Consider the following 55,697-nt stretch of genomic DNA (forward strand, 5'->3'; position numbering starts at 1 on the left):
ACAGGATCACCGGACGCTCGAACTCCCCCGCGACCTCGCGGAAGATGTGCACCGACTCGGCCTCCAGCGCGTCCAGGTGGGACAGCGCGAAGGGGCCCCTCGAATTCTCGTTCTGGGCCTCGGTGCGGACCGGAACGTCGCTCACGGTGGTCATGCGAGACCCCTCTCGGTCAGGAAGGCGTGCAGCTCGGAGGCGGAATCGGCGACCGCGCGGCCCTGGGTCCGGAGCCGCAGCTCCGGCTTCTCCGGGGCCTCGTACGGGTCGTCCACGCCGGTCAGGCCGGAGATCTCGCCGGCCGCCTGCTTGGCGTACAGCCCCTTGACGTCCCGCTCGGCGCACAGCTCGACCGGGGTGGCGACGTGGATCTCCAGGAACTCGGTGCCGGCCGCGGCGTGCCGCTCGCGCACCGCGGCCCGCGAGTCGGCGAACGGGGCGATCACCGGGGCGAGCACCTTGACGCCGTTGGCGGCGAGCTTCTCGGCGACGAAGCCGATCCGGGTGACGTTGGTGTGCCGGTCCTCGCGGGAGAAGCCGAGGCCCTTGGAGAGGAACTCGCGGATCTCGTCGCCGTCCAGGACCTCGACCTTGTGGCCCTCGGCGCGCAGCCGCTCGGCCAGCGCGAAGGCCAGGGTGGTCTTGCCCGCGCTCGGCAGCCCGGTCAGCCACACGGTGGCGCCGCGCTCGCAGGGGGCGGCCGCGGGGGCCGCCTCTGCGGCTCCATCGGCGGCCAGGCCCGCAGCGGAGCTGTCGATCGACTCCGTCGCTGTCACGGTTTCTTCCTTACGCAGTGGTGGACGGTCGGTCAGAGGTGGATGCCGCACTCGGTCTTGCCGGAGCCGGACCAGCGGCCCGCCCGGGCGTCCTCGCCCTCGCCGGGCTTGCGGGTGCAGGACAGCGGCGAGCAGCCGATGGAGGTGTAGCCCTCCCACAGCAGCGGGTTGAGCAGCACGCCGTTGGCGGCGACGTAGGCGTCCACGTCCTCCTGCGTCCACCGGGCGATCGGGGCGATCTTGACCTTGCGGCGCTTCGGGTCCCAGGCGACCACCGGGGTGTTCGCCCGGGTCGGGGACTCGTCGCGGCGCAGCCCGGTGGCCCAGGCGTCGTAGCCGCCGAGGCCGCGGTTCAGCGGCTCGACCTTGCGCAGCGCGCAGCACAGGTCCGGGTCGCGGTCGTGCAGGTGCGGCCCGTGCTCGGCGTCCTGCTCGGCGACGGTCTTCAGCGGGGTGAGCGTGATGACGTTGACCGGCATGGTCGCGGCCACCGCGTCCCGGGTGCCGATGGTCTCCGGGAAGTGGTAGCCGGTGTCCAGGAACACCACGTCCACGCCGGGGAACACCGAGGAGGCCAGGTGGGCGACCACCGCGTCCTCCATGGAGGAGGTGACGCAGAACCGCTTGCCGAAGGTGTCGGCGGCCCAGCGCAGCACCTCCTGCGGGGTCGCCTCCTCCAGCTCGCGGCCGGCCCGCTCCGCCAGCTCGGCGTGGTCAGTCGTCGTGCTGCTCATGTGACGTACCCCCGTGGGTCGGTGACAGCAGGCCGAGGAACTTCAACTGGAAGGCGCGGCGGCACCCGTGGCACTCCCAGGCGCCGTGGCCGGCCTCGGACGGGCGCAGGTCCTCGTCCCCGCAGTACGGGCAGAAGAACGGTGCGGCTCTCTCACTCACGACAGCTGCTCCTCGGTGGCCCGGGCCGCCCACTGGGCGAAGCGCTCGCCCTCGGTGCGGTCGGCCTGGTAGCGGGTCAGCAGGCGCTCGACGTAGTCGGGCAGGCCGGCGCTGGTGACCTTGAGCCCGCGGACCTTGCGGCCGAACCCGGCCTCCAGGCCGAGCGCGCCGCCCAGGTGCACCTGGTAGCCCTCGACCTGGTCGCCGTGCTCGTCGGTGACCAGCTGGCCCTTGAGGCCGATGTCGGCGACCTGGATGCGGGCACAGGCGTTGGGGCACCCGTTGATGTTGATGGTCAGCGGCTCGGCGAAGTCCGGCAGGCGCTGCTCCAGTTCGTCGATCAGGGTGCGGCCGCGCTCCTTGGTCTCGACGATGGCGAGCTTGCAGTACTCGATGCCGGTGCAGGCCATGGTGCCGCGGCGGAACGGCGAGGGGGTGACCCGCAGGTCGAGCGCCTCCAGGCCGGCCACCACCGACTCCACGTGCTCCTCGGCGACGTCGAGGATGAGCATCTTCTGCTCGGTGGTGGTGCGCACCCGGTCGCTGCCGTGGGCGGCGGCGAGGTCGGCGATCCGGCCGAGCAGCTTGCCGTCGACCCGGCCGACGCGCGGGGCGAAGCCGATGTAGTAGCGGCCGTCCTGCTGCTGCCGGACGCCGACGTGGTCGCGCCAGCGGGCGACGGGCTCGGCGGGCGCGGGGCCGTCGACCAGCTTCTCCTTGAGGTACTCGTCCTCCAGCACCCGGCGGAACTTCTCCACGCCCCAGTCGGCGACCAGGAACTTCAGTCGGGCGCGGTTGCGCAGCCGGCGGTAGCCGTAGTCGCGGAAGATGCCGATCACGCCGCCGAAGACGTCCGGCACCTGCTCCAGCGGGACCCAGGCGCCGAGCCGCACGCCCAGCTTGGGGTTGGTGGACAGGCCGCCGCCGACCCACAGGTCGAAGCCCGGACCGTGCTCGGGGTGGACCACGCCGACGAAGGAGACGTCGTTGATCTCGTGGGCGACGTCCAGCAGCGGGGAGCCGGAGACGGCGGCCTTGAACTTGCGCGGAAGGTTGGAGAAGTCCGGGTTGCCGATGAAGCGGCGCTGGATCTCCAGGATCGCCGGGGTGCCGTCGATGATCTCGTCCTGAGCGACGCCGGCCACCGGGGAGCCGAGGACGACGCGCGGGGTGTCGCCGCAGGCCTCGGTGGTGGACAGGCCGACGGCCTCCAGCTTCTGCCAGATCGCCGGGACGTCCTCGATCCGGATCCAGTGGAACTGGATGTTCTGCCGGTCGGTCAGGTCGGCGGTGCCGCGGGCGTACTGCTCGGAGACCTCGGAGATCGCCCGCAGCTGGGGGACGGTCAGCCGGCCGCCGTCGATCCGCACCCGGAGCATGAAGTACTCGGCGTCCAGCTCGTGCGGGTCGAGGATCGCGGTCTTGCCGCCGTCGATGCCCTCCTTGCGCTGGGTGTAGAGGCCCCACCAGCGCATCCGGCCGCGCAGGTCGGCGGGGTCGATCGAGTCGAAGCCCCGGTGCGCGTAGATCGTCTCAATACGTGTCCGCACATTGAGACCGTCGTCGTCCTTCTTGAACTGCTCGTTGGCGTTCAGCGGGGTGTGGTGGCCCATGCCCCACTGGCCCTCGCCGCGGTGGCGGGTCACCTTGCGAGCCGCGGCGGCTGCGGCGGGGCGGCGCGCGGCGGCGCGGTCGGCCGTGGGCTCGGCGGTCTCGGGAGAGGTGGCCATGGTGAAGTCCTTCTGGGCAGGTGGCGCTGGCGCCGGATGGGTCGCGGGGCGTGCTCAGCCGTGCGGTGCTGCTTTGACCTGCGGGTTTCTCAGGGCCGGGAGAGCAGTGACCGGGCCGGGCGGGCGCCTGCGCATCCGCTCGTGCGGGGATGGCGGTGGAATCGGCGCCGGGTGCGGTGGTGCGGCGGGGTGTGGGCTCAGGTCACCGGACACATGGCGCTGGACACGCGAAGGAGATCGACGTGGAGTCGACCTACTAGGGTGGTTCCGGCGCTAGGCATGGCAAGAGATTCGCATGGCGCGGGACTCGCGGTCCACTAACGTCCGAATAATGGACGCTGGAGTTTCGACAGGTGGGACGCCGAGCCGTCGCCGCCGCTCCGGGCCGGGCATTCCGTCGAGGGGCCGAGGGGCGGGCCGAGCGGTCGTCCGAGCGGTGGCCGAGGCGCGGGCCGAGCGGTGGGCCGAGGGGGCGCCCGTACCGCCGGGGTACACGCGCCCGTACCCCCGTGGAGATCAACCGGACGGCCCCGGCCCGATACCGTTACCCCTGTGCAAGCAGCAGGCGATACGAGCAGACCGAACCCCGAACGGCCCTCCCGGCGCCGGGGCAAGGGCTCCCGGCGCGCGGCCAAACAGGCCACCTGGCGCCGTACGGCGTGGGAGCTGGTCAGGGACACCACCAACACCTGCGTCGAGTACCGGGTCACCGGCCTCGCCGCCGAGGCGGCCTTCTTCACCCTGCTGTCCATCCCGCCGCTGCTGCTCGGCCTGGCCGCCACCCTCGGCTACCTCGACGAGTTCGTCGGCGCGGACGCCATCGAGCGGCTCAAGCACGACATCGTCTCGGCCTCCGGGACGGTCCTGTCGGACTCCTCCGTCAACGAGGTCGTCAAACCGCTGCTCAGCCAGGTCTTCGACCACACCCGGCCCGACCTGATCTCGATCGGCTTCCTGCTGTCGCTGTGGTCCGGCTCCAGGGCGCTCTACATCTTCATCGACACCATCACCGTCATGTACGGACTCGACGGCAAGCGCGGCATCGTCAAGACCCGGCTGCTCTCGCTCGGCCTCTACCTCGGCGCCCTGGTGATCGGCTCGCTGGTGCTGCCGCTGCTGATGGCCGGGCCCGGACTGGTCGAGAACGCCGTCCCCGGCGCCGCCGGGCTGGTCGGCGCCGCCTACTGGCCGGTCGCGATCCTGCTGCTGATCGTCTCGCTGACCACCCTCTACCACCTCGCCGTACCCGTCTCCACACCCTGGCGCGAGGACATCCCCGGCGCCCTGGTCGCCCTGGTGGTGCTGGTCTTCTGCAGCGTCGGCCTGCGGGTCTACCTGATCAGCTCGGTCGAGGGCCCCTCGGTGTACGGCTCGCTGGCCGCGCCGGTCGCGGTGCTGCTGTGGATCTTCGTGGTCGCCCTGGCGGTGCTCATCGGCGCCGCCATGAACGCCGCCATAGACCGCCGCTGGCCCACCCTGGAGACCGCCGACGCCCGCGCCGAGAACGAGCGCGCCCATGAGGAGGCCGCCGCCGCGGTGGTCCGCGAGGTCGCCGCCCGGCGGGCCGTCGAGCGGGCCCGGCGCGCCCGCGAGCTGGGCCTGGCCGAGGGGCTGGAGGAGGAGTGGGGCGAGGAGGAGGTCGACGACGTCGACGCGCCGGCTGAGTACCCCGAGCGGTGGGCCGACGTGCTGGCCGCCGACAACGTGCGCGGGCGCCTCACCGCCCGGCCGGGGCCGCACCACCGGCCCACCCCGCCGCCGCCGGACAGCGACCGGCCGGCGGGACCGCCGCCGGAGCGGCCGGGGTACCCGCCGAGGCCGCCGCGGCCGCCGTGGGAGCAGCGGTAGCCGAGCGGCGGTGGCCGAGTGGCGGTGGCCGGGTGGCGGTGGCCGGTGCGGCCGGCTGGGTGGGTGGTACGGCAGGGCGTTTCGTACGGCGGGGCCTTTACGGCGGGGCCTCTTCACGGCAGGGCCTCCCTCGCGGGTGCGGGGGAGGCCCTGTGCGTTGTCCGGCCGTAGTTGTGGCCGGGTCCGTGCCCGGCCGCGATCGGGTCGTGCGCGGTTCGTGTTCGATTCGCGTTTGATTCGTGTCGGTGGTTGTTCGGGGCCGATCGATGGCCGACCGGGTGCGCGCGGGCGCGGTGGGCCGGTGGTCAGCCGTTCGTCGGGTTCGGGAAGGGCTACTGCGGCCGGCCGTAGCCGTGGGTGGGCTGCTGGTTGACCGCCGGGTAGCCGTACGAGGGCTGCGGTGCGGCGTGCTGCTGCGGCGGCGCGACGGGGGCTTGGCCGAACGAGGGGCGCAGCTCGGTGGGAGCGCCCGGGTCGCTGGGGCCGGTCCCCGCGGCGCCGGTCCCGCCGGTCCCGCCGCCGGTTCCGCTGGTCCCGCCGGTTCCGCCGGTCGGGTCGGGGCCCGTGCCCGGCAGCGGGTCCAGGCCCGCACCGAGGGTCTGACCGGCACCCAGGGTCTGGCCCGGGCCGGGGCTCTGGCCTGCGCCGGGGTTCCGGCCCGCGCCCGGCGAGGCCGGGCCGGGCTGCGCCGGGAGCGGTTCGGGGCTCGGCTGGACCGGGTCCAGCGCGGTGCGCCCGGAGGAGTCGCTCAGCTTGATCAGCAGGGCGATCATCAGCCAGTTCGCCAGCAGCGAGGAGCCGCCGGCCGCCAGGAACGGCAGCGCCTTGCCGGTCAGCGGCACCAGCCCGCTGACGCCGCCCACCACCACGAACACCTGCAGCGCGAGCGCCGCCGAGAGCCCGGTGGCCAGCAGCTTGCCGAACGGGTCGGTCAGGCCGATCGCGGTGCGCAGTCCGCGCTGGATCAGCAGCACGTACACCAGCAGGATCGCCGTGACCCCGGCCAGGCCCAGCTCCTCGCCGATGGTGGTGAAGATGAAGTCGCTGCGCCCGGCGAAGCCGATCAGCCACGGCCGTCCCGAGCCCAGGCCCGTCCCGGTCATGTGGCCGGTGCCGAGGCTGAACAGCGCCTCGGCGGGCTGCTCGGAGATCGCCTTGTCACTCACCGGCGGGTAGTAGTTCAGCGGGTGCAGCCAGGCCTCGACGCGCCCGTGCACGTGCGGTTCCACGGTGCCGACCACGGCCGCGCCGCCGACCGCCATCAGCAGGCCCAGCACCACCCAGCTGGTGCGCTCGGTCGCCACGTACAGCATCACGATGAAGACGCCGAAGAAGATCAGCGAGGTGCCGAGGTCGCGTTCGAAGATCAGCACCATCAGGCTGACCACCCAGATCGCCAGCACCGGCCCGGCGTGCCGGCCGCGCGGCAGGGTCATCCCCCAGACCTTCCGCCCGGCCAGTGCCAGGGCGTCCCGGGAGGCCATCAGGTAGCCCGCGAAGAAGATCGTGATCGCGACCTTCACGAACTCGTCCGGCTCGAAGGACGGCAGTCCGGGGAGCTTGATCCAGCGCTTGGCGCCGAAGCTGTCGGTCGGCGAGAACACCGGCGCGGCCAGCAGGATCAGCGCGCCCGCCATCATCACGTAGACGTACCGCTGGAAGAAGCGGTGGTGCTTGACGAAGACGATCAGCGCGAGCGCCGCCGCCACCGAGATGAACACCCACATCAGCTGCGAGGGCGCGGCCGGGAGCTTCTGGTAGTCGCCCTTGGCGGCGTGCGCGGCCTTGTAGCTGAAGTCCAGCCGGTCCAGCAGCATCAGGCCGAAGCCGGTCAGGAAGACGCCCAGCGGCAGGATCAGCGGGTCCGCGAACGGCGCGAACCGGCGCACCGCCAGGTGCGCCACCGCGACCAGCGCCCCGAGGGACAGACCGTGGACGAGCAGCCCGGGCGGCAGCTTGTCGGTCAGCGCCAGCGAGGCGTCGATGTGTCCGGCCAGACAGACGGCCACCGCGAGCGCCAGCAGGCCCAGCTCGATGTTGCGGTGGCGCGCGGCCAGCCGGCGGCCCTCGCCGCGTGCAGTGCTTTGCACCTCTTGTCGTCCCCTTGTTGTCACCCACGTGGCCGGTATCGCCGACGGTGCATCCTGCCAGACGAACGTCACCCCGCGCCGGTTGCGCCTACGGGCCCGGCAAGGGCAGAACTTTGCCTTGGCAAAGCTTTGTTGGGCTCCGGTAAAGCTTTGGTCAGGCCGGGGTATAGAGGTGGGCCCCGGCTGCGGCGGGGCGGGTCCGGAAGGCCATCATGGCCGGGCGCCGCGGCCCCTGCCCGGCGACTCCCGGCGCCTCCCCGGCGACGGCCGGGTGGCGGGTGCGGGAGAGGCGGGCGGACGGATGAACGGCGCGGCGGGCGGCGCGGCCCAGGCACTCGGCCACGGTGGCGCCGTGCGGGCGCTCGCCTACAGCGGGCCGCCCGCGTGGCAGTGGTCCGACCTGGCCACGTCCTGGACCCTCGAACCGCTGGTGCTCGCCCTCTCGGTCCTGCTCGGCGCCTGGTACCTGGCCGCGGTGCGCACCGTCAACCGCGGCGACGGCGACCGCTGGCAGCCCACCCGCACCGCGGCCTTCCTCGGCGGGCTGCTGCTGTGGATCTGGTGCACCTGCTCCGGTCTCGGGGTGTACGAGCGGATCCTCTTCACCGACCGGGCCGTGCAGGTCGTGCTGCTGCTGATGGTCGTCCCGCTGCTGCTCGCGCTCGGCGCCCCCGTCTCGCTGCTGGCCGACTCCTCGCCGGAGCACCGGCGGGAGCGGATCCTGCGGGCGCTGCGCAGCCGGCCGTCCAAGGTGCTGATGTTCCCGGCGGTCTCCACGGCGCTGCTGATGGCACCGCCGTGGCTGCTCTACTTCACGCCCTGGTACGAGTGGTCGCTCTCCAGCGGCGTCGGGAACGTGGTGCTGCACCTGGCACTGGTGCTGCTGGGCCTCGCCTACTTCTGGCCGCGACTGCAGCTCGACCCGGTCGGGCACGAGTACCCGCACCTGGTCGGGCTGTTCATCACCTTCGCCGAGGTGATCTTCGACGCGGGGCTGGGGATCGTGCTGATCTACGGCGGCCACCTCGTCGCCGAGCACTACTACGTGGCGCTCGGGCGGCCCTGGGGGCCGAGCCTGGCCCAGGACCAGACCTGGGGCGGCAACGCCTTCTGGGTGCTGGGGGACCTCGTCGGGCTGCCGTTCGTGGCCGCGCTGGTGCGGCGGATGGTGGTGCAGGGGCGCGAGGAGATCAAGGCCGTGGACGCCGAGCTGGACGCCCGCTTCGAGGCGCAGGCCGCCGAGGCCCGGGCGGCCGGGCTGCCGGAGGAGGAGGAGACCGGCATGCGGCCATGGTGGCTGGACGACCCGAACCTCAAGCACCGGTACGGGGGGTAGGGACCGTCCGGGGCGGGGCGGGGCCGAGGTCGGAGGTCGGGGCTGTGCCTGGGGCTTCGTCGGCGTCCTCGCCGGGTGCCGGTCCAACTTTGGCCCCCTGGGGCCCGCCGCGCCCTCTCCGGATCGCATTTCCGCAGGTCAAAAATAGGTTGGCGGCGCTCCACCGCCCCGCTAGCGTGTGACACATCAGGTTCGGGGGCCATTGGGCCGCCCGAGGAGTAGAGAGCAGGAGGTGAACCCCCGTGGTCGTTGTCGCCCCGATAGCTGCCCTGGGCAGCACGCGCATTCACCTCCTCTTCCCGGCCGCCGGCTGAGCCCTCCGCGCCAGCCGTAGCCCGCCGGGACCATCTCCTCCCGAAGGGCCACTGCGTTGTTCAACGCTGCCTCCGCTTCGTCGTTCTCCTCTTCCCTCTCCACCGAGAGCTCCCCGCTGGCCCGCTACGGCTGGACGCCCGAGCTCCAGGAACTCTTCGCCCCGCTCGCCGAAGCCGGGCTGCTCCCGGCCCGGATCGTCCGGGTCGACCGCGGCCAGTGCGACGCCGTCCTGGCCGATCCGGAAACGGGCGAGCTGCGCACCGTCCGGCTCGACACCCGGCCGGTGGGCGACGCCGACATGATCAACTGCCCGTGCACGGGCGACTGGGCGGCCGTCGACCTGCACGCCCAGCCGATGGCCGCCGTCTCCGCGCTGCTGCCGCGCTCCACCGCGATCATCCGCAAGGTGGCCGGCAAGCGCTCCGACGGCCAGGTGCTGGCCGCCAACGTCGACACCGTCCTGATCACCGCCTCGCTCGCGGTCGATCCCGACCTCGGGCGGATCGAGCGCTTCCTCGCCCTGGCCTGGGAGTCCGGCGCCGAACCGCTGGTCGTCCTCACCAAGGCCGACCTCGTCGACGACGCCGAGTTCATCCGGGCCGACGTCGAAGGCGTCGCACCGGGCGTCACCGTGCTGGTGGTCAGCGCCGAGACCGGCGAGGGCATCGACGTACTCCGCGCCTGCGCCCCCGGCACCACGGTGCTGATCGGCCAGTCCGGCGTGGGCAAGTCCACTCTCACCAATGCGCTGGTGGGCGCCGAGGTGATGACCATCCAGGAGGCCCGCGAGGTCGACCAGAAGGGGCGCCACACCACGACCACCCGCGAACTGATACCGCTGCCCGGTGGTGGCGTGCTGATCGACACCCCCGGGCTGCGCGAGGTCGGCCTCTACGGTGGCGAGGGGGTGGACCTGGCCTTCGCGGACATCGCCGAGCTGGCCGAGGACTGCCGCTTCCACGACTGCAACCACCACACCGAGCCCGGCTGCGCGGTCCGGGCGGCGCTGGACGACGGCACCCTGCCGCAGCGCCGGATGGACAGCTACCTCAAGCTCCAGCGCGAGAACGAGTGGATCACCTCGCGCACGGACGCCCGGGTCGCCAAGGCCCGGCTGAACAAGTGGAAGGCGATCACCAAGTCGATGCGTGCGGCGGGAGGTCCGGTGAAGCGCTGACCTGGCCTGACCGCTGAGCCTCGGCCCGGCGCGGCCGGGCCTGACCACCCGCACTGACCGGTCGGCCGGCGGCCGGGCAGTGCGGGGGTGAGGCGGGGCGGTCCAGGGCCGGGAGGGTCGGGCCCTGGGGAGGTGCAGGGCCGGGAGGGTTGGGCCCACGGCAGGTGCAAGCACAGGTGCAGGCCCGGAGCAGGGCCTGTCGGAGGCAGGCCAGGGGCGCGTGAGTGCGGAGCGCCACTACGTGGGGAGCGCGGGCGGGTGGCGGGTGGGCGAGCGGTGGGTGGGTGGGCTGGGCGCGCGGTGGTGGTGGTGGTGGTGGTGGCGGCGGCGGGAGGGGGGAGGGGGAGGGGGAGGGGGAGGCCCCCAACGGCGATGTCCGATTCCCGCCAGTCACCCCCCGCCCAGTGCCGCAGACTGGACAACGTGATCGACGACGACATCCGGTACCGAGCCGTGGACAGCCGCGACGCCCGCTTCGACGGCGTCTTCTTCACAGCCGTCACCTCCACCGGCATCTACTGCCGGCCGAGCTGCCCCGCCGTGACCCCCAAGCGCGTCAACTGCCGCTTCTACCCGAGCGCCGCTGCCGCCCAGGGCGCGGGCTTCCGCGCCTGCCGCCGCTGCCGCCCGGACTCGGTGCCCGGCTCCCCGGAGTGGAACCACCGCGCCGACCTGGTCGGCCGCGCGATGCGCCTGATCGGCGACGGCGTGGTGGACCGCGAGGGCGTCGCAGGCCTGGCCGACCGGCTCGGCTACAGCGCCCGCCAGCTGCAGCGCCAGCTCACCGCCGAGCTCGGCGCCGGCCCGATCGCACTGGCCCGCGCCCGCCGGGCCCAGACCGCCCGGCTGCTCCTGCAGACCACCGAGCTGCCCGTGACCGACATCGCGTTCGCGGCCGGCTTCGCCTCCGTCCGCCAGTTCAACGACACCGTCCGCGAGGTCTACGACCGCACCCCCAGCGGCCTGCGCGCCGAGGTGACGTCCGGCCGCCGCACCGCGACCCCGGCCGGCGGCCTCACGCTGCGCCTGGCCTACCGCGGCGCGTTCGACAGCGACCACCTGATCGACTTCCTGGAGCTGCGCGCCGTCCCCGGCGTGGAGGAGGTGGTGCCCGGCGCGCGTCCCGGCGTGCGCACCTACCGGCGCACCCTCGCGCTCCCGTACGGGCACGGCATCGCCGAGGTCGACGGCCTCGCCCCGGAGGACCGGCGCACCCGCGGCTGGCTCGACTGCCGCCTGCTGCTCACCGACCTGCGGGACCTGCCCACCGCCGTCCAGCGCCTGCGGGTCCTGTTCGACCTGGACGCCGACCCGGACACCGTGGACGAGCAGCTCGGCGCCGACCCGGTGCTGGGCCCGCTGGTCCGCGCGCGCCCCGGGCTGCGCTCGCCCGGCCATGTGGAGCCGCACGAGCTCGCCGTCCGCGCCGTGCTCGGCCAGCAGATCACCGTCGGCGCCGCCCGTACCCTGGCGGGCCGGCTCGCCGAGAAGTACGGCACCGCGCTGCCCGAACCGAGCGGCGGCCTGCGCCTGCTCTTCCCCACGGCGGCGGCCCTGGCCACCGCCGACCCGGAGGACTTCGCGATGCCCGCGGCCCGTCGCCGCGCGCTCACCGGCCTGTGCGCCGCACTGGCGGAGGGCGTGGTGCGCCTGGACGGCGGCGTCGACCGGGAGGAGGCCGCCGCCCGGCTGCTGGATCTGCCGGGCATCGGCCCCTGGACGGTCGGCTACCTGCGGATGCGCGCCCTCGCCGACCCCGACGTCTTCCTCCCGAGCGACGTGGGCGTCAAGCACGGCCTGCTCCGGCTCGGTGCCCCCGGTGACCCCAAGGCCGCCGCCTGCGCCGCCGGGGCCTGGGCCCCGTGGCGCTCCTACGCCGTCCACCGGCTGTGGGCCGGCCCCGCCCCGAGCAACGGCGACACCGGCGCCGGCACCACCACGAGCACCGGCACCACCACGAGCACCAGCACCAGCGCCACCAGCGGAACCACCAGCATGAGCACCACCACCGGAACGGAGAACGACCCGGCATGAGCACCACCGTCTACACCACCATGGAGAGCCCCTTCGGCCGCCTGCTGCTCAGCGGCGCGCTGCCCGAGGACGGCGGCCCGGCGGCCCTCGCCACCGTCACCGCGCCCGGGCAGAAGTACGCGCTGGCCGAGCCCGCCGGCCACTGGGAGTTCGACCCGGAGGCCCTGGCCGAGCCGGTCGCCCAGCTGACCGCCTACTTCGCCGGCGAGCGCACCACCTTCGACCTCCGACTCGCCCCCGAGGGCACCGAGTTCCGCCGCCGGATCTGGGCCGCGCTGGACGAGGTCCCGTACGGCACGACCGTCACCTACGGCCAACTCGCCGAGCTGGCCGGGCAGTCGCCGCGGATGGTCCGGGCGGTCGGCGGCGCGGTGGGCGCCAACCCGCTGCTGATCGTGCGCCCCTGCCACCGGGTGCTCGGCGCCAACGGTTCGCTCACCGGCTTCGCCGCGGGCGTGGACCGCAAGCGCCGGCTGCTGGAGCTGGAGAGTGGCACCCTGTTCTGACGAACACGCCGCTGAGGGTGCTCAACTCCGAAGGTCCACCCGCCAGTTGTTGCTGCGCATGTACCGACCGGGCGGGAACTCGAACTCGGTCCCGCCGAGCAGCGTGAACCCTGCCTTCGCGCACACCGCGTTGGAGGCGGGGTTGTCCACCGAAGGGAAGGCGTGCAGGAAGCGGTGCGCGGCCTCGCGCCGGGCGGCCGCGACGGCGGCCCGGGTGGCGGCGGCCGCGATGCCCCGCCCCTGGTGTCCGGGCAGGACGTTCCACCCCATCTCGTGCACGGTCTCGCCGTCCCAGCCGCGGGTGCCGTAGCCGACCGTGCCGACGGCGTCGCCCTCGGGCAGCAGCACGATCCGGTACATGCAGCCCAGTCCGGACGGGACGAAGTCCAGGTAGCGCGCGTGCCGGACGAGCAGCTGCTCCTCCGTCTCCGGCCCGCCGACGTGCTTCTTCATCTCCGGCGTGTTCACCCGGCGCAGCAGCGCCAGGTCGGTGTCCGTCCAGGGCTCGATCCGTACTTCGGTGCTGGTCATGCCGGGGACGGTAGCGCCCGTGGTGCTCCGGTGACCACCGGTTTCGGTGCCCATGGCGCTCCGGTGGTGGCCACCGGTTTCGGTGCCCGCGGTGCTCCGGTCGCCACCGGTTTCATCCGGTGGCGGGCGCCTCGGAGCCGGTTCCGGGCTGGGCGAGGGCGCGGGCGAGCCGGTCCAGTGCGGGCAGCGCGTGGACGACGGTCGCGCGGTCGGCGGGGTCGAGGGTGCCAAGAGCGGTGGCGATCCGGCGTTCGTGGGCGTGCTGCCAGTCGTCGAGCTGGCGCCGCCCGGCCTCGGTGAGCGCGATCCGGGCGGTGCGCCGGTCGCCGGGGTCGGCCTGGCGGTCGACGAACCCGGCTTCCAGCAGTTTGCCGACCAGTCCGCTGACGGTGTTGGGGGCGAGCCGCTGGCGGGCGGCGAGTTCGCCGACCCGCAGCGGGGCGGCGGCGAGCGTCTGGAGGAGTTCGACCTGCGCCATCGGCAGGGACTCCCACGGGTAGTCGGTGCGGATGCTGCTGCGCAGGGCGCGGCGCAGCCGGGTGACGGTGTCGGTCAGCCGCCGGGCGTGCTCGACCGCCGGGTCGGGGCTTTCGGTGGCGGGGTCGGGAACGTGTGGTGACGACGGCATGGCGGACAGCGTATCGCCTGGTACGGGGCGTTCTCGGGGTGCCGTCCGCTCCTCGGACGCGGGGTGGACGCACCGCGAGATCTTTCGTATCGCAGGGCGAGCAACTCGTAGAAAGAACATATCTGCATCCGATATATTTGTGGCATGAACGCCACCGCCCTTGCCGCACGCCTGCTCACCGAGCGGCCCCGGCCCCGCGGCATAGCCGGCTGGCGCCACGCCCACTGGCTGGCCGTCGGCACGGTCTGCCTCGGCGCCTTCCTCGGCCAGCTCGACGCCAGCGTCATCGCCCTGGTCTTCCCCGCCATCGGCCGCCACTTCGACGCGGGCTTCGCCGCCGTCGAATGGGTCGCCCTGGCCTACCTGCTCGTCCTGGTCGCCTTGCTGGCCCCGATCGGCTGGCTGTCCGACCTGCTCGGCCGCAAGACCATGTACATCGGCGGCTTCGCGGTCTTCGGCCTCTCCTCGCTCGGTGCCGGGTTCGCCGGCAGCCTGTGGATCCTGGTCGGCTGCCGGGCCGTGCAGGCCGTCGGCGCCGCGATGATGCAGGCCAACAGCGTCGCCCTGGTCGCCCGCGGCGTCCCGGAGCACGCGATGCGGCGCGCGCTCGGCATCCAGGCCGCCGCCCAGGGCCTCGGGCTGGCGCTCGGGCCGAGCCTGGGTGGGCTGCTGGTGGAGCACGCCTCGTGGCAGTGGGTGTTCTGGGTCAACGTGCCGATCGCGGTGTTCGGCATCGTGGCCGGCTGGTACCTGCTGCCCCGCACCCGGACCGCCGTCGGCGGGCCTGCCGCCCACGCCTCCCCCGCCGACGGGCGCGCCGCCTTCGTCCCGGGAGCCCGTAAGCCCGAGTGCCGGCGTTCCGCGCCCCGCTTCGACCTGCCCGGCATGCTGCTGCTCACCGGCGCGACCACCGCGCTGCTGCTCGCCCTGTCCACCGCCTCCGGCCTGCCGCTGCCCGGCTGGGCCGTCGCCGTGCTGCTGCCAGCCGCCGCCGGACTCACCCTGGCCCTGGTGCGCCAGGAGCGGCGGGCGGCCCGGCCGATCCTGGCGCCCGGGCTGGTCAACACCCCGGGCGTGCGTTCCGGGCTGGTGGTCGCGCTGATCGGCTACCTGCTGCTGTTCTGCCCGCTGGTGCTGGGCCCGGTGCTGCTCACCGGCGCGGGCGTGTCCACGGCCGCCGCCGGCCTGGTGGTCACCCTGCTGCCCGCCGGGTTCGCCGTCGCCGCGACGGTCGGCGGCGCACTGCTGCCCCGGGGCTGGTCGGACGTCACCCGGTGCCGCTTCGGCTCCGCCCTGGCCGCCGCCGGGCTGTTGCTGTTCGCGGTGCTGCCGGTCTCCGGTCCGGCGGTGGCGGCCCCGCTGCTGGTCGCCGGGTACGGGCTGGGCCTGCTGCTGCCGGCCAACAACGCCCTGGTGATGCGGGCGATCCCGGCCGAGTGCTCGGCGGTCGGCGGCGGCATGGTGAACATGGCGCGCAGCCTGGGCACCGCGCTCGGCATGGCGCTGTCCGTCCTCGGTGTCCACCTGGCGGGCGCGGCGTCCGGTGGGCGGACGGTGCTGGCCGTCCTCGCGGCGGTCGCGGTGGCGGCCGTCGCCCTTACCCGCCCCGGTAAGGCGTGACCCGCCCGGCCGCACCCAGGTAAGGCGTGCCCCGCCCGGCCGCACCCAGGTAAGGCGTGACCCGCCCGGGCCGCACCCCGGCAGGACGCCGGCCACGAGCACCCGGGGCGCGCGAAGGGCCTCAGGAGGAGCTGACGTTCAGCGCGTCCTGGGCCCGGTTCAGGCCGAGCCGCACCAGCGTCTCCAGGGCGTCCGCGCAACGGTCCAACACCCCTGGCAACGCGGCCAGTTCCTCGTCCGAGAACTTCTTCAGCACCCAGTCGCCGATGCGCTGCCCCTTCGGCGGACGCCCGATGCCGAAGCGCAGCCGGACGAAGTCCCGGGTGCCGAGCACGTCGCCCACCGAGCGCACCCCGTTGTGCCCGCCCGGCCCGCCGCCCCGCTTCAACTTGCCGGTGTCGTAAGCGAAGTCCAGGTCGTCCTGGACGACCACCAGGTGCTCCACCGGCACCCCATACCGGCGCAGCAGGGCGGCCACCGGGCGGCCGGACAGGTTGATGAACCACTGCGGCTTGGCCAGCAGCACCCGCCGGCCGTCCACCTCGATCTCCGCGACCACGGCGCCGATTCCGCGCCGGCGGAACCGGGCGCCGTGCCGCTCGGCCAGCCGGTCCACGGTCAGGAAGCCCGCGTTGTGCCGGGTCAGCCGGAACCAGGGGCCGGGGTTGCCCAGTCCGGCGATCAGCCAGGGCGCGTCGGTGGTCATGCGGGTGCTCCAGGGGTGGGAACGGCGGACGGCCGGAGCGCCGCGGGCAGGTCGTGGGACCGCCCCGGCGCCCCGGCCGTCCGGGGAACAGCGGATCAGGAGGCGGGGACGCCGGGGGCGGCGCCGCGCTCCTTCAGCATGTCGGTCATCAGCTGCAGTTCGGAGGTCTGGGCGACCACCATCGACTGGGCGAGCCGCTTCTCGATGTCGTTCTTCGCCATGTCGACGTACCCCTGGGCCATCTCGACGCCACCCTTGTGGTGCTCGATCATCAGCTGCAGGAAGTACACCTCGGCGTCCCGGCCGCTGAGCGTGCGCAGCTTCGCCATCTGGGTGTTGGTCGCCATGCCGGGCATCAGCGAGCCGTCGTGGGCCTGGTAGTCGTGGCCCATCTTCATCCACGCCATCGGCGTGGCCGGCGAGTGCTGCGGCAGCCCCCACTGGTCGAGCCAGCCCATCATCATGCCGCGCTGGTTGGCCTGGGTGTTGATGATGTCGAAGGCGAGGGTGCGGGTCGGCTCGTCGGAGGTGCGGTCCCGGACGATGAACGAGAGGTCCACCGCCTGCTGGTGGTGGGTCGCCATGTCGCGGGCGAACCCGGCCTCGGGGGAGTCGTCCGCCGGGACGGCCAGCGAGGACGAGCCGGAGGCCGACGTCCCGCCGGCCACCAGGGCCGGCACCCCGAGCGCCAGCGCCACCGCGGCGGCCACCGCGGCCGGCCACCACAGCCGGCGGCGGCCGGGACGGGCGGGGGCCGCCGCGTCCTCGGGCTGCTCGGTGTCCGGGCCGGCGAGGTCGTCGGGGAGGTCCTTCGGGAGGTCCTTGGGGAGGTCCGCCGCGAGCTTCGCGGTGGGCTTCTCCGCAGGCGTGCCGGGGCGGGACCGGTCGGCGGTCACATCGCCCCCATGGTGCAGGAGGCGCCCGGCTCCTGGGTCTGCTTGCCCTGGACGTACTTGGTGAAGAACTCGTTGACCCGCGGGTCGCTGGCGCTGTCCACGATCAGCTGGGTGCTCCAGGCGTTCAGGGTGATGGTGCCCTGCTCGTCCGGGTACGGGCTCATCAGCGAGTACGGGGTGGTCTTGACCTTGTCGGAGAGCGTCTTGATGTCGTCCGCCGTGGCCTTGCCGTTGTACGTCACCCAGACCGCGCCGTGCTCCAGCGAGTGGACGGCGCGCTCGTTCTCGACCGGCTTGTCGTAGACGTGGCCCATGCAGTCCAGCCAGACCGCGTTGTGGTCGCCGCCGACCGGCGGGGTCATCGGGTAGTCGACCTTGTTCGTGACGTGGTTGCGGCTCAGGTCGCCGAAGGTCTTCACGCCCGGGATGTCCGCGTTGGAGGCGGCCGCCCGGTCCTTCTGCTTCTGGTTCTGGTCCATGACGAGCCAGGTGCCGGTGGCGATCGCGCCGACCACCAGCACACCGGCGGCCACCGAGGCGACGATCTTGTTGCGGCGGTCGCGGCGCTGCTCGGCGGCGCGCAGCTCGGCGATCCGGGCACGGCGGTCGACGCCGCCCTTGTCTCCGGGCTTGTTGGACTGCTTGGAGGCGGAACCCATGATGGTTGTCCTTGTCCCCGCCGCACACGGACGTGGCAGCGGTCGGCTGAAGTGGGGGGAGGGGCGGACCCGCCGACGGCACGTCGGCGGTGGGTTCCGCTCAGGACCGGTGGACCTGGAGCGCGTGCAGATCCGGCGCCGGGCGCGGACCGTCCAGCAGACCCGCGGCCACCACCCGGGGCAGCGCCTCGGGCGCCGGGGCGGCCAGCGGTGACACGGCGGGCTGCGGGTGCGGCGGCGGATTCGGGAGCTGGGCGTCCTGCGGACAGAACGGGTGGCTGGAACAGCCGTTGTCGTTCGGCGGCCGGCCGTCGGCGGTGCACAGGATCCAGTGGTCCTGCTGCCCCGTGAGCCGGTGCCGGTGATCGGACACCCGGACGGTGTCGCGGCTGTGCGGGGTCGGCGCAGTGGCCTCCGCCGCGGTGACCACCGACACGGCGCTCACCGGAACCGGGGCCGGGCGGACGGGACCGGCCGCCTTCGCCAGGCCCGAACACGGCAGCGCGGTCAGCAGGGCGACCAGCAGCAGGACCAACAGCGCACCAGCCGGGCGGCCCGCCGGTGCGGCCCTCCCCGGTCGGGGCGAGCTCGGGGCCGACGCGGTCATGCGCACATTTAATCAGCCGAACGGGTGAAGCGATGCCCCTCCTCGGCCCTCATTTTCAACCCCCAACACCCCGTAATGGCCAGGAAACGCCCTGCTCGGGGCAGACCCGGCAAGCACGGACGGAACGGAACCGGACGGCTGCGGTGACACCCACGCCACCCCTCCACCCCGCCGGCCGCGAACCGGCAGGTGAGCGCGGTGGCCGGGATGATCCGATCGGTGACCGGTTGTCGCCGAAACCCGGACAGCGTCGTTGCACTTGGAGACAATGACGCCAGTCCGGCCCCGCCGGGGGCGGCGCGACCACGGACCGACCAGGAGCCGCCAGATGAGCAAGCAGGGTGCACCCGCACAGCCGCCCCGGCCCGACGACGGCTGGTGGGACACCGTCTACGACGGTCCGGCGGGCACCCTCTCCGACACCCCGCACGCCGACCCCGGCCACGGCAGCGTCGACGACTGGTTCGACACCGCCGCCGGGCTGATCGGAGCCCAGCGCACGGCGCCGCCCGAGCCGGCCGCGGAGCCGATTGCGGAGCCGATTGCGGATGTCGCCGCCGAGCCCGCCGAGGTACGGGACAGCCTCGACGACTGGTTCGACGACGCGCTCGGCGTGATCGAGGACACGGGCGGCACCGGCGGTATCGGACACCAGCGCACCTCGACCGAGACCGTCACCGTCGAGCCCGCGCCCGCGCCCGCGCCTGAGCCCGAGGCGCCGGCTGTCCCGGTCTCCCTGGAGAAGCCCGCCCCGACCCCCGGACCCCCGGCCGCCGTCGAGCCCGAACCCGCTGTCGAGCCCGAACCCGCTGCGGCAGCGGAACCCGACCCCGAGCCGGACCCCGAGCCGGACCCCGAACCGGATCCGGAACACGCCCCCGAAGCCCCGGCCGCCGCCAAGGAACCCACCCCCGAACCCGAGCCCGACCACGCGCCGCAGCCCGACCCCGAGCCCGCCGCCGCCCTCCCCGTCCCCGACCCCCGTCTCGCCATCCGCACCCCGCCCGCCGTCCCCCACGTCGGCGAGCGCCCCCCGACCTACGGGCCCGAGCCGACGGCCGTACCGGAGGCGGACCCGGCCTCGCTCGCCACGGTCCTGCCGGACACCGCCCTCGAAGGCGCCCAGTACGGGACGACCGTGCTGCGAGCCGTCTCCGTCCGCGGCGACTCCGCCCGCTACCGGGGCGAGCCGCGCCGGGACAGCCTGCTGGTCACCAGATTCGGCGACGGCCCCGACGGGCTGCTGCTCGCCGTCCTCGCCGGCCACGACCGGACCGCCGCCGAGGACGAGTCGCTCACCCCGCACGCCCTCTCCGCCGCCGGCGGCGAGGCCTGCCGCCAACTCGCCGCGGCCATCGGCCGCAGCCGCACCGGCCTCGCCGCCGACCTGCGCGACGGCGCCCGCGACCGACTGCGCTACGGCCTCCAGCGCCTGGCCACCGGCGCCGCCGCCCCGTTGCGTGCGCTGGCCCCCCGGGCCGACGGGGACGACACCCCGTCCCCGGCCGCACTGCACTGCCTGCTGGTGTCGCTCGACCCGGCGGCGGGCTACCGCGCCGCCTTCGGGGTCGGCCCCGGCGGGCTCTACCTGCTGCGCTCCGGCCACTGGATCGACGCCTACGCGGCCCGGCTGCTCCACCACCCGGACGGCCAGCCGCCCGCCCCGGAGGCCCCCGTCCCCGACCCGCGCCCGTTCCGCTTCCGCCTCGTCCCCGCCACCCCGGGCGACATCCTGCTGCTCTGCACCCCAGGCCTGTCCCGTCCGATCGCCGACGAACCCGCCGTCGCCCACTTCCTCTCCTCCCACTGGGCCCACCCCCACCCCCCGGGCACAGTCGACTTCCTCCGCCAGGTCCAGGTCCGCGCCAAGGGCTACGCCGACGACCGCACCGCCGCCGCCATCTGGACCGAATGAAGCCAGGCGGGCCCGCACCGGAAGTCGGCCCCTCCGACTTCCGGCGTCGATGCTTGCCCGTGCGTGAGAGGTCGGCGGGGCCGGTTCCTCAAGAGGCATGTGGGCTGGGCGGGAGGGCCTTCTGTGTCGGGTTCAGTGGAGTTCTGGGCGCCGCGCTGGAAGTCGGCCCATTCGACTTCTGGTGCCAGGCCCGCGTCCGCGCGTCACGGTTCGGCGGTTCCGGGTGATGGCGGTGGCTGCCCGCGTAAGGCCGGCCGTGTGAGCTCGTCCCCTGCGCCGGAAGTCGGCCGGTCCGACTTCCGGTGCCGTCCGGTGTTCCGGTGTGATGCCGGGCCGCCGTCGCCATCGGGGACGCGCGCCGGTGCGTGGCGGATGCGTGGCGGATGCGGGGCGGATGTGGAGCCGATGGGACTGCCGTCCCTGGTGGGAGCTGCGGCGAGGGGGCAGGTGGGGCAGGCGGGGGCCGACGGGCCGGTGGCGCTGCACGGGAGGTCGAGCAGGTCGAGCAGGTCGCGCCGGCCGCGGCCGTACCGGCCTCAGGTGCGGAGGAGGGCGGCGGCGACGGTGGTGGCGTGGGTGAGGGCGGTCGGGGGGTGGGTGTCGGGGAGGCCGATGGCGAGGGGGACGGCGAGGCCGTCGAGGAGGGCGCGGAGTTGGACGGCGCGGTCGGCGGCGGGGCCGGGGGTGAAGTCGCCGGTGGCGGTGCCCTGTTCGATGAGGGTGACCAGGTCGGCCTGCCAGGGGGCTTCGATCTCCTGCTGGCCCTGGCGGAGTTCGGCGCTGGCGGGGGAGCGGCCCCAGACCTCGACCCAGAGGATCCAGCGCGGGTCGCCGGGGCCTTCGGGCAGGTAGAGCCGCAGGTAGGCGTCGAGGCGCTGCCAGGGGTCGAGGGCGGGGTCGGTGAGGGCCTGGCGGCGGCGGGTGCCGAGTTGGTCCTCGCTCCAGCGGAGGGTTTCCAGCAGGAGCTGGTCCTTGCTGCCGAAGTAGTAGAGGAGGTGTCCGGCGCTCATCTGGAGCTGTTTGCCGAGTCCGGCCATCGTGAGTTTGGCGAGGCCGTGTTCGGCGATGGCGGTCCGGGCGGTGGCGTAGACCTCCTCGCGGGGGCGCGCCGGGCGGCGCGGGCGGGGGTCGGCCATGGTGGGGCTGCTTCCTGGGAGGAGGAGGGGGAGGTCCGAAGGCTACCGGGGTGGGGGCGGGTGCCCCCACCCCGGGGCGGTCAGGCCTTGGGCTGCTGCTGGGTGATGCAGTGGATGCCGCCGCCGTTGGCGAAGATCTCGCGGGCGTCGACGAGTTCGACGGTGCGGCCGGGGTAGGCCTTGGCGAGGATGTCGGCGGCTTCCTGGTCGCGCGGGTCGTCGAAGGCGCACAGGACGACGGCGCCGTTGGCCACGTAGTGGTTGATGTAGGAGTAGTCGACGGGCTCGCCGTCCTCGTCGAACAGGACGGTGGGGGCGGGCAGTTCGATGACGTCGAGCTGCCGGCCGCGGGCGTCGGTGGCGGCGCGCAGGATGGTGACGAGCTCCTGGCAGACGGCGTGGTCGGGGTGGGCCGGGTCGGGCTGGACGTGGGCGACGACGACGCCGGGGCGGACGAAGGAGGCGACGATGTCGATGTGGCCGCGGGTGCCGAACTCGTCGTAGTCGCGGGTGAGTCCGCGGGGCAGCCAGATGGCCTTGGTGGTGCCGAGGTGGGCGTGCAGTTCGGCTTCGACGTCCTCCTTGGTCCAGTCGGCGTTGCGGCCCTCGCCGAGCTGGACGGTCTTGGTGACGAGGACGGTGCCCTCGCCGTCGACGTGGATGCCGCCGCCCTCGTTGATCAGCCGGGAGGCGAAGCGCTGGACGCCGGTCAGTTCGCTGATGTGCTCGGCGATGTGCTGGTCCTTGTCCCAGCGGGCCCAGGACTGGGCGCCCCAACCGTTGAAGATCCAGTCGGCGGCGGCGAGCGAGCCGTTGCCGTCGATCAGGAAGGACGGGCCGATGTCGCGCATCCAGGCGTCGTCCAGGGGGCGTTCGACGATCTCGACGGCCTCGGTGACGTACCTGCGGGCGTCGGCGGTCTCGCCGGTGTTGACGACCAGCGTGACCGGCTCGTACCGGACGATGGTGTTGGCGACGGCGGCCCAGGCCTGGCGGCCGGCGTGCAGGTTCTCGGGGGTGTCGAAGGTGGGGTTGGCGGTGGGGAAGGCCATCCAGGTGCGGTCGTGGGGGTGCCACTCGGCGGGCATCCGGTAGCCGAGGTCGGCGGGCGTGGGGGTGGTCATCATCGGATCCTTGGAGAAGACGGGGAGGGTCAGAGGAAGTAGAGGCGGCTGAGCGAGACGCTGTCGGCGGGTTCGGAGCGCAGTGGTGCGCCGTCGAGGGAGACCAGGCCGGTCTCGGTGACCTCGACGTGGCCGGTCCGGGCGTTGCGGACCATGTCGCGCGGGCCGATGCCCCGGGTGCCGCGGACGCCGACGCGGCGCCGGCGGGTGGGGAGTCCGTCGGCGGGGCGGTCGAGGTAGGCGGCGTCGGCGGCGGCCTGGGCGACGAAGGCGACCGAGATGTCGGCGGCGGTGGCGCCGTGGGCGCCGAACTGCGGTCCGAGGACGAGGGGTTCGCACCGGTCGGTGGAGCCGTTGGGGTCGCCGACGACGCCGTACGCGGGGAAGCCGGACTTGAGGACGAGCTGCGGTTTGGCGCCGAAGTGGTCGGGGCGCCAGAGCACGATGTCGGCGAGTTTGCCGACCTCGATCGAGCCGACCTCGTGGGCGAGCCCGTGGGCGATGGCGGGGTTGATGGTGAGCTTGGCGATGTAGCGCAGGACGCGTTCGTTGTCGTCGCCGCTCTCGGTGGTCCCGTAGGAGCCGGTGCCGTCGAGCGGGCCGAGTTCGGCCTTCATCTTGCCGGCCATGGCGAAGGTGCGCCGCACGGTCTCGCCGGCGCGGCCCATGCCCTGGGCGTCGGAGGAGGTGATGCCGATGACGCCGAGGTCGTGCAGGACGTCCTCGGCGCCCATGGTGCCAGCCCGGATCCGGTCGCGGGCCATGGCGGCGTCGCCGGGCAGGTCGACCTTGAGGTCGTGCGCGGAGACGATCATGCCGAAGTGTTCGCCGAGGGCGTCGCGGCCGAACGGCAGGGTGGGGTTGGTGGAGGAGCCGATGACGTTCGGCACGCCGGCCATCTTGAGCACGTTGGGGACGTGTCCGCCGCCGCAGCCCTCGATGTGGAAGGCGTGGATGGTCCGGCCCTCCAGCACCCTCAGGGTGTCCTCGACCGACAGGCATTCGTTCAACCCGTCGGTGTGCAGGGCGACTTGGACGTCGTACTGCTCGGCGACGCGCAGCGCGGTGTCCAGCGCGCGGGTGTGCGCGCCCATGTCCTCGTGCACCTTGAAGCCGGAGGCGCCGCCCTCGGCCAGGGCCTCGATCAGCGGGGCCTCGTCGGAGGAGGAGCCGCGGCCGAGGAAGCCGATGTTGACGGGCCAGGCGTCGAAGGCGTTGAAGGCGTGGCGCAGCGCCCAGGGCGAGTTGACGCCGACGCCCCAGACCGGACCGAACTCCTGGCCGATGATCGTGGTGACGCCGGAGGCGAGCGAGGCCTCCATGATCCGCGGCGAGAGCAGGTGGACGTGGGTGTCGACGGAGCCGGCGGTGGCGATCAGGCCCTCGCCGGAGACGATGGTGGTGCCGGTGCCGACGACCACGTCCACGCCGTCCAGGGTGTCCGGGTTGCCGGCCCGTCCGATGGCGGCGATCCGGCCGCCGATCAGGCCGATGGACGTCTTGCGGATGCCCTGGACGGCGTCGATGACGAGGACGTTGCTGATCACGACGTCGCAGGTGTCGCGGACGGCGGCGGGCTTGAGGTGGAGGCCGTCGCGGGCGGTCTTGCCGAAGCCGGCCAGGAACTCGTCGCCGGGGGCCTGGGAGTCGGATTCGACCCGGACGATCAGTCCGCTGTCGCCGAGCCGGATCCGGTCGCCGGCCCGGGGGCCGTGCACGGAGATGTAGTCGTGCGGGGTGATCGAACTCATGACGGCACCTCCGTGTCGTCGAAGCCGGTGAGGTAGCCCGTGGCGCGGGCCTTGGCGAGGGCGGCCTCCTTGGCGCCGGGGGCGTCCAGGGGGCCGTCCACGAGCCCGGCGAATCCGATGGCGACGCGGGCGCCGCCGATCGGGACGAGGCCGACCTCGACGGTGACGCCGGGGTCGAAGCGCACCGAGGAGCCGGCCGGGACGGCGAGGTGGGTGCCGTAGGCGGCCGCGCGGTCGAAGGCCAGGCGCGGGTTGGCCTCGAAGAAGTGGAAGTGCGAGGTGACCGAGATCGGCACCTGGGAGGTGTTGTGGACGGGGATGACCAGCGTCTCCTCGACCGGGTCGTAGCCGGCGCCGTCGCCGGCCAGCGCGCCGCCGGGGGCTTCGTCGCCGAGCGAGCCGGCGCCCTTGAAGGGGTCGTTGACGACGGCGAGGCGGGTGCCGTCCTCGAAGACGGCCTCGACCTGGATGACGGTGACCACGTCGGGCACGCCGGGCAGCACGTCGTCGGCGGTCAGTACGGAGCGGCCGGCCTCGATGGCCTCGGCCAGGCGGCGGCCGTCGCGGGCGGCCTCGCAGACGGTGTCCGCGATCAGGGCGGTCGCCTCGGGGACGTTGAGGCGCACGCCCCGGGCGCGGCGGGCGCGGGCCAGTTCGGCTGCTGTGAAGATCAGCAGCCGGTCCCGCTCGGTGGGGGTCAGTCGCACGGTTCCTCGCTCGCGGTCGCCGGGGAGGGGGTCGGCTCGGGGCCGATGGCTTCCGGATGATGTTAGAACGTCGTTCAAACATCTCGGGGTCATTGAACCCGCACCGGGGCGCCGTGTCCAGCGTTGCCGCTCCGCGGGGGTTCGGCTCCCCGGGCGGGCGGCGGGGGTGAGCGGGCCGGGACGGGCCGCGCGCAAGGGCGACGCCCAAGAACGGCGCGGGAGGGCGGCGCGGGAGGGCGGCGCACGGCGGGGGTGGAGGGCGGCGCACGGCGCGGCGGAGCGCGGGGCGCGCGGCCCCACGCGCGGTCCGTACGGGCGCGGGGTGTGCGCGGGATCGGGCGGGGGCGGGCTCGAAAACAGCCTCTGCGCTTCGCAAACCCGTCCGGCGCGGGCAGTTGGATCACGTGAACCTCCCCGTGCCCCTTTCACCCCACGTGATCGGACGCACACTGTTGCAAACGTCGTCAACTGGGCATGAGGATGGGTGGTCAGAACGAGGGGGCCACCCGGCCGGCGGGGGATCCGGAGGCGGGGGCCCGGATTTGAGGGCGGGGGCATGTGTTGATGGACGGTCAGTCGCGATTCCCGCGGCAGCGGACGAGTTCGGGCGACGCCTACCGGTCCGGGTCGGCCCAGGGCCCGGCCGTCGGCGCCGGTACGACCCTGCCGGGTGCCTCGGCCCCGGGGTGCGCACTGCACCGACGCCTGCACCTGGCGCTCGACCCGGCCGACCTGGTCGCGGTGGGCTCGGTGCGGCACCGGCTGCGCACGGCGCTGAGCCACTGGGGGGTGCCGGAGCTGTCCGACACCGCCGAGCTGCTCTCGTCCGAGCTGGTCACCAACGCGCTGCTGCACACCGGCAAGGGCGCGGTCTTCGATGCCGTGCTCGACGCGGAGAGCCGGCTGCGGATCGAGGTGCAGGACGGCGCGAGCCGGCTGCCCGGGCGGCGGCGCGATCCGGAGGCCGAGTACGCGACCTCGGGGCGCGGGCTGCTGCTGGTGGAGGCGCTCGCGGACTCCTGGGGGGTGCAGCTGCGGGGGGACGGCAAGGTCACCTGGTTCGAACTCGCCCTGCCGTAGTCCCGCCCCGGCCGTGCCCGGCACATCCGTGCGCACTGCCCGTACGCGCTGCCTGTGCGCACTGCCCGTACGCGCTGTCCGTAGGATTGTTCGCCGTCGATCGATCCGTTCCCGAAGCAAGCCCTGAACGCAAGGTGGAGCGCAAGATTTCCGGCCCGTTGCCATTGCCGCTCGGCCGAACATTGGACAGGATGGTGGGAATGTGTGTCCACGTGCGGGAAGCAGCGGGGAGACCGAACCTCGACTGACCACCGTCCGTCGGCACCGTCCGATCCAGCACGACCCATCACACCGCCATGCGGCCCGTCCGGACGGTCGGCGCGGTCCGCCACGGCAGCGGCAGGAGCAGCATGCCCACTGAGCCCGAGTCGCCGGGGCCGGCGCTTCCTCCCGGCGCGTCCGCCGCAGAGGCGCACCAGCCGCACCAGTCGCAGCCAACGGCCCCGCGCCCGCCCGCGCAGGCCACCCGCCGCAACTCCGCGCGCACGCCCCCGGTGCTCGCCTCCGGCCGGCTGGCGCCCGTGCTGTCGGGCGGGCTGCCGCCCTCCTCCGCCGAATCCATGCCGGACTGGCTGGAGCCCGCGATGGCCGCCAACGGCATCGGCTCCTTCGACTGGGACATCCGCCGCGACGTCCTGGAGGGCGACCAGCGGGCCTGCGCGATCATCGGCCTGGACGCCGTCGAGCGGGACCGCTTCGACCGCACCGCCGCCTCCTTCCTGTCCCTGCTGCACCCCGAGGACGCGCCCGTGGTGCGCCGCCGGGTCGAGCGCGCGGTGGCCGAGCTGGGCCAGTGCGGCGCCTACTACCGCACCGTCGGGCCGAACGGGACGATGCGCGCGGTGCGCTTCCGCGGCCGGGTGCTCGCGGACGCCTTCGGCCGGGCCTCCCGGATGGTGGGCTTCGTCTGGGACGCCACCGTCGAGCTGCACAAGCGCGACCGCGCGGACCGGATGGCGCTGCTGCGCGAGGAGCGCTCCCGGTTCATCAAGGAGGCCGCGCGCGCCCTCTCCGAAGCGGTCACCGTCCGTGACGTGGCCCGGGTGTTCACCGAGCTGCCGCTGCCGGGGCTGCCGCCGGACGGCCTGGTGCTGGCCTCCTTCGAGGCCGGCCGGGCCCGGATCCTGGGCGCCTCCGGCTACCGCTCGCAGGCCCTCGCGGTCTGGGACCGCACCGTGCTGCCGGCCGGCCACCCGGCCGCCGAGGCGCTGAAGTACCGCGCCCCGGTCTTCATCTCCAACCGCGAGGACTTCCGCGACCGCCACCCCGACGTCTGGGAGCAGACCAGCCGCACCGGCCGCGGCTCCTGGGCGTACCTGCCGCTGGTGGCCAGCGGCCGGGCGATCGGCGTCTGCGTGGTCAGCTTCGACGACGAGCGCGAGCTGGACGCGGACGAGCGCACCCTGCTGTCCACCCTGGGCGGGCTGGTGGCCCAGTCGCTGGCCCGGGCCCGGCTGCACGACGCCGAGCACGAGCTGGCGGCCGGCCTGCAGCGGGTGATGCTGCCGCGCACCGTCCCCTCCGTGCCGGGGGTGACCACCGCGGTGCGCTACCTCGCGGCCGGCTCCGGCCTGCAGATCGGCGGCGACTGGTACGACGTGGTGCCGCTGCCCGGCGGGCACGTCGGCCTGGTGATCGGCGACGTCCAGGGGCACGACGTGCACGCCGCCGGGATCATGGGCCAGCTGCGGATCGCGCTGCGCGCCTACGCCGCCGAGGGCCACCCGCCCGCCGCGGTGATGGCCCGGGCCTCCCGCTTCCTCGCCGACCTGGACACCGACCACTTCGCGACCTGCACCTACGCCGAGGTCAACGTGGACTACGGCGTGGTCTACGCGGTCCGGGCCGGCCACCTGGACCCGATGGTGCGCCGGGCGGACGGCACCGCCGCCGTGCTGCCGGTGGCCGGCGGGCTGCCGCTGGGCATCGACCCGGACCAGGAGTACCGGGTGACCAGGTTCAGCCTGGACCCGGGCGAGACGGTGCTGCTGTGCACCGACGGCCTGGTCGAGGCGCGCGGCATGGACCTGGACGAGGGCATCGGCCGGCTCGCCCGCGTCCTGGCCCGTCCGCTGCCGGTCGCCGACCAGGCGGCCCGCGACCCGCTGGAGGAACTGGCCGACCGGATCGCCTCGCAGGCCGCCGACTCCAACGAGCGCGAGGACGACATAGCGCTGCTGCTGCTCCGCTGGGACGGCCCGGAGGGCGGCCTGGCCGCCCAGCAGCTGCGCCGCCGGATCGGCCAGGCGGACCTCGCCCGGGTCGCCGAGGTGCGGGCCGAACTGCGCGACGCGCTGCGCCGCTGGGGCGTCGCCGAGTTCATCGACACCGCCGAACTGCTCTCCTCCGAGCTGGTCACCAACGCGATCCGGCACACCGACCGGGACGCCATGTTCACCGCCCGGCTCTACCGGGAGTCGGCCTCGGACGGCGGCCGGGCCCGGCTGCGGGTCGAGGTGGAAGACGAGTCGGACCTCTGGCCGACCCGCCGGACGCCGGGGGAGCAGGCCTCCTCCGGGCGCGGGCTGATGCTGGTCGAGGCGCTGGCGGACGCCTGGGGCGTGGAGCCGCGCGGGTCCGGCAAACGGATGTGGTTCGAGCTCAGCGGGACGAGCGCGGCCTGACCGCCCCCGGGGTCACCCCGCAGGGCCTGTCTTCAAACCCCCGGCGTCGCCCCGCAGACGGGAGTTTGAAGACAGGCCCTGGGACGGGTCAGCCGAACTGCTGCTCCAGGTCCTTCAGTTTGCGCTCCAGCGAGTCCAGCCGGGGCAGCGTAACGGTGTCCTCGTCGACGGTGAGATCGATGGTGCGCCGTTCCGGACGGGCCGGCAGGCCCGGCTGGACGACCGTGCCCTCGACCTCACCGACCTCGCGGGCGCCGGCCTCGACCTCGCGCGCGCCCGCCTCGGGAGAGCCCGCGGGCCCGACCTCCCGGGCGCCCGCCGGCCGCTCCGCCCCGGGCCCGCCGGCTATCGCGGGCTCCGAGCCGGCCGACTCCAACTGCCGTGCGGAGCCGCCGCGTCCGCGCCAGCCGCTGCCGCGGTTGATCGCCCGGATCTCGGCCCGCTCCCGGCGCCCGGCCAGCTTGCGGCGCTCCTTCTCCAGCGTGCGCTCCCGCTTGTCGTCGCGGACCTCGTCCACCGCCTCGTCCAGGCTGCGCACGCCCTCCAGCAGCATCAGCGACCAGGCCGCGTAGGTCTCGCGCGGGGCGCGCAGCCAGCGGACGATCCGGATCTGCGGCAACGGGCGTGGTACCAGGCCCTGTTCGCGCAGTGCGGCCCGGCGGGTCTGCTTGAGCGCGCGGTCGAAGAGGATCGCGGCGGACAGCGACATGCCGGAGAAGAACTGCGGGGCGCCGGCGTGGCCGAAGCCGCGTGGGGCGTGCACCCAGTTGAACCAGGCCGAGGCGCCGGCGAAGAGCCAGACCAGCAGCCGGGAGCCGAGCGCCGCGTCGCCGTGGCTGGCCTCGCGGACGGCGAGCACCGAGCAGAACATCGCGGCGCCGTCGAGCCCGAACGGGACGAGGTACTCCCAGCCGCCGGACAGGCCGAGGTTCTGCACGCCGAAGCCGACCAGGCCGTGGAAGGAGAGTGCGGCCGCGACCCCGGCGCAGCAGAACAGCAGCGTGTAGGAGGCCGCGCCGTACAGGGATTCCTTGTTGCGGCGCCGTTCCTCGGAACGCTCCCAGGAATCCGCGCCGGCGGCGGATCCCCGGCTTCGGGCCAGGGCCACCAGGAGCGCGCTGACCAGCAGCCCCGCTACCCCGGTGACGGCCCAGCCGAGCGGTATGTCGGACAATTTCATTGCCGGAACCAGCCTCGCTTTCTGCGTCGCGTCCCTGCGCCGCCCACTGCGTTCCAGCAGCGCGGCGGGGACCATCATGACGGATGCTCGGCGGGGGAATGACTGATTCGCTGTCAATGCGCTGGGGAGAGGGATTTCTGACCTGCCACCAATCGCATTGTCATATGAATTCGATGCGGTGCATTCCCGGAATCACGGGCTTTTCGAATCCGTAATCGGACGTGTATTCGTCAACGTCGCGTGACGCGGGGGCAGCCGCCGCACATCTCCCCCGGTTCGGCGGTGTAGACGAGGCAACAGCTGGCTCGGGCCCGGTCCGTATCCGAAGCACCGGTGCGGCCGGGCGCCGGGGGCGCGAAACCGGCGCCCGGGGTGAAGGGGGCCGGGGCGGGAGCGGGCCCCGGCCTCGCGCCGGGCGTGCGCGCGGCCCGCCCCCCGGGTGCCGACGGCGCGGGCGGCGGCGGCACGGACGGCGCGCCCGGCGCGGACGGCGCGCCCGGCGCGCTCGGCGGCCCGGGTGCCAGCAGTGCGGACAGTTCGGTGCGCGCCCGCTCCGGCTCCCCGAGCAGTCCGCCCGCGTGGCAGAGCCCCTCCACGACCGCGTCGGTGGCCATCGCCCACAGCACCCGGGGCCCGCGCCGCGCCTCCGGCCCGAAGGCGGCCAGCACCGGTGCGAGGAACTCTCCCAGCGCGCACCGCAGTTCGGCCGCCAGCGCGTTCTCGTCCGGCGCCGTACGGGCCCCCGGTGAGCCGGCCATCGGGTCGTCCGGCAGGCAGACGAAGGCCTCCGGGAGCACCGTCAACTCGATCGAGCCGGGGCCGCGCCGCACCGAGACCCCGCCGGGGCCGAGCAGCGGGACGCGCCGCTCCAGGAACCAGGGCAGGGTGAACAGCAGCGAGACCGGCCAGACGAAGCGGTGCAGTCCGAAGCCGGCCGCCACGTCCGGGCGCAGCGGCCGCCCGTAGCGGGCGAGGCCCTGGCGGGCGTCGTGGGCGACCAGTTCGCGCACCGCCGCCGGGTCGGTGGTGAGGTCGGCGACCGGCAGCCAGCCGTCGCCGCTGCGGGGCGGGGCGCAGTGCACGCTCAGGATCGGGGTCAGCGCGGTCAGCCGGTGGTACGAGGGAGCGCAGGGGGTGGGGGCGTCCGGCGCGTGGGCGTGGTCGTGCGCCTCGGTGGTGCGGGGGGCGCACGGCGCTGGGCCGGGCCGGGTGCTGCTCGCGGTCATGGGCGGGCCCCATCGGGTCGACCGGGGCCGCGTGCGGACCGTCCGGCGGGCCCGGCCGGGGCGTGGGGCCGCCGGGCCGGGGCCTGCCGGACCGGGGCACGGCGGTGCCCGGGGGACAGCAAGGCGACCTGTCCGGGGTACTGCTCACCCCGGACAGGTAAGGCTCACCTTAGCTGATTGTCCCCCTGGTCTCGCGGGTGATGCGCCCGTCCGGGGGAGGCCCCGGCGCGCGCCCCAGCTGGCGTGCGAGCCAGACCGGCACCCCGCCCAGGGCGTGCACCAGCCGGGCGGCCTCGGCGCGCAGCCGCGCCGCCTCGGCGGGTTCGGACACCTCGGCGAGCGCCGCGAGCGCCGGCGCCACCCCCACCGTGAAGCCGAGTTGCTCGCGCAGCCGCAGTGAGGCGTCGAAGCCCTCCCGGGCGTTGCCGGGGTCCCCCCGGGAGAGCGCCAGCGCGGCCAGGTGGCGCCAGGTGTAGGAGCGCAGCAGTTCGTCCCCGCGTTCCCCGGCGCCCTCGTGCGCCCGGCGGTAGGCGATCCAGGCGGCGCCGCGGTCGCGCAGCAGGTTCTCGGCCACCAGTCCGCGCCGGAAGTCCAGCAGTGGGCGGCCCGGTGCGTCCGGCGGCAGCAGGGCCGAGGTGCGGCCGAGTGCGGCCTGGGCCTCGTCCAGCCGGTCGCGCGCGCCGAGCACGCTGGCCAGGTAGGCGAGGAAGCCGCGGGCGCAGGCGGCGGCGGCGCGCTGTTCGGTGCCCTCCGCCAGGGCCTCGGCCAGTCGGAGCGCCTGTTCCGCCTGGGTCCACTGGGCGGCGGTGAACAGGCACTGTTCGATGAGGAGTTCGGCCCGTGCGAGGGCCACGGGCGGGTCGTGTTCGGCGGCCGGGCGCAGCAGTTCGGCGGCCTCCTGCCAGCACGCCCGGGACCGCAGTCGCCACACGGTGTCGCCCGGTTCCCCCGTTGCCGCTCGCCCCCGCCCCTCCGGGCCGCTCGGGCTCCATCCGTGCTCTGACAACGCCACCTCCTTGTGTGCGCCATCCAGCAGGACGCGGACCTGCCCCTGGTGCCCTGTCGTCCGCGACCGTCCGCTGCGGAACAGCTGCGCTGTGGCAGCGAAACGGCAGCACAACGGCAGCACAACGGCATGGCGACGGCAGGGCGAAAGGCCCACGCTGTGGCGGCAATTCAACACGGGGGTGAGCTTGTGCACCAGATCACGAGCGGAGGTTGTTGCTTTTCCCAAGGAGATGATCTAGAGGAGCCCGTCGGTGCTCAGGAGGTCCAGCCGGTCTCCATCAGGGCCTCCGCGGCGCCGTTGGCGGGCTGCGGCACCCCGGCGAGGTCCAGGCTGAACAGGGCCACCAGCAGTTGCTCGCCGCGCACGGTGGCCTGGTGGGAGTAGCCGGCCAGGGTGAACATGGCGGCGGCCATCTCCTCGGCGTGCAGGGTCTGCAGCCACAGGCACTCGACGGACTTCACGTCGGCGGGCTCGGTCCAGGTGTCCACCTGGGCGACCATCCGGCTGCCCAACAGGGTGACCCCCTCACGCTCCTGGGCCTCGGTCAGCTCCAGGTCGTCGAAGCCCAGCCACTCCAGGTAGCGGGCGGCGGTGAACACCGCGTCCTGGGAGGTGCGCACCGGGTGCGGCCGGAACGGGGTGCGGTGGCGGAACGGGCGGGAGCGGCCCGCCGGGCCGCCGGGCGCCGCGGGTGGCGTGGGCACCGGGGCGTTCATCGGATGGGCCGGGTACGGGCGGGCGGCCTGCGGGCCGGGGGCGGCGAGCGGACCGGCGGTACCGCCGCTCAGCCGGGTGGTGCGGTCCACCGGGAGCCGGACGGTGGCGCCGCAGTTGCAGGTGAACTCGGGCTGCGGCCACTGGTCGGAGCGCCCGCAGTGCGGGCAGCGCATGCTCAGCCAGGAGTCCTCCCAGGACCGGAACCGCACCTGCACCGGGACCCCGCCGCGCAGCAGCGGCACCTTCAGCGAGGCGCCGCACGGGCAGGGCAGCGACGGCGGCTCGTACAGGTGCTCGCGGCGGCAGGCGGGGCAGCGGATCGCCCGGGCGGCACCGCCCGCCCCCGGCCCTGGCCGCGCGGGGTCGTGTCCGGTGAAGTCGTCGGGCAGTCCTGCCATCGCGGGCTCCGTCCGTCGGGGTGGGGTGGGTGGGTGCTTCCCATGCTCCCCGAAACCTCCGGTCCTGGGCGCGGAATGGGGCAATCCTCAGGGATGGATCAGGGGCCGGTGACCGGGCAGGCTGAGGCCGGACCCTTCGCGGGGAGGATGCGCGGTCGGCGTACGGACGGCGGTCAGCCGGCCGACCAGCGTGCCAGGTCGGCGGGGGTGTCCAGGTCGTCCGGGACGGCGATGTCCGCGCACTCGACCAGGAGGAGCTCCGCGGCGTGCGCCGCCAGCAGGGTGCGGGCCCCGGCGTCGCCGGTGGCGCCCCCGGCGGCCTCGGCGAAGTGCCGGGCGCCGATCAGCACCGGGTGCCCGCGCCGCCCGCCGTACGCCGCCGCGGCCAGCTCGGCGCCGCCCCGGTGCGCGGCCAGCAGCCGGGCCACCGCGGCCGGGGTGACGCCCGGGGTGTCCACCAGCATCACCAGCACCGCCGGGGCGCCCGGCGGCAGCGCGGCCAGCCCGGCCCGCAGCGAGGAGCCCATGCCCTGCGCCCAGTCCGGGTTGGCGACCAGCCGGCAGCCCGGCAGGTGCGCGGTGGAGCGCACCCGCTCGCGGTCCGCGCCCAGCACCACGGTGACGTCCGGGCAGCCGCCGGCCCGTACGGTGGCCACCGCGTGCTCCACCAGCGGCCGCCCCGCGTACCGGAGCAGCGCCTTCGGCCGCCCGCCCAGTCGCCGTCCGCCCCCGGCGGCGAGCACCAGGGCGGGGACGGCGGAGGGTGCGGCTGCCAGGGCGGGGGCCGGGCCGTGCGGGGTCTGCATGGGGCCCAGCCTGCCCGGTTCGGGGGCGGTCGCGCAGCGGGTCGGCGGTTGTACGAATCCACAAGGCGAAGGCGCAGGTCGTGGGTGCTCCCCGGCGGTTCGGCCGCTGGTCCCGCGGCGCGCTTGCCCCTGTACTGGGGCGATGAACACCGCACCGCGCCCGCTGGTGGACCGCTTCGGACGGGTCCACACCGATCTGCGGGTCTCCCTGACCGATCGCTGCAACCTGCGCTGCACGTACTGCATGCCGGCGGAGGGGCTGGACTGGCTGCCCCGGGCGGACACGCTCGACGACGACGAGGTGGTCCGGCTGGTGCGGGTCGCGGTGGAGCGGCTGGGGATGCGCTCGGTGCGGCTGACCGGCGGGGAGCCGCTGCTGCGCCGGGGCCTGGTGGGCCTGGTGGGGCGGCTGGCCGCGCTCGGCGTGGAACTGTCGCTGACCACCAACGGCATCGGCCTGGCGCGGACCGCGGCCGGCCTGCGGGAGGCCGGGCTGGGCCGGGTGAACGTCAGCCTGGACACCCTGCGCGCCGACCGGTTCGCCGCGCTCACCCGGCGGGACCGGATCACCGACGTGTTCGCCGGCCTGGCGGCGGCGAAGGCGGCCGGGCTGGATCCGGTGAAGGTCAACGCGGTGCCGGTGCGCGGCGTGAACGAGGACGAGATACCGGAGTTGGCGTCCTTCGCCGTCGAGCACGGCTACCGGATGCGCTTCATCGAGTCCATGCCGCTGGACGCGCAGGGGAGTTGGGACCGCGCCGCGATGGTGACGGCCGAGGAGGTGCTGGCCCGGCTGGGCGAGCGCTTCGAGCTGGTGCCGGTGGGGCGCAGCGGCAACGCCCCCGCGGAGGAGTGGCGGATCGCCGGGACGGACACGGTGATCGGCGTGATCGCCTCCGTCACCCGGCCGTTCTGCGGCGGCTGTGACAGGGTCCGGCTGACGGCCGACGGGCAGTTGCGCAACTGCCTGTTCGCCACCGAGGAGTCGGACCTGCGCGCCCTGCTGCGCGGCGGCGCGGACGATGCGCGGATCGAGGCGGCCTGGCGGGACTCGGTGGCGGGCAAGGGGCCCGGACACGCCATCGGCAGCGCGGAGTTCGTGCGGCCGGAGCGGCCGATGTCGGCGATCGGCGGCTGAGCGGCTGAGCGGCGGGGCGCCGGGGCGCGGCGGCGCGGACGGGTGGGCGGCGGCTGAGTGCCGGGGCGCGGACGGGCGGATGGGCGGATGGGCGGATGGGCGCCGATGAGGTCGACTCGGGTTCGGGCGAACCGGTCTGGCGGAGTGTGAGCTTCGACATGCTCCTTGGCCTTCCCGTGGCGTCGGCTTGACCTCCTCTTGGGTCGGCTAGTCTGCTGGTTTGCCGTCAACCCGCCCTGACCTGGGGAGTTCTCCGTGCCCGCCCGCCGTACCTGGCTGTCCGCCGCCACCGTCTTCCTGATATGCGTGCTCGCCCTGGTCGGCTGGCTGGTCGAAGGCCGCGACCACTCGTCGACCGGCGGCTCCGCCGCGGGGATCGGCACCAGCCCGCTGGAGAACCCGGACGGCACCAAGCCCGGCCTGGCGCCGCTGACCACCCCCGAGGAGCAGAAGGCCGGCCGGGACCTCATCGCCGAGGTCGCCACCGCCCGGACCGGCCCCAAGGACGGCTACGACCGCAACGAGTTCGGCCCGGCCTGGACGGACAGCGTCGAGGGCGTTCCGTTCGGCGGCAACAAGTGCGACACCCGCAACGACCTGCTCGCCCGGGACGGCAGCGGCGTCGAGCGCAAGGACGGCTCGGACTGCGTGGTCACCGCGATGACCATCCGCGACCCGTACACCGGCAAGACCGTCCGGTGGACCAAGCAGCAGGCCTCGAAGATCCAGATCGATCATGTGATGCCGCTGTCGTACGACTGGCAGATGGGCGCCGCCCGGTGGGACAAGGCCAAGCGGGTCCGGATCGCCAACGACCCGCTCAACCTGATCCCCGCCGACGGCTCGCAGAACGGCTCCAAGGGCGACTCCGGGCCGGCCGACTGGCTGCCCGCCAGCACCGAGATCCGCTGCTCGTACGCGGTGCGCTTCGCCCAGGTCTCGCTGAAGTACCAGCTGCCGGTCACCGAGGCCGACAAGAAGGCGATGCTCCAGCAGTGCGGCGGCTGAGGAAACGATCCTCCCCGCCGGACACCCCCTCGGTCGTGCGGCCGCGCCAAGGACGCGGCAGGACGGGGAGGGCGAGGTGACCCGACCGCACGCCGGATGGTATTCGTGGGCGGTGCCCCCGATGACCCGCCGCCTGCCGCGGCGCGCCCTGACCGCCCTCGCGGCCCTGCTGCTCGCCCTGCCCGTCGGCTGCTCCGGCCCGGGCGCGACGCACCCCGTGGGCGCACCGACGAGCCGCCCGCCGCTCGCCGAACGGGTCTCCGCCGGCGCCTCCCCGGCCCTGCGGGCCTACTACGACCAGCGGCTCGAGTGGACACCCTGCGACGGCGCGGCCGACCCGGACACCGACCAGGACGAGACGGCCCCCCAGTGCGCCACCCTCAAGGCCCCGCTGGACTACGCCGACCCCGGCGGCCGCAGCATCGACGTCCCGGTCGCCAAGGTCCCCGCCACCGACCCCGCGCACCGGATCGGCCCCCTGCTGATCAACCCCGGCGGGCCCGGCATCTCCGGCGTCAGCATGGCCCGGCGCTGGCAGGGCAGCCCGCTGAACGAGCGCTTCGACCTGGTCGGCCTCGACCCGCGCGCCGCCGGCGGCACCCTCCCCGTCCACTGCCTGGACGACCGCACCCGCGAACAGTGGACCAGCACCGACGATCCGGCCTACGACCACGGCCGGATCCTCGCCGACGCCTGCGAGGCCAAGTACGCCGACGTGCTGCCCCACCTCGGCACCCGCGACACCGCCCGCGACCTGGACGTGCTGCGCAGCGCCCTCGGAGAACGCAAGCTCGACTTCTTCGGCCTCTCCTACGGCACCTACCTCGGAGCCCTCTACGCCGAGGAGTTCCCCGACCGCACCGGCCGGCTCGTCCTCGACGGCGCCGTCGAACGCAGCACCGACCTGATGCACCTCAACGGCGAGCAGGCCGTCGCCACCGAAGCCGCCTTCCGCGCCTTCGCCGCCGGCTGCGCCACCGAGGACGACGGCTGCCCGCTCGGCAGCGACCCGGCCGCCGCCCCCGAACGGCTCGCCACCTTCCTCGACGGCCTCAAGGACCACCCGCTGCCCGCCCGCGACGGACGCACCGTCACCGCCGCCCTCGCCTGGACCGGCGTCACCGACTCGCTCGCCGACGGCCGCCGCAACTGGCCCCGGCTGCGCGCCGCCCTCGACCCGGCCCTCGACCGCGGCGAGGGCGACGAACTGCTCAAGCTCGCCGACGCAACCACCGGCCGCGACGAGGACGGCCACTACGACAGCGCCGCGGACGCCTACGCGGCCATCCACTGCGCGGACGCCCCGCTCGCCCCCACCGACACCGACCTGCGCGCGGCTCTCGCCGACCTCGCCGCCCGGGCCCCGCTGATCAGCCGGCACGACACCCGGGTCACCCTGCTCGACCCGGACTGCCGCCCCTGGCCGTACCGCTCCACCGAGCGGCCGCACACCGTCACGGCCCCCGGCAGCGCCCCGATCCTGGTGATCGGTGGGACGGAGGACCCGGTCACCCCCTACCCGTGGGCCCAGCGGATGGCCGCCGGACTGCAGCACGGCGTGCTGCTCACCCGCGACGGCGACGGGCACATGTCCTGGGACCGCAGCGGGTGCGTGCGCGACGCCGTCCTCGCGTTCCTGGTGGACGGCGCGCTGCCGGCCGCGGGGACGCACTGCGCCTCGGACTGAGCCGGGCCGAGCGGGGCCGGGTGGGGAACGCGAGAGGGGGCGTGCCGCGCGAACGCGGCACGCCCCCTGGGGAGTTCGGGCTCCCGGCCGGGGTTCCGGGAGCCCGGGTCACGGGACGACGGCTCCGGGGTCAGGACTCCGTCGTTCAGGACTCCGTCGTTCAGGACTTCGGGGTCAGGACTCCGGGGCCGTCAGGTCGTAGAAGGTGGCGCCGCCGACCGTCTTGGCCGTGAAGTGGCCGGTCACCCAGGCCTCGATCTGGGCCGCCTCGGTCTCCTGACCGCCCTCGCCGCCCTCGCCGTTCGCGCCGCCCCCGCCGAAGCCGCGGTGCGAGCCGCCGCCGATGAACCAGTGCACCTTGCCCTCCTGGACGTACTTCTGGAAGCCCGCCAGGCTGAGCGAGGGGTCCGTGCCGTTGAAGCCGCCCAGGGCCATCACCGGCTTGCCGGTGGCGAGTTGGTAGCTCGCGGCGTTCTGCGAACCGGTGGTGGCGGCCGCCCAGGTGTACTGGCCGGCATCCTGCGAGAGCAGCGCCGCCGCCTCGGAGCTCACCTTGGTGCCGCCGAGTAGGCCGCCCATGCCGCCGAAGCCGCCCGCACCGCTCTCCGGGCCCTGGCCGCCGGGGAAGCCGGGGAAGCCGGGCGCGCCGGTGGCGCCGCCGGAGCCGGTGGAGCCGCCCGCGCCGCGCTCGTGGCGGCCGCCGGGGGCGGTGCCGCCGGAGCCCCGGCCGGAGCCGTCGGCGAAGCCGCCCGGACGGTGCGAGCCCTGGCCGTTCTGACCGCCGCCGAAGCCGCCCTGACCACCCTGGCCGTTCTGGCCGCCCTGACCGCCGCCGAAGCCGCCCGGGAAGCCCTGGCCGTTCTGACCGCCGCCCTGACCGCCGCCGGGGAACATCCGGCCGTTGCCGGCCGCGCCCTTGCCGCCCTTGCGGCCGAAGGACCCCGGCCCGAAGCCCGCGCCCTTCACCGACGGCCCGGCCGTGATGATCGAGCCGTTGTGCGCGGTGCCCACGGTGTCCACCGCGTACGCGGCCGGCCCGCCCAGCGCCGCCGCCAGGCCCACCAGGCCCGCCACCGAGGCGATCCGCGCCCCGGTCCGCCCGGAGACCTTGCCGGCGAACTGCCCGGCGACCAGCGCGGCCGCCGCCGCCAGCCCGCCGATCAGCACCGCCCAGCGCAGCCAGGGCAGGAAGCCGGAGCTGCGCCCGAGCAGGACGAACGCCCACCCGGCGGTCACCGCCAGCACGCCCGCCAGCACCAGCGCGTACGGCAGCCGGTGCCGCGCCCGCCACAGCCCGTCCACACCCATGCCGACCAGCGCCGCGACGGCCGGGGCCAGCGCCACCGTGTAGTACTGGTGGAAGATCCCGGACATGAAGCTGAAGATCAGCGCGGTGGAGATCAGCCAGCCGCCCCAGACCAGGAAGGCCGCGCGGGCGGTGTCCGGACGGGAGTAGCGGCGGGTCGCCCACAGGCCGACCACGAGCAGGATCAGCGCGGCCGGCAGCAGCCAGGCGATCTGCCCGCCGATGTCGCTGCCGAACAGCCGGGTGATGCCGGTCTGGCCCCAGCCGCGGTTGTGCCCGGCGCCGGCCGGCAGGTCCAGCCCGGCCGGCATCCGGCCGCCGCCTCCCACGCTGCCGCGCTCGTTGCCGTCGACCCGGCCCAGGCCGTTGTAGCCGAAGGTCAGCGACAGGAAGTCGTTGTCCTGCGAGCCGCCGACGTACGGGCGGGCCGAGGCGGGCAGCAGCTCCACGATCGCCACCCACCAGCCGCCGGAGACCAGCAGGGCCACGCCCGCGAGCAGGGTCTGCCGCAGCCGCCGCCAGAAGCCGGTGGGCGCCACGACCAGGTAGATCACCGCGAAGGCCGGCAGGATCAGGAACGCCGCCAGCGTCTTGGCGAGGAAGGCGAAGCCGAACATCGCGCCGGTGAACAGCAGCCACCGGGTGCTCGCCGTCTCGACCGCCCGCACCATGCCGTACGCGGACAGGGTGAGCAGCAGCACCAGCAGCGCGTCCGGGTTGTTGAAGCGGAACATCAGCGCCGCGACCGGGGTGAGCGCCAGCGCCGCGCCGGCCAGCAGGCCGCCGAGCGGGGAGAAGCGGCGGCGCACCGTCGCGTACAGCACGCCCACGGTGGCGGCGCCCATCAGCGCCTGCGGGGCCAGGATCGACCAGGAGGAGAGGCCGAACAGCCGCACCGACAGCGCCATCGGCCACAGCGACGCCGGGGGCTTGTCCACGGTGATGAAGTTGCCGGCGTCGGAGGAGCCGAAGAAGAAGGCCTTCCAGCTCTGGCTGCCGGCCTGGACGGCCGCCGAGTAGAAGGCGTTCGCCCACCCGGAGGCGCCCAGGCCCCACAGGTAGAGCACGACGGTGGCGGCCAGCAGCGCCAGCAGGCCGGGGCGGACCCAGCGCGGGTCGTCCGCGCGCCCGCGCCAGGCGCGGGCCGGCAGGGTGCGCAGCCGTCCGGACCAGGAGGCCGGGCCCTTGGGGCCGACGGGAGGCAGGGGCTGCTCGGGGAAGAGCGGCGCCGGGTCCGGCCGGGCCGCGTCCGGCCGCACCTCCGGCGGCGGGTAGTTCGCGGCCTCGGGCCACGGATCGCCGGCCGGAGGGGAGTAGCTGCTCGTGGTCATGCGCCATACCGTGCGTGGCGTGGCTGAGAGAACCGTGAGATACGGCTATGAGACGGGTGTGATGTGCCCGGTTCACCCCTCCGGCGACGGGTTCAGCCGGTTCTCATCCGGCGTCCGGCGTCTCGGGGTCCGGCGTCTCGGGACCCGGGTCCCGAGACACCGGCGTCCGGCCGGGCCTCGGGGATCAGGTGGCGGCCGGCATGGTGATGTGCTTGCCCAGCCACTCCAGGGCCGGGGGGATCTCCCGGGTCCAGGTGTGGAAGTTGTGGCCCGCGGTGTCCAGGGTGATCGTGGACATCTTGGTGGGGGCCTTGAAGGCGGCGACCATCGCCTTGGTCTCGTCGTAGTTGTTCTCGTCGTACGCGGTGGTCAGCAGCAGCGAGACCGGGGCGGCCGGCTGGTTCTTCAGCCGCCACAGCAGGTCGTTCTCCTGCTTGAGCTTGTCGTCGCCGCCGAAGAGGTCGCCGGTGGTCGGATCGTGGGCCGCGCTGTAGTAGCCGGAGAGGGCGACCGCCGCCGGGTAGGAGTCGGGCTTGCGCAGGGCGAACTTGAGCGCGCAGTAGCCGCCGGTGGAGTTGCCGATCACGGCCCGGTTCGCCGGGTCGGTGCCGATCCGGTAGGTGGTGGCGAGGGCCTTGGGCAGGTCGGTGGTGAAGAAGGTCTCGACCTGGGGGCCGTTCGGCACGTCGACGCACTCGGTGTCCCGGTTGTCGACCAGGGTGGGCCGGGTCATCACCAGGATGGTCGGCGGCAGCTTCTTCTGCTCGATGGCGTCCAGGGTCGACGCCGGGTACTGCATCAGCGAGATCAGCTTCTCCGGGGTGCCCGGGTAGCCGGTGAGCACGACGGCCATCGGGAAGCGCTGCTTGGCGTAGTCCGGCTGGAAGTACTGCGGCGGGAGGTAGACGTACGCCTCGGTGCTCAGACCGGTGCCGGCTCCTTTGACGTCGACCTTCTGGATCTGCCCGGACCGGTCCGGCTCCGAGCCCTGCGACGAGTAGAACCTCTGCTCGCCGGTGACGGTCACGCCGGAGGCGTTGGGCTGGTGGTCGACCACCGTGCCGAGGCCGCCGCTGGTGCCGAGCAGGTCGGTCCAGGAGCTGTAGAAGCCGAAGTAGCTGTTGGCGATCAGGCCCATGGCCGCCAGCACCGCCAGCTGGGTGGCCAGGAAGGCGCCGATCCGGCCCACCCAGGACTTCCAGCCCTTGCCGCCGAACTTCGGCCAGAACCACATGGTGGCGGCGAAGACGACGATCGCGATGACCGAGGTGATGATCTGCAGGGGGAGTCCGGTGAGACTGAGCACGGGCCCGATCGTAGTTGACCCCGACGGGCGGCCCGGGACGGCCCCTTCGGTGATCGGATTCGGTGATCGGATTCAAACCGGTTGACCGGGCGGTCCATGATCGGCATCATCTCGCTCCGCATGTGCACGGGGTGTGCGCACGGTGTCAGTTGGGTGGGGTTGTGAAGTTCTCGGGGTCCATGGGTAGGTCCGGTCTGGCCGTCGGCGCGGCGCTGTTGCTCGCGGCGTGCTCGGGCGGGGGCGGCGGTGCGGCTGCGCCGAGTGCGGCGCCGTCCGCCGCGGCGACGCCGTTCGGCACGTCGCTCGACCAGGCGCTCGCGCCGGTCGGCACCGGGCTGGGCAAGGTGTCCGAAGCCAAGGACATGGGTGAACTCGACCGGGCGCTCGGGGCGGTCGAGTCCGGCACCGATCGTGCCGTCCGTGACCTGAACACCGCCACGGCGCCCGCCGGGGCCGCGGCCGGGCGCACTGACCTGGTGAACGCGCTGACCGCGCTCTCCGCCGACGCGACGGCGGTCCGCGCGGACGTCAAGGCCAAGAAGCTCTGCGCGCTGGCCGCCGGCCGGGGGCGGCTCGGTGCGGGGCAGGGGATGACGGGTGTCACGGCGGCCCTCGGCAAGCTGAAGGAGGCCGGGTTCCCGGTCACGGCCACCGTTCCGCAGCTGCCGGCGCTGCCGGTCCAGCCGCGGACCCTGAAGAACGGAGCCCTGGTCCGCGACGGAGGAAAGAACGGCAAGGGCACGCTCGAGGTCACCAACGACTTCACGGCGGACGCGGTCTTCACGCTCGCCCTCAACGGCACCTCGGTGACCTCGGTCTACGCGGCGAAGGGGCAGCAGGCCACCGTCACCGGTATCGCGGATGGTTCGTACGACCTCTACTACACCACCGGGGTGGACTGGGATCCCGACGGGCGACAGTTCACGCAGAACTGCGACTTCGTCAAGTTCCAGGACAAGGAGGTGTTCGCGCCGGAGGACGGCGGGACGCTCTGGAAGGTCACCATCCGGCCGCGGGAGGGCGGCGGCAACGCCAAGGGTGATGAGCAGACGGTGAACTCCGTCCCCCAGCCGTAGCGTTCGCCGCCACCGCCCGTAACGGGCATACCAGGACGGGTTGTTGCCATTCGGTGGCACAACCCGTCCCGTGCAGTGGCGAGTTGTGCGGGAACTGTTGACCGCTTGAAGTGACCATGGCACTTTCGTGCGGGCGCGGGCCTCGGCGACCAGCCGGGCAGTCCGCGATCCCCCACAAGGAGAGCCATGTTCAAGAGACTTGTCGCGATGGCCGGCACGAGCGCCGTCGTCGCGAGCGGGCTGGTCCTCGCCGCCGCCCCCGCACACGCCGTCCAGGCCGCCGACCTGACGTCGACCATCGCCCTGGACGACTGCTCCGCCTCGCTGGTCCGGTTCCCCGCCTCGGCGGCCGGCGACCGGGCCATGATGCTCACCAACGGGCACTGCCTGCCGTCCATGCCCCCGTACGGCCAGGTGATCCAGAACGTCAGCGCCAGCCGCAGCGGCACCCTGCTGGACGGCGCCGGCAACACCCTCGGCACCGTTCAGGCCGACAAGGTGATCTACGCGACGATGACCGGCACCGACGTCGCCCTCTACGAACTCACCGACACCTACGCCTCGATCACCTCCAAGTACGGCGCCACCGCCCTCACGGTCAACGACACCCACCCGACCGACGGCGCCTCGATGTACATCCCGTCGTCGTACTGGAAGCAGGTCTGGAACTGCTCCGTCAACGGGTTCGTGCCCACCCTGCGCGAGGACCAGTGGAGCTGGCACGACTCGCTGCGCTACAGCTCCGGCTGCAACACCACCCACGGCACCTCCGGCTCGCCGATCATCGACTCCGCGAGCGGGCGGATCGTCGGCATCAACAACACCGGTAACGACGACGGTGAGATGTGCACCCTCAACAACCCCTGCGAGGTCGCCGCCGACGGCTCCACCAAGGCCTTCAAGGGCCAGAGTTACGGCGAGGAGACCTACTGGTTCACCACCTGCCTGAACTCCGCCCGCGCCATCGACCTCAACGTGCCCGGCTGCCTGCTCACCAAGCCGGCCGGCGCCTCCGTCTCGCTGAGCAGCCCCGGTGACCAGTCCACCGCGGTCGGCGGCGCGGTCAACCTGCAGCTCAACGCCTCCGGCGGCACCGCCCCGCTGTCCTACGCCGCGAGCGGCCTGCCCGCCGGACTGTCGATCAACTCCTCGACCGGCCTGATCTCCGGCACCGCCACCACGGCCGGCAGCTCCACCGTCACCGTCACGGTGAAGGACTCGGCCGGCAAGTCGGCCACCACCAGCTTCGGTTGGACGGTCGCCGGTGGTGGCGGCGGCAGCTGCACCCCGGCCCAGCTGCTCGGCAACGCGGGCTTCGAGACCGGTACGGCCTCGCCGTGGACGGCTTCGAGCGGCGTGGTGGACAACAGCTCGTCCGAGCCGGCCCACGGTGGCAGCTGGAAGGCGTACCTGAACGGGTACGGCAGCACCCACACCGACACGCTGTCGCAGACGGTGACCATCCCGGCGGGCTGCAAGGCGACGCTGAGCTTCTGGCTGCACATCGACACCGCCGAGTCGGGCTCGACGGCGTACGACAAGCTGGCGGTGACGGTGAACGGCACCGCGCTGAAGACCTACTCCAACGCGGACGCGGCGGCCGGCTACCAGCAGCGGACCTTCGACCTCTCGGCCTACGCGGGCCAGAGCGTCACCGTGAAGTTCACCGGCACCGAGGACTCCTCGCTGCAGACGAGCTTCGTGATCGACGACACCTCGATCCAGACCGGCTGACACCCGGTCGGTGGGGGCCCGGTGGCTTCGGCCGCCGGGCCCCTTCGGTCGCTCACGTTTCGCGACCTGCACCAGGAGACGTTCAAGGGCATCGAGACCCTGGCCTCGGCCTTCGAGTCGCTGACACGCGACCGGAAGCTCTCCTCCGAGTTCACCGGCGACATCCTCACACCGCTCCAGGGATCGAACTGGCGGGGGCGACGCGGCCGAGCGGGCCGCCACCACCATTCCCCGAGTCGGCGGCGAACTTCCCGTCGCCGGGGCCCTGACCGTTCCCGACCCGCCCCTATGCTGATCGGATGACCGACCCGATAGACCTGGTGATATTCGACTGCGACGGCGTCCTGGTGGACAGCGAGGTGATCGCCGTCCGCGTCCTGGTGCGGCTGGGGGAGGAGTTCGGCTGGCCGCTCACCGAGGCCGAGGCGATCGAGCGGTTCGTCGGACGGTCCGAGGCGGCCAACCACGCGATGGTCGCCGAGCGGCTGGGGGAGGAGGCCGCGACGCTGTTCGACAAGCGCTTCCGTGAGCTGCACGCCGAGGCGGTGGACGCCGGGCTGACGCCGGTGGACGGCCTGCCGGCGGCACTGGACGCGCTGGCGGTGCTCGGGCTGCCGACCTGCGTGGCGTCCAGCGGCACCCACGAGAAGATGCGGCACACCCTGGGCCGGACCGGCCTGTACGGGCGCTTCGAGGGCCGGATCTTCAGCGCCACCGAGGTCGGGCGCGGCAAGCCCGCGCCCGACCTGTTCCTGCACGCCGCCCGGAGCATGGGCGTCGACCCGGCCCGCTGCCTCGTGGTCGAGGACAGCGGGCCCGGCGTGACGGCCGCCCGCGCCGCCGGGATGCGGGCGCTCGGCTACGCGGGCGGCGTCACGGCGGCGGAGCGGCTGGCCGGGCCGGGCACGGTCGTCTTCGACGACATGCGGGAGCTGCCCGGCCTGATCACGGCCTACCAGGGGTAGTTGCCGCCGTCGGGGTGGAAGAACCGGCCGGTCGGTCCGGCCAGGGCTTCGCCCAGCTGTCGGGCGATCCGGCGGCCGCCCTCCTCGACGGTGGACGGGCCGGACCGGCCGTTGATGTCGGTGGCGCAGTAGCCCGGCTCCAGTGCGCTGACCTTGATGCCCTCGGCGCGCAGGGTGCGGGCGTAGACCAGGGTGACGGCGTTCAGCGCGGCCTTGGAGGTGTTGTAGCCGAGCAGCGCCGCGAACTCCCCGACCGGGGTGTCCGGGTCGGCGAGGACGGAGGAGCTGCCGAGGCCGCTGGAGACGTTGCCGATCAGGCCGGCCGGGGACTTGCGCAGCAGCGGCAGCATCGCGTTGATGACGGTGACGGCGCCGAACACATTGGTCTCGTAGGTCGCGCGCAGGTCGTCCAGGGGCAGTTGCTCCGGGGTGAGGCCCAAGTCCCGGGTGATGCCCGCGTTGTTGACCAGGGTGTCGAGCCGGCCGTGCTCGGCGGCGATCCGTTCGGCCGCGGCGGCGACGGTCGCCGGGTCGGTGACGTCCAGGCGGACGGCGTGGGCGTCCAGGCCCTGTTCGGCCAGTCCGGCGGTGGCCGCCGCGCCGCGCTCGGGGTCGCGGGAGCCGATCAGTACGGTGTGCCCGGCGCGGGCGAGTTCGCCGGCGGTGGCGAGGCCGATGCCCTTGTTGGCGCCGGTGATCAGGACGATGCGGTGGTCGTTGTCGTTCATGGGCACCACCCTGGCCGGGCGGCGCCGGGCCCGGGAGAGCCCTGTCGATGGTGGTATCGGCGGTCCCATGGTCCGGACCGGGCGGGCAGGTCAGACTGGGGGCGTGGAACACGTGGACCGGGCGGAGCTGGCCGCCTTCCTGCGGCGCTGGCGCGCCCGCATCCAGCCCTCCGACGTCGGCCTGCCGGCCGGCGGCCGACGCCGTACCCCGGGCCTGCGCCGCCAGGAGGTCGCGCAGCTCGCCGGCATGTCGGTGGAGTACTACATCCGGCTCGAACAGGGCCGGGGCCCGCGGCCGTCCCGGCAGATGGTCGGGGCGATCAGCCGGGCGCTGCGCCTGTCCGACGACGAGACCGCCCATCTGCACCACCTGGTCGGCGAGGCGCCGCTGCCGCCGACCGTGCTGCCCCGCGACGTACGGCCCGGCGTCCTGCACCTGCTCGACCGGCTGGACGACACCCCGGCCATGGTGTGCAGCGCCGCCCGCGACATCCTCGCCTGGAACGCCATGGCCGCCGCCCTGCTCGGCGACTTCTCCGCCCTGCCGCCCGGCGAGCGCAACTTCGTCTGGCGCTTCTTCACCGACCCGTCCGCCCGCGCCCTCTACGAGCCCGCCGACCAGGCCGGCTTCGGCCGCCGGGCGGTCGCCGACCTGCGCTCCGCCTCCGCCCGCTACCCCGCCGACAGCGGGGTGCGCCGGCTGGTCGACCGACTGCTCGCCACCAGCGCGGAGTTCCGCGAACTGTGGGCGCGCCAGGACGTCGAGATGCGCCGCTCGACGACCAAGCGCCTGGTCCACCCGGTGGTCGGCCGGCTCGACCTCGACTGCGAGGCGCTTTACGACCCGCACCGCGACCAGTGGACGACCTTCTACACCGCCGTCCCCGGCACGCCCTCGCACTCGGCGCTGCGACTGCTCAAGGTGGTGGGGAGTCAGGACCTCGCGGTGCGGGGGTGAGCGGGGCCGCCGGGCGCGGCGGGCATGGCGGGCGCTGTGGGCGCGGTGGGCGGCGGGCATGGCGGGCGCGGTGGGCGGGCCTGACGGAAGGCCCTGGCCCGGCTGCCCGACTGCCCGGCTGCCCGACTGCCCGGCTACTCGGCGACCCGGCCGCGCAGCACGGGGACGGCGAGGTCGAGGAAGTCCCGTACGGGGCCCGGTCGGTCGCCGCCCTCCGGGACGGCCAGGCAGGTTTCGACGGGTGGGAAGTCGGTGACCGGCAGGTAGACCAGGTCGGGACGGGAGTAGGAGCCCGCGATGCTCACCGGCACGAGGGCGACGCCCCGTCCGGCGGCGATCAGCTCGAACTTCTCGTCCAGGGTGTAGGTCCGCCGGGCCCGGGCGGGCGTCGAGGATCGGCTCGCCGTCGAGGTCGGCCGTGGTGAGGCTGCTCCGGCCGGCCAGCGGGTGCGTCACGGGCAGACACGCGACCTTGGCCTCCCGGCCGATCGGGATCGTACGCAGCCCGGTGTCGTCGAAGGGGTGCCGCAGGTAGCCGACGTGTGCGCGGCCGTCGCGCAGCGGCGCGTCCCGCTCCCAGCAGCGTGGCGGGAGCACGTCGATGCCGATCACGGGGTGGAGTGCCGTGAACGCCCGGATCGCCTCCGACACGTGCAGGCCGGGGGAGAAGGCGACCACGAGCAGCTGTTCGCCCCGCGCGGCCTCCCGTACGCGGGACAGGGCGGTGCCGACGGTGGCGGTGATCCGTGCCGCCTCCTCGTACAACTTCCGTCCGGCGGAGGTCAGTTCGACGCTACGGGTGGTCCGGGTGAACAGGGTGCAGCCGAGTTCCCGCTCGAACGCCCGGATCTGCCGGCTGAGCACCGGCTGGGCGTTGACTTCCTCCCCCGCGTGAACGCGGGGGATTCCCCTCAGCCTCGCGGCTGAGCCGCTGCGCCCGTGCGCTGCGGTGGGACGACTTCCTGCTTCATCGACGACCGCCCGCCCGGAGTTCTCCGTTGAGGTCTTACACCGTCTCCACAGGCTGCAACCGCCAGCCCGGCGGCCAGGATGTTCTTCGCCGCGTTGACGTCCCGGTCATGGGTCGTCCCGCAGCCGCACGTCCATACACGGACGTCGAGCGGCATCCTGCCCCGCAGGACGCCGCAGTGGGAGCACAACCTGGAGGAGGGGAACCAGCGGTCCACGACCACCAGCTCCCGCCCGTACCAGGCGCTCTTGTACTCCAGCATGGACCGCAGTTCGGCCCAGGCTGCATCGGAGACGGCGCGGGCGAGCCCGCGGTTCCCCAGCATGTTGCGGACCGACAGGTCCTCGATCACGACCGTTTGGTTATCACGGACGAGTCGAGTGGTGAGCTTGTGCAGGAAGTCCCTGCGCCGGTCGGCGATCCGCGTGTATGCCCGGCCGACCTTGAGCCGGGCCTTGGCGCGGTTGTTGGAGCCCTTGGCCTTGCGGGCAAGCTCCCGCTGGGCCCTGGCCAGGCGCTCACGGTCCTTGCGCTCGTGCTTCGGGTTGGCGACCTTCTCCCCGGTGGAGAGAGTCACCAGGCTGGTGACACCGGCGTCGATCCCCACCGCCGCGTTCACGGGTACGGTCGTCACAGGCCGGTCGTCGCACAGCATCGAGACGAACCAGCGCCCGGCCGCGTCCTGGCTGACGGTCACCGTGGACGGCTGCGCCCCCTCGGGCAGCGGGCGCGAGAACACGATGTCCAGCGGATCGGTCATCTTCGCCAGCGTCAGCCGGCCGTCCCGGAACCGGAAGGCGGACGACGTGTACTCGGCGGACCTGCGGGACTTCTTCCGGCTCTTGAACGTCGGGTACTTGGCCCGCTTGTTCCAGAAGTTGGCGAAAGCACCCTGCAAGTGCCGCAGGGTCTGCTGCAATGGGACCGAAGACACCTCGCAGAGGTAGGCCAGTTCCTCGGTCTTCTTCCACGCCGTCAGCATCGCCGAGGTGGTGTTGTAGTTGACCCGTTCCTGGCGCAGCGTCCACGCCTGCGTACGGGCCTGCAGCGCCATGTTGTAGACCTTCCGCACGCACCCGAACGTGCGCGACAGCTCAGCCGCCTGCGCATCCGTCGGGTAGAAGCGGAACTTGAACGCCCGCTTCACGTGAGTGGTCGTCACGGGCCACAAGTTAGCACACAAATTTGTTATCACCTGCGGGAGTTGACGGTCAACGGCGGTCCGCCTCGACGGCGAAACACCGCACTCCGACCTGCTCCGCAGGGGTTCCGTTTCCTCCCCCGGCTGAAGCCGGGGGTATCCACGGAGGTATCAGATGACCGACGTTCGTCACACCGCCCTGATCATCGGCGCCTCCCGGACCTTGGGCCTCGGGCTCGCCGCCGAGCTGCTCCGCCGCGACTGGGACGTCATCGGCACCGTCCGTGGCACCCGGCGCACCGGCCTGCACGACCTGGCGGACGCCGCCGGCGGGCGGCTGACCGTCGAGTCCCTGGAGATGACCGACCCCGGGCAGATCGCCGCCCTGCGCGACCGGTTGCACGGCCGCACCCTCGACCTGCTCTTCGTCAACGCCGCCATCACCCGCGGCGACCTCCCGATCGGCGAGGTCCCGACGGACATGTTCACCGAGGTCATGGTGACCAACGCGCTCAGCCCGATGCGCGTCGTGGAGGTGCTCGGCCCGCTGGTCGCGCCGACCGGGACCATCGGCGTCATGTCCTCCGACCAGGGCAGCATCTCGCTGAACGACGACGGCGGCCAGGACCTCTACCGGGCCAGCAAGTCCGCGCTGAACCAGCTGATGCGCTGCTACGCGGCCCGCCAGGCGGACGGCGCGCGGACGCTGCTGTTGATGGACCCGGGCTGGGTGCGCACCGAACTCGGCGGGTTCGAGGCCGAACTGAGCGTGGAGGAGAGCGTTCCCGGGGTGGCGGAGACGATCGAGCGGCACCGGGGGAAGCCCGGCCTGCACTTCGTGGACCACCTGGGGCAGGTCGTGCCCTGGTAATCGGATTGCAGGGCCGCCGTGGTCGCTGGCAGGGTCGGGCGCCATGGCTCGGAAGATGCACGCGGACGAACTGGACATCGACGGGACGCTGGTCCGGCGGATGGTCGCCGATCAGTTCCCGCAATGGGTCGGCCTGCCCGTCGAGTTGGTGGATTCGGCGGGCACGAGCAACGCGATGTACCGGCTGGGCGCCGACCTGGTGGTACGGATCCCGCGCATCCCGGGGGCGGCCGAGGACATCACCAAGGAACACGCCTGGCTGAGCCGGCTGGCGCCCGAACTCCCGGTCGCCGTGCCGGTGCGGGTGAGCCGGTGGACGGCTGCCCGTGGCGGTGGTCGGTGCTGCGGTGGCTGGACGGGGCCAACCCGGTGGCCGGTGCTTCTGGTCGACCTGGCCTGCTGGCCGCCGACTTGGCGTCCTTCGTGACCGCGCTGCACCGGGTGGAGCCTTCGGGCGGCCCGGCGTCCTACCGCAGCGAGCCGCTGGCGGCACGGGACGGTGCGGTCCGGCGGGCGATCGCGGCGTTGGCGGGTGTGGTGGACGTGGCGGCCGTCACCGCCTTGTGGGAGCGGGGGCTCGATGCGCCCGAGCACTCCGGCCCGCCGGTCTGGATCCACGCCGACCTCCAGCCCGGCAACCTGCTGGTCGACGGTGCGGGCCGGTTGAGCGCCGTCATCGACTTCGGCTGCGCGGGCCTCGGCGACCCGGCCGTGGACCTGCTGCCCGCCTGGTACGTGCTCCCCGCCGTCGCGCGCGACGCCTTCCGGACGGCCGTCGGCGCCGACGACGCGGCCTGGGAACGGGGGACGGGCTGGGCGCTGTCCGTCGCGCTGATGGAACTGGACTACTACCGCGAGACCAACCGGCGGATGGCGGACACCGCTCGCCACGTGATCGGCGAACTGCTCGCCGACCGACGCCCCGGACCGGACGCCCCGTAGCGCGGGGCGGTCGGTGGCGCGGGCGGTCGGTGGCGCGGGCGGTCGATGGCGCGGATGGTCGGTGGCGTGGGCGTGGCCGGGACGTGGTCGGACGGCCCAGGTTCGGCCCAGGTTTGGCCCGGCCGGGAGGATGCCCCCGGCCGGACCCGGGTACCGGATCAGATCGACTGCCGCTGCGCCCAGTCGTAGAGGCGGTGGGCGCCGTCGCCGAGCCGCGTGGCGTAGAGCGTGCCGGCCGGCCCGCCCGCGAGGTCGTCCGTGGTGGTGGTGACGCCGACGACGGTGCCGACGCCGGTCCGGGTGTCGAACTGCGCGAGGTGGGGGCCGCCGCTCGCGCCGTGCCCCATGTCGCAGGACTCACCCCACAGGAGGGGCGCCTTGGGGCCGGGCTGGGACGGTCCGGCGCAGTGGATCATGCGTGATCCGGCGTACTTGGCGTCGGGGAGGTTGAGCCGGTCCTTCGGGTAGCCGAAGACGTGGATGAACTCGCCCTTGACCGGCTTGGTGAACGCGATCCGCTGGCTTCCGGTGACGTCCGCGACCCGCCGTCCCTCGGCCGAGGGGTTCGCCACGAGGATTCCCGTGTCGTAGCCGGCCACCGCGACGTCGCTGGACGTCGTCGTGCCCGGATCGGCGTCCCAGCGGGAGGAGGTGGCCATGCTCCTGATGCTGAATCCGCCGAGCGGCTTCGTTCCGTTGCGGTAGCCGGGCACGAAGTAGAGATTGTGCTGCCACGTGTCGTCGGCGGCGGGTGCGCCGACTCCCCGCAGGCAGTGCGCTGCCGTGATCACGGTGCTGCGGTTCGCGCTGGTGACGACCGTTGCGGTGCAGCTGCCGTCGTAGCCGTCGGAGAAGGTGAAGAAGAGCCGGCCGACGCTCCGGGTCACCGCTCCGCCGTGCGTCCAGGTGGCGCCGGGGTCCGGGGTGTTCGCGGGCAGCGGGTGCGGGTCGTCGGGCGTGTTGTCGTCCTCGGGCACGGGAGTGTTCTCGGGGAGCAGGGCGCCCGCCAGCCTCATCCGCGCGGGGGTCCAGTAGGCGTCGATTCGGCTGCGTTCCTGTGCGGTGGTGGCGCCGGAATGCGTCGTCATGGGCTCCGGCTCCGCGGCGAGGGCGACGGTCGGCAGCAGCACCGCCGCCGTAGTCGCACTCAACAGGAGGGCCCCCGTGGCGGCGAGTCTGCGGGGGAACGCTCGGTGGGTGGCTGACATCGTTGTCCTTCGTGGTCGAGGGCGGTTGGTCGAGGGTGGTCGGTCGAGGGTGCTTCGTGGCGGTGGACGTTCGTGCGGTGGACGGTCGCGATCAGGCGTGACCCACGGCTCAGCCGGCGGTCCGGGCGGTCGGCCCGGGCGGGCCGGGCGCTCTGGGCGGCTTAAGCGGTGGGGGCGGCCTGGGCGGCCCGGTACAGCGGCTTCGTGACCGCGGAGGTGAACTGCGGGCCGACCAGGTGCCGGGCGCAGGAGGGGGTGCCGGGGGCGCACACCCGGCCCGAGGAGTCGAGGTAGCCGCCTCGCGTGTTGTCGCCCACCACCGTGCCGGTCCCGGAGGACGGGTCGAAGTCGGCGATGCGGGGGCCTCCGCTGGAGCCGCCGCCCATCACGCAGGGCGCACCCCACAGCCCCCGGGGCTCCGGGTGCTCCGTGGTGCCGGGGTACTCGCGGGGCCGTCCCGCGCAGTGGGCGAGCCTGGCCCCGGTGTACTCGGGCAGACCCGCGCGGGCGGGATCGCCGGAGGCCTCACGCGGGTAGCCGAACTGCTGGACCGGCGCGCCGCCCGGCCGGTCGAAGCCGATGCGCTGCGCGGCGCCGACGGCGTCCTGGACGCGCCGGCCCGCGGCGTCGGTGTTCAGGACCAGGAACGCCTGGTCGTAGGCGTCGAACTTCAGGCCGTTCTGCTCGTCGTTGAGGAGCCAGGTGGCGTCCGCGACCCCGGCGCGGGCGACGAACGTGCCGTACGGCGCTCGCCCGTCGCGGTAGCCGGGAACGAACAGCTCGTTCGCCAGCCACTCGTTGTTGTCACCGAGGAGGTCAGGACTGTTGACGCAGTGCGCCGCCGTGACGACGGTGCTGCGGTTCGCGCTGTCCACGACGGTCGCCGTGCAGCTCTCGTCCGCACCGTGGTTGGTGAAGAAGAGCCGGCCCACCGTCCTGCTCAGGGTGTCGGCGCCGCTCCACGGGGCGCCGTCGGGCCCGCTCTTGGGCGGGTTGTCGGACGACGGCTGGGTCAGGGCGGCCATCCGCTGCGGGGTCCAGTAGTCCAGGACGGCCTGCTGCTGCGCCGCCGTGACCGCCTCCGGGTGGACGGCCACCCGGCTCCCGGCGGGGCCCACTTCCGGCGCGGCCCCTGCGGGCGGGGACAGTGCGAGCCCGGTGGCCAAGGCGGCGGCTGTCAGGGCGACTTGTAAGAACGCTCGGCTACGGGGCCTGTGTGTCTGTGGCATGGATGGCACATTAGGAACGGGACGTCAGATTCCCGTCTAGGGGAGGTTTCATCCTTCCATCGGTAACGATCGATTCCGATACGGAGCGTTTCAGTCCTGTATCGGCGACCACGGACCGGGACGCCGCCCGAAGGCCCTACAGCCGCCACTCGAAGGGCCACAGGTCCGCCGCCCAGGCGGGCGAGGCGGCGGGGGTGGCGGGGGTGCGCAGGAAGGTGCGGTGACGCAGGAGTTCGCGGCGCTCGGCGGGGGTGAGGAGGCGTTCGTCGGGGCCGAGGTTGCCGTAGCCGTCGGGGTCGCGGGAGGGGTCGCCGTCGATCGGGGCGGACTCGGCGATGTTCAGTAGATCGCCGGTGGGGGTGCGGTAGTCGAGGCGGAAGTCGGTGCGCCACTGGGAGTTGTTGCCCCAGCCCTGGGAGAGGTCGCGGGTGGGGCGGTGGGCGCGGCGGTGGGTCCAGTAGAGCGGCCAGCGGTCGGCGACGCCACGTTCGGCGTGCGCGGCGCCGGCCCGTACCCGGACGCCGGCGCGGCTGAACAGCAGCTCGCCGAGCATCAGGGCGGGCCAGCGGACGCCTCCGTCGAGGATCTCGATGGGGGTGGCTGGGTCCTCGGCCTGTTCGACCTCGGTGATCTCGTGCAGGAAGGGGTCGAAGGGGGACGGCTCGATCTGCGTCATCCCGAGGGCGGTGAACAGGTGGAGGTAGGGCGGGAGTTGCGGGTCGAGGAGGAGGAAGTCGCTGACGCGGCTGAGTGCGTAGAGCTCCTCCAGGAGGTCCGGGTCATCGGCCCACCAGTGGTTGTGCGGAGTGGCGGCGGCCTGGAGGCGTGCCCGGTAGTCGGCGGCCGTGGCCTGTTCGAGCCAGGGGCCGATGACGTCCTCGTAGGGGCCGTCGGTGTCGAGTAGCGCCTCGTACAGCGCGCGAGCGTTCACCCCGGAGATCCTGGCAGGTTTTGCCAAACGGTCGACCAACTCAGCGGTCGGCCCCGGTAGCGTCCCTGGTCATGAGCCTGGTGGACGTGAAGGAACATGCGGCCCAACTGCCCGACGCCTGGCGCTCGGTGGTCCTGGGCCGGGTCGGAACGGCAGCGGTGAAGGTGCTCCGGATGGACGGGCGCGAGCTGGAGCAGGAGGCGCACGGGACGGCCGAGGCGCTGTTCGTCGCCGACGGCGTCCTGGAACTGGACGTGGAGGGCGAGGCGTTGACCGTCGGTACCGGCGAGCTGTGCCGGATCCCGGCGGGCGCCCGGCACGCAGTCCGGGCGGGCAGCTGGGGGACGCTGCTGATCGTGGAGGTCCCCGAGGAGGGGTGATCGGTGCGTGGCGCCTCGCCCGGAGCCGGGCGAGGCGCCACTCAGTGGCACTCAGAGGAGACCGAAGTCGAACTCTCCGGCGGCAATAGCGTTGATGAAGGCTTCGTGCGCCGCACGGTTGAATACGAGTGTAGGTCCGAAGGGGTCCTTTGAGTCGCGGATGTAAGAACTGGGGCCGCTCAGGATAGCAACTTCGACGCAGTTGACATCTCCGGCGCTGTATGTGGACTTTTTGAACGTCAGGCGGATCACTTGATCTTGTCTCTCTGTGCGGTGATGAACGCGAGCGAAGAGTCGACGGACATGGCTTCTGCTGTGATCTCCTGGAACTTCGCCCGGTAGATCTCCACATCAGCTGGATCCTCGACCCACATGCTGCTCAGCAGTCCTTCGGCCAGGACAACATCGAGGTCTTGCCGTTGCGGGAAGCCCATCAGCGCGAGGGCTCCGGTCATCCCCGCGTGGATGGCTGCACCGATCGGCATGACCTGAATGTTGATGTTGGACAGCTTGCTGAGTGTCAGAAGCCTGTCCAATTGCGGAGCCATGATTTCCGGACGGTTGGCATTCGAGCAGAGGGCTGCCTCATGGATGACGGCCCATACCTGCACGGGGTTTGGGCGGGTCAGAATGGATTGGCGTGCCATCCGAACCTGGACGAGATCCTCCACCGATCCACCAGAGCTGATGCGCAGCCGATCGATCACGATGCGCGCATAGTCGGGGGTTTGGAAGAGACCTGGGATGAAGGCCGGCTCGTACGTTCG

48 protein-coding genes and 5 pseudogenes (1 of these 53 running past the window's edge) are annotated in these 55,697 nt (G+C 73.5%); 20 read left to right on the forward strand and 33 right to left on the reverse strand.

Annotated elements, in window-relative coordinates:
* The 6 genes and pseudogenes from ACZ47G_RS26410 to ACZ47G_RS26435 all read right to left on the reverse strand — a co-directional run.
* Positions 1-154, reverse strand: a pseudogene (locus tag ACZ47G_RS26410) (sulfate adenylyltransferase subunit CysD); the annotation flags it as partial.
* Positions 151-732, reverse strand: coding sequence for an adenylyl-sulfate kinase (gene cysC / locus ACZ47G_RS26415; protein WP_465747031.1), 582 nt, complete (start codon positions 730-732; stop codon positions 151-153). The pseudogene ACZ47G_RS26410 and the gene cysC, both read right to left, overlap by 4 nt.
* Before the next feature lie 71 nt (positions 733-803).
* On the reverse strand, positions 804-1,505 hold the full coding sequence (locus ACZ47G_RS26420) for a phosphoadenylyl-sulfate reductase (RefSeq protein ID WP_465746675.1): 702 nt from the start codon (positions 1,503-1,505) through the stop codon (positions 804-806).
* Positions 1,486-1,665 carry a hypothetical protein gene (locus tag ACZ47G_RS26425; RefSeq protein WP_465746677.1) on the reverse strand — a complete coding sequence of 60 codons (180 nt, stop codon included), beginning with the start codon at positions 1,663-1,665 and terminating at the stop codon, positions 1,486-1,488. The genes ACZ47G_RS26420 and ACZ47G_RS26425 overlap by 20 nt, the downstream gene beginning before the upstream one ends.
* On the reverse strand, positions 1,662-3,395 hold the full coding sequence (locus ACZ47G_RS26430; protein WP_465746679.1) for a nitrite/sulfite reductase: 1,734 nt from the start codon (positions 3,393-3,395) through the stop codon (positions 1,662-1,664). Before ACZ47G_RS26430 ends, ACZ47G_RS26425 begins: the two co-directional genes overlap by 4 nt.
* Positions 3,396-3,592: 197 nt before the next feature.
* The gene (locus ACZ47G_RS26435; protein ID WP_380451879.1) at positions 3,593-3,676 is read right to left on the reverse strand and encodes a putative leader peptide; all 84 of its coding nucleotides are present in this window, start codon (positions 3,674-3,676) and stop codon (positions 3,593-3,595) included.
* Positions 3,677-3,947: 271 nt separating this feature from the next.
* Between ACZ47G_RS26435 and ACZ47G_RS26440 the strand changes: the two genes are divergently transcribed.
* Positions 3,948-5,243: a YihY/virulence factor BrkB family protein gene (locus ACZ47G_RS26440; RefSeq protein ID WP_465746681.1), complete on the forward strand. Its 1,296-nt coding sequence runs from the start codon at positions 3,948-3,950 to the stop codon at positions 5,241-5,243.
* 332 nt (positions 5,244-5,575) lie between these two features.
* Here ACZ47G_RS26440 and ACZ47G_RS26445 read toward each other — a convergent pair whose 3' ends face one another.
* Positions 5,576-7,333, reverse strand: a complete 1,758-nt coding sequence (locus ACZ47G_RS26445) for an FtsW/RodA/SpoVE family cell cycle protein (RefSeq protein WP_465746683.1) — start codon at positions 7,331-7,333, stop codon at positions 5,576-5,578.
* Between the two features lie 301 nt (positions 7,334-7,634).
* Between ACZ47G_RS26445 and ACZ47G_RS26450 the strand changes: the two genes are divergently transcribed.
* From ACZ47G_RS26450 to ACZ47G_RS26465, 4 genes are all read left to right on the forward strand, one after another.
* Positions 7,635-8,669 (forward strand): cytochrome c oxidase assembly protein, encoded by a 1,035-nt coding sequence (locus ACZ47G_RS26450; protein ID WP_465746685.1) that lies wholly within the window; start codon positions 7,635-7,637, stop codon positions 8,667-8,669.
* 370 nt (positions 8,670-9,039) lie between these two features.
* Positions 9,040-10,161: a ribosome small subunit-dependent GTPase A gene (rsgA, locus tag ACZ47G_RS26455; protein WP_465746687.1), complete on the forward strand. Its 1,122-nt coding sequence runs from the start codon at positions 9,040-9,042 to the stop codon at positions 10,159-10,161.
* A gap of 372 nt (positions 10,162-10,533) precedes the next feature.
* A complete protein-coding gene (locus ACZ47G_RS26460) occupies positions 10,534-12,195 on the forward strand; it encodes a DNA-3-methyladenine glycosylase 2 family protein (RefSeq protein ID WP_465746689.1) in 1,662 nt (553 codons plus the stop codon).
* Positions 12,192-12,701 (forward strand): methylated-DNA--[protein]-cysteine S-methyltransferase, encoded by a 510-nt coding sequence (locus tag ACZ47G_RS26465; protein WP_465746691.1) that lies wholly within the window; start codon positions 12,192-12,194, stop codon positions 12,699-12,701. Before ACZ47G_RS26460 ends, ACZ47G_RS26465 begins: the two co-directional genes overlap by 4 nt.
* A gap of 21 nt (positions 12,702-12,722) precedes the next feature.
* Here the strand turns inward: ACZ47G_RS26465 and ACZ47G_RS26470 are convergent, their stop codons facing one another.
* Complete coding sequence (locus tag ACZ47G_RS26470) at positions 12,723-13,232, reverse strand: GNAT family N-acetyltransferase (protein WP_465746693.1); 510 nt, start codon at positions 13,230-13,232, stop codon at positions 12,723-12,725.
* A gap of 112 nt (positions 13,233-13,344) precedes the next feature.
* On the reverse strand, positions 13,345-13,860 hold the full coding sequence (locus ACZ47G_RS26475; protein ID WP_465746695.1) for a MarR family winged helix-turn-helix transcriptional regulator: 516 nt from the start codon (positions 13,858-13,860) through the stop codon (positions 13,345-13,347).
* 144 nt (positions 13,861-14,004) lie between these two features.
* Here ACZ47G_RS26475 and ACZ47G_RS26480 point away from each other — a divergent pair, with 144 nt between their 5' ends.
* On the forward strand, positions 14,005-15,480 hold the full coding sequence (locus ACZ47G_RS26480) for an MFS transporter (RefSeq protein ID WP_465746697.1): 1,476 nt from the start codon (positions 14,005-14,007) through the stop codon (positions 15,478-15,480).
* A 121-nt stretch (positions 15,481-15,601) separates the two neighbouring features.
* Here ACZ47G_RS26480 and pth read toward each other — a convergent pair whose 3' ends face one another.
* The 4 genes from pth to ACZ47G_RS26500 form a co-directional block, all read right to left on the reverse strand.
* Positions 15,602-16,186, reverse strand: coding sequence for an aminoacyl-tRNA hydrolase (gene pth / locus ACZ47G_RS26485; protein ID WP_465746699.1), 585 nt, complete (start codon positions 16,184-16,186; stop codon positions 15,602-15,604).
* Between the two features lie 95 nt (positions 16,187-16,281).
* Positions 16,282-17,082 (reverse strand): DUF305 domain-containing protein, encoded by an 801-nt coding sequence (locus ACZ47G_RS26490; RefSeq protein WP_465746701.1) that lies wholly within the window; start codon positions 17,080-17,082, stop codon positions 16,282-16,284.
* On the reverse strand, positions 17,079-17,741 hold the full coding sequence (locus tag ACZ47G_RS26495) for a DUF3105 domain-containing protein (protein WP_465746703.1): 663 nt from the start codon (positions 17,739-17,741) through the stop codon (positions 17,079-17,081). The genes ACZ47G_RS26490 and ACZ47G_RS26495 overlap by 4 nt, the downstream gene beginning before the upstream one ends.
* A 100-nt stretch (positions 17,742-17,841) precedes the next feature.
* Entirely contained in the window at positions 17,842-18,348 is a 507-nt protein-coding gene (locus ACZ47G_RS26500; protein WP_465746705.1) for a hypothetical protein, read from the reverse strand.
* 328 nt (positions 18,349-18,676) lie between these two features.
* Here ACZ47G_RS26500 and ACZ47G_RS26505 point away from each other — a divergent pair, with 328 nt between their 5' ends.
* On the forward strand, positions 18,677-20,263 hold the full coding sequence (locus ACZ47G_RS26505) for a PP2C family serine/threonine-protein phosphatase (RefSeq protein ID WP_465746707.1): 1,587 nt from the start codon (positions 18,677-18,679) through the stop codon (positions 20,261-20,263).
* A 536-nt stretch (positions 20,264-20,799) separates the two neighbouring features.
* On the opposite strand, the gene ACZ47G_RS26510 is transcribed toward ACZ47G_RS26505, so the two are convergent.
* From ACZ47G_RS26510 to ACZ47G_RS26525, 4 genes are all read right to left on the reverse strand, one after another.
* The gene (locus tag ACZ47G_RS26510; RefSeq protein WP_465746709.1) at positions 20,800-21,399 is read right to left on the reverse strand and encodes a TetR/AcrR family transcriptional regulator; all 600 of its coding nucleotides are present in this window, start codon (positions 21,397-21,399) and stop codon (positions 20,800-20,802) included.
* Positions 21,400-21,479: 80 nt separating this feature from the next.
* Positions 21,480-22,526: an agmatine deiminase family protein gene (locus ACZ47G_RS26515; protein ID WP_465746711.1), complete on the reverse strand. Its 1,047-nt coding sequence runs from the start codon at positions 22,524-22,526 to the stop codon at positions 21,480-21,482.
* Between the two features lie 26 nt (positions 22,527-22,552).
* The gene (locus ACZ47G_RS26520; RefSeq protein ID WP_465746712.1) at positions 22,553-24,274 is read right to left on the reverse strand and encodes an urease subunit alpha; all 1,722 of its coding nucleotides are present in this window, start codon (positions 24,272-24,274) and stop codon (positions 22,553-22,555) included.
* Positions 24,271-24,981: an urease subunit gamma gene (locus ACZ47G_RS26525; protein WP_465746714.1), complete on the reverse strand. Its 711-nt coding sequence runs from the start codon at positions 24,979-24,981 to the stop codon at positions 24,271-24,273. The genes ACZ47G_RS26520 and ACZ47G_RS26525 overlap by 4 nt, the downstream gene beginning before the upstream one ends.
* A gap of 564 nt (positions 24,982-25,545) precedes the next feature.
* Here ACZ47G_RS26525 and ACZ47G_RS26530 point away from each other — a divergent pair.
* Complete coding sequence (locus ACZ47G_RS26530) at positions 25,546-26,061, forward strand: ATP-binding protein (protein ID WP_465746716.1); 516 nt, start codon at positions 25,546-25,548, stop codon at positions 26,059-26,061.
* Between the two features lie 350 nt (positions 26,062-26,411).
* On the forward strand, positions 26,412-28,685 hold the full coding sequence (locus tag ACZ47G_RS26535; RefSeq protein ID WP_465746718.1) for a SpoIIE family protein phosphatase: 2,274 nt from the start codon (positions 26,412-26,414) through the stop codon (positions 28,683-28,685).
* 88 nt (positions 28,686-28,773) lie between these two features.
* On the opposite strand, the gene ACZ47G_RS26540 is transcribed toward ACZ47G_RS26535, so the two are convergent.
* The 5 genes from ACZ47G_RS26540 to ACZ47G_RS26560 form a co-directional block, all read right to left on the reverse strand.
* On the reverse strand, positions 28,774-29,865 hold the full coding sequence (locus ACZ47G_RS26540) for a DUF2637 domain-containing protein (RefSeq protein WP_465746720.1): 1,092 nt from the start codon (positions 29,863-29,865) through the stop codon (positions 28,774-28,776).
* Positions 29,866-30,095: 230 nt separating this feature from the next.
* The gene (locus tag ACZ47G_RS26545; RefSeq protein WP_465746722.1) at positions 30,096-31,091 is read right to left on the reverse strand and encodes a (2Fe-2S)-binding protein; all 996 of its coding nucleotides are present in this window, start codon (positions 31,089-31,091) and stop codon (positions 30,096-30,098) included.
* A 169-nt stretch (positions 31,092-31,260) separates the two neighbouring features.
* The gene (locus ACZ47G_RS26550) at positions 31,261-32,022 is read right to left on the reverse strand and encodes a hypothetical protein (protein ID WP_465746724.1); all 762 of its coding nucleotides are present in this window, start codon (positions 32,020-32,022) and stop codon (positions 31,261-31,263) included.
* 332 nt (positions 32,023-32,354) lie between these two features.
* A complete protein-coding gene (locus ACZ47G_RS26555) occupies positions 32,355-33,215 on the reverse strand; it encodes a hypothetical protein (RefSeq protein WP_465746726.1) in 861 nt (286 codons plus the stop codon).
* A gap of 173 nt (positions 33,216-33,388) precedes the next feature.
* Entirely contained in the window at positions 33,389-34,021 is a 633-nt protein-coding gene (locus ACZ47G_RS26560) for a nucleotidyltransferase family protein (protein ID WP_465746728.1), read from the reverse strand.
* Between the two features lie 142 nt (positions 34,022-34,163).
* Between ACZ47G_RS26560 and moaA the strand changes: the two genes are divergently transcribed.
* The 3 genes from moaA to ACZ47G_RS26575 all read left to right on the forward strand — a co-directional run bounded on the left by moaA (position 34,164) and on the right by ACZ47G_RS26575 (position 37,854).
* On the forward strand, positions 34,164-35,159 hold the full coding sequence (gene moaA / locus ACZ47G_RS26565; protein ID WP_465746730.1) for a GTP 3',8-cyclase MoaA: 996 nt from the start codon (positions 34,164-34,166) through the stop codon (positions 35,157-35,159).
* 297 nt (positions 35,160-35,456) lie between these two features.
* On the forward strand, positions 35,457-36,167 hold the full coding sequence (locus tag ACZ47G_RS26570; protein WP_465747033.1) for an HNH endonuclease family protein: 711 nt from the start codon (positions 35,457-35,459) through the stop codon (positions 36,165-36,167).
* Between the two features lie 121 nt (positions 36,168-36,288).
* Positions 36,289-37,854 (forward strand): alpha/beta hydrolase, encoded by a 1,566-nt coding sequence (locus tag ACZ47G_RS26575; RefSeq protein WP_465746732.1) that lies wholly within the window; start codon positions 36,289-36,291, stop codon positions 37,852-37,854.
* A 174-nt stretch (positions 37,855-38,028) separates the two neighbouring features.
* Here ACZ47G_RS26575 and ACZ47G_RS26580 read toward each other — a convergent pair whose 3' ends face one another.
* On the reverse strand, positions 38,029-40,491 hold the full coding sequence (locus ACZ47G_RS26580) for an ArnT family glycosyltransferase (protein WP_465746734.1): 2,463 nt from the start codon (positions 40,489-40,491) through the stop codon (positions 38,029-38,031).
* A gap of 184 nt (positions 40,492-40,675) precedes the next feature.
* Positions 40,676-41,797, reverse strand: a complete 1,122-nt coding sequence (locus tag ACZ47G_RS26585) for an alpha/beta hydrolase (protein WP_465746736.1) — start codon at positions 41,795-41,797, stop codon at positions 40,676-40,678.
* A gap of 179 nt (positions 41,798-41,976) precedes the next feature.
* On the opposite strand from ACZ47G_RS26585, the gene ACZ47G_RS26590 reads away from it, so the two are divergent.
* The 4 genes and pseudogenes from ACZ47G_RS26590 (at position 41,977) to ACZ47G_RS26605 (ending at position 45,572) form a co-directional block, all read left to right on the forward strand.
* A complete protein-coding gene (locus ACZ47G_RS26590) occupies positions 41,977-42,873 on the forward strand; it encodes a hypothetical protein (RefSeq protein WP_465746738.1) in 897 nt (298 codons plus the stop codon).
* A 366-nt stretch (positions 42,874-43,239) separates the two neighbouring features.
* Positions 43,240-43,677, forward strand: a pseudogene (locus ACZ47G_RS26595) (trypsin-like peptidase domain-containing protein); the annotation flags it as partial.
* A gap of 204 nt (positions 43,678-43,881) precedes the next feature.
* A pseudogene (locus tag ACZ47G_RS26600) lies at positions 43,882-44,607 on the forward strand (Ig domain-containing protein); the annotation flags it as partial.
* A gap of 299 nt (positions 44,608-44,906) precedes the next feature.
* Complete coding sequence (locus ACZ47G_RS26605) at positions 44,907-45,572, forward strand: HAD family hydrolase (protein ID WP_465746740.1); 666 nt, start codon at positions 44,907-44,909, stop codon at positions 45,570-45,572.
* Here ACZ47G_RS26605 and ACZ47G_RS26610 read toward each other — a convergent pair.
* Positions 45,560-46,300 carry an SDR family NAD(P)-dependent oxidoreductase gene (locus ACZ47G_RS26610; protein ID WP_465746742.1) on the reverse strand — a complete coding sequence of 247 codons (741 nt, stop codon included), beginning with the start codon at positions 46,298-46,300 and terminating at the stop codon, positions 45,560-45,562. The two genes, ACZ47G_RS26605 and ACZ47G_RS26610, sit on opposite strands and share 13 nt — an antisense overlap.
* A 103-nt stretch (positions 46,301-46,403) precedes the next feature.
* On the opposite strand from ACZ47G_RS26610, the gene ACZ47G_RS26615 reads away from it, so the two are divergent.
* Positions 46,404-47,258, forward strand: a complete 855-nt coding sequence (locus ACZ47G_RS26615; RefSeq protein WP_465746744.1) for a helix-turn-helix transcriptional regulator — start codon at positions 46,404-46,406, stop codon at positions 47,256-47,258.
* Between the two features lie 134 nt (positions 47,259-47,392).
* Here the strand turns inward: ACZ47G_RS26615 and ACZ47G_RS26620 are convergent, their stop codons facing one another.
* From ACZ47G_RS26620 to ACZ47G_RS26630, 3 genes and pseudogenes are all read right to left on the reverse strand, one after another.
* A complete protein-coding gene (locus tag ACZ47G_RS26620) occupies positions 47,393-47,617 on the reverse strand; it encodes a LysR substrate-binding domain-containing protein (RefSeq protein WP_465747035.1) in 225 nt (74 codons plus the stop codon).
* 457 nt (positions 47,618-48,074) lie between these two features.
* Positions 48,075-48,122: pseudogene (locus ACZ47G_RS26625) on the reverse strand (hypothetical protein); the annotation flags it as partial.
* 47 nt (positions 48,123-48,169) lie between these two features.
* Entirely contained in the window at positions 48,170-49,390 is a 1,221-nt protein-coding gene (locus tag ACZ47G_RS26630; protein WP_465746746.1) for an RNA-guided endonuclease InsQ/TnpB family protein, read from the reverse strand.
* Between the two features lie 154 nt (positions 49,391-49,544).
* On the opposite strand from ACZ47G_RS26630, the gene ACZ47G_RS26635 reads away from it, so the two are divergent.
* Both ACZ47G_RS26635 and ACZ47G_RS26640 read left to right on the forward strand, forming a co-directional pair.
* Positions 49,545-50,240 (forward strand): SDR family oxidoreductase, encoded by a 696-nt coding sequence (locus ACZ47G_RS26635; RefSeq protein ID WP_465746748.1) that lies wholly within the window; start codon positions 49,545-49,547, stop codon positions 50,238-50,240.
* Between the two features lie 175 nt (positions 50,241-50,415).
* A pseudogene (locus tag ACZ47G_RS26640) lies at positions 50,416-51,182 on the forward strand (aminoglycoside phosphotransferase family protein).
* 158 nt (positions 51,183-51,340) lie between these two features.
* On the opposite strand, the gene ACZ47G_RS26645 reads toward ACZ47G_RS26640, so the two are convergent.
* The 3 genes from ACZ47G_RS26645 to ACZ47G_RS26655 all read right to left on the reverse strand — a co-directional run bounded on the left by ACZ47G_RS26645 (position 51,341) and on the right by ACZ47G_RS26655 (position 54,550).
* Positions 51,341-52,333 carry a trypsin-like serine peptidase gene (locus ACZ47G_RS26645; RefSeq protein ID WP_465746750.1) on the reverse strand — a complete coding sequence of 331 codons (993 nt, stop codon included), beginning with the start codon at positions 52,331-52,333 and terminating at the stop codon, positions 51,341-51,343.
* A gap of 218 nt (positions 52,334-52,551) precedes the next feature.
* Positions 52,552-53,487 (reverse strand): trypsin-like serine peptidase, encoded by a 936-nt coding sequence (locus ACZ47G_RS26650; RefSeq protein ID WP_465746752.1) that lies wholly within the window; start codon positions 53,485-53,487, stop codon positions 52,552-52,554.
* Positions 53,488-53,755: 268 nt separating this feature from the next.
* Positions 53,756-54,550 (reverse strand): hypothetical protein, encoded by a 795-nt coding sequence (locus ACZ47G_RS26655; RefSeq protein WP_465746754.1) that lies wholly within the window; start codon positions 54,548-54,550, stop codon positions 53,756-53,758.
* A 71-nt stretch (positions 54,551-54,621) separates the two neighbouring features.
* On the opposite strand from ACZ47G_RS26655, the gene ACZ47G_RS26660 reads away from it, so the two are divergent.
* On the forward strand, positions 54,622-54,930 hold the full coding sequence (locus ACZ47G_RS26660; protein ID WP_465746756.1) for a cupin domain-containing protein: 309 nt from the start codon (positions 54,622-54,624) through the stop codon (positions 54,928-54,930).
* 51 nt (positions 54,931-54,981) lie between these two features.
* Here ACZ47G_RS26660 and ACZ47G_RS26665 read toward each other — a convergent pair whose 3' ends face one another.
* Both ACZ47G_RS26665 and ACZ47G_RS26670 read right to left on the reverse strand, forming a co-directional pair.
* A complete protein-coding gene (locus tag ACZ47G_RS26665) occupies positions 54,982-55,182 on the reverse strand; it encodes a DUF397 domain-containing protein (protein WP_465746758.1) in 201 nt (66 codons plus the stop codon).
* Positions 55,179-55,697 carry the 3' portion of a helix-turn-helix domain-containing protein gene (locus ACZ47G_RS26670; protein WP_465746760.1) on the reverse strand. Its footprint extends 330 nt past the window's final position, so only the last 519 of its 849 coding nucleotides appear in the window; the start codon falls outside the window, past its right edge — the gene reads right to left on this strand; its stop codon occupies positions 55,179-55,181. The genes ACZ47G_RS26665 and ACZ47G_RS26670 overlap by 4 nt, the downstream gene beginning before the upstream one ends.

The organism is Kitasatospora sp. NPDC030952 (genome assembly GCF_055571335.1).

Bases quoted from the DNA above. Each gene is read 5' to 3' on its own strand.
- ACZ47G_RS26540 (WP_465746720.1), bottom strand. From the start codon at position 29,865: ATGAAATTGTCCGACATACCGCTCGGCTGGGCCGTCACCGGGGTAGCG.
- ACZ47G_RS26420 (WP_465746675.1), bottom strand. From the start codon at position 1,505: ATGAGCAGCACGACGACTGACCACGCCGAGCTGGCGGAGCGGGCCGGC.
- ACZ47G_RS26575 (WP_465746732.1), top strand. From the start codon at position 36,289: ATGACCCGCCGCCTGCCGCGGCGCGCCCTGACCGCCCTCGCGGCCCTG.
- ACZ47G_RS26590 (WP_465746738.1), top strand. From the start codon at position 41,977: ATGGGTAGGTCCGGTCTGGCCGTCGGCGCGGCGCTGTTGCTCGCGGCG.
- ACZ47G_RS26555 (WP_465746726.1), bottom strand. From the start codon at position 33,215: ATGGCAGGACTGCCCGACGACTTCACCGGACACGACCCCGCGCGGCCA.
- ACZ47G_RS26510 (WP_465746709.1), bottom strand. From the start codon at position 21,399: ATGGCCGACCCCCGCCCGCGCCGCCCGGCGCGCCCCCGCGAGGAGGTC.
- ACZ47G_RS26660 (WP_465746756.1), top strand. From the start codon at position 54,622: ATGAGCCTGGTGGACGTGAAGGAACATGCGGCCCAACTGCCCGACGCC.
- ACZ47G_RS26530 (WP_465746716.1), top strand. From the start codon at position 25,546: ATGGACGGTCAGTCGCGATTCCCGCGGCAGCGGACGAGTTCGGGCGAC.
- ACZ47G_RS26545 (WP_465746722.1), bottom strand. From the start codon at position 31,091: ATGACCGCGAGCAGCACCCGGCCCGGCCCAGCGCCGTGCGCCCCCCGC.
- moaA (WP_465746730.1), top strand. From the start codon at position 34,164: ATGAACACCGCACCGCGCCCGCTGGTGGACCGCTTCGGACGGGTCCAC.
- ACZ47G_RS26500 (WP_465746705.1), bottom strand. From the start codon at position 18,348: ATGACCGCGTCGGCCCCGAGCTCGCCCCGACCGGGGAGGGCCGCACCG.
- ACZ47G_RS26560 (WP_465746728.1), bottom strand. From the start codon at position 34,021: ATGCAGACCCCGCACGGCCCGGCCCCCGCCCTGGCAGCCGCACCCTCC.
- ACZ47G_RS26505 (WP_465746707.1), top strand. From the start codon at position 18,677: ATGAGCAAGCAGGGTGCACCCGCACAGCCGCCCCGGCCCGACGACGGC.
- ACZ47G_RS26460 (WP_465746689.1), top strand. From the start codon at position 10,534: ATGTCCGATTCCCGCCAGTCACCCCCCGCCCAGTGCCGCAGACTGGAC.
- ACZ47G_RS26495 (WP_465746703.1), bottom strand. From the start codon at position 17,741: ATGGGTTCCGCCTCCAAGCAGTCCAACAAGCCCGGAGACAAGGGCGGC.
- ACZ47G_RS26430 (WP_465746679.1), bottom strand. From the start codon at position 3,395: ATGGCCACCTCTCCCGAGACCGCCGAGCCCACGGCCGACCGCGCCGCC.
- ACZ47G_RS26605 (WP_465746740.1), top strand. From the start codon at position 44,907: ATGACCGACCCGATAGACCTGGTGATATTCGACTGCGACGGCGTCCTG.
- pth (WP_465746699.1), bottom strand. From the start codon at position 16,186: ATGACCACCGACGCGCCCTGGCTGATCGCCGGACTGGGCAACCCCGGC.
- ACZ47G_RS26515 (WP_465746711.1), bottom strand. From the start codon at position 22,526: ATGATGACCACCCCCACGCCCGCCGACCTCGGCTACCGGATGCCCGCC.
- ACZ47G_RS26470 (WP_465746693.1), bottom strand. From the start codon at position 13,232: ATGACCAGCACCGAAGTACGGATCGAGCCCTGGACGGACACCGACCTG.
- ACZ47G_RS26450 (WP_465746685.1), top strand. From the start codon at position 7,635: ATGAACGGCGCGGCGGGCGGCGCGGCCCAGGCACTCGGCCACGGTGGC.
- ACZ47G_RS26475 (WP_465746695.1), bottom strand. From the start codon at position 13,860: ATGCCGTCGTCACCACACGTTCCCGACCCCGCCACCGAAAGCCCCGAC.
- ACZ47G_RS26465 (WP_465746691.1), top strand. From the start codon at position 12,192: ATGAGCACCACCGTCTACACCACCATGGAGAGCCCCTTCGGCCGCCTG.
- ACZ47G_RS26635 (WP_465746748.1), top strand. From the start codon at position 49,545: ATGACCGACGTTCGTCACACCGCCCTGATCATCGGCGCCTCCCGGACC.
- ACZ47G_RS26535 (WP_465746718.1), top strand. From the start codon at position 26,412: ATGCCCACTGAGCCCGAGTCGCCGGGGCCGGCGCTTCCTCCCGGCGCG.
- ACZ47G_RS26610 (WP_465746742.1), bottom strand. From the start codon at position 46,300: ATGAACGACAACGACCACCGCATCGTCCTGATCACCGGCGCCAACAAG.
- ACZ47G_RS26580 (WP_465746734.1), bottom strand. From the start codon at position 40,491: ATGACCACGAGCAGCTACTCCCCTCCGGCCGGCGATCCGTGGCCCGAG.
- ACZ47G_RS26480 (WP_465746697.1), top strand. From the start codon at position 14,005: ATGAACGCCACCGCCCTTGCCGCACGCCTGCTCACCGAGCGGCCCCGG.
- ACZ47G_RS26435 (WP_380451879.1), bottom strand. From the start codon at position 3,676: ATGCCTAGCGCCGGAACCACCCTAGTAGGTCGACTCCACGTCGATCTC.
- ACZ47G_RS26520 (WP_465746712.1), bottom strand. From the start codon at position 24,274: ATGAGTTCGATCACCCCGCACGACTACATCTCCGTGCACGGCCCCCGG.